This window comes from Mariniflexile gromovii, assembly GCF_017814435.1.
GTDB lineage: Bacteria > Bacteroidota > Bacteroidia > Flavobacteriales > Flavobacteriaceae > Mariniflexile > Mariniflexile gromovii.
Genome location: NZ_JAGJCB010000008.1, coordinates 57,672 through 115,342 on the forward strand (window position 1 = coordinate 57,672; position 57,671 = coordinate 115,342).

The window sequence follows — 57,671 nt, forward strand, 5'->3', positions numbered from 1 at the left end:
TCTTCTAGAGAAAAACGAAGGAGATGAGATTTATATTTCAACAGCAGCTCCTGCGGTTTTTGAGGATCTGTCCACGGCTATTACAAACTGTAGTCCTTTATTGTTGAACCACAAAATATTTTATTTGTTAGATGATGTATCTACAAGGTATTTGAATCAAGAAAATATCATTCAAATTATCTCCACATTCATTTTTCAAAGTTCAAAATGTGCTTTTAAAATCACCACAGAGGCACAGACATTAAATGCAATTCTTTTTTCTCCAGGGATACAGGAAAAAACTAGAATAGGAAGAGATTTACAGACATTCGACTTGGGGAATTTGGTTAATGAACAAATTAGAAATAGTAACAACTTTGTAGTTAATATCTTGGAGAAAAGAAATAAACTTATTTCTAAAGATTCTAATAGTTATCCTCTTCCTGGAAATCTTTTAGGAGATGTATCACTAAAAGAAATTGCACTAAATATAACTAAGACAGGTGCAAATAAGAAGAACAAAAAGCAGTTTTACCATGGCATTTCAATGTTGTCTAAAGTATGCGTAGGAGATATCGGGGATATCATACACATATATAACCTTATGCTAGAAGAATATAAAAAAAGCCCTCATACACCGTTGAAGGTTGAACTACAAAACAGAGTTTATCAAAATATTAGTGCGAATAAATTATTTGATTTAGATCGAAATAAAAATGACTTGAAAGATTTTGCTTTGACATTTGCTAGGGCTTCATATAAACTACTAATGGAATCAAAAGGTTCTGATAGGTTGAGACAATATAACTCTATATATGTAAAGATTTCTTCGGGAGATCAGGAATTTCAAATTGATAAATTGAGAAGTTTAGTGGATGCAGGTATATTTATATATGACGGTAGTCCTCAAGCTCCTAGAACGACTGGAAATGATACAAATCCGCTATTACAATTTAAATTAGCTTTTAGAAAATTATTAGGTTTAACCAATTTTATAGGTATTTCTCATTCCGATAGATTTGAGTTAAGTGGTCCTGAATTGGAAGCATGGCTAAGAAACCCTCAGGAGGGAGAGAATATATTGCTAAAAAATAAGATTATTGAAGATGGTGATTCTGATGAGGCTTCTTATGGTTTTAATGAAGTTGTGAGAAGTACAGGTTCGCAAGTTACTTTAGATTTTGTCAGTTCTAAAGTACAAAATAAAGAAATTGAAAACTTCTTTATTTCGGAGAATCAAATTATTATGAGTAAAAACCCTTTTGATGATAGTTTAATTAATGATTGCGAACAGTATGTTCTGGGCATAGGTTTCGAAGACAGGACTTATGAATCATTAAATAAGGTTATTATTAATCCTCGTATTTCTAAAATTTATGCGATAAAACATAAATTAGAAGAAGGAAGATTTAATGATATAAAGCAGACTCTAAATAAATCAAACAAAGAGATTTCTATAATTGATATAGGGGAAATAGATAAGATAGACTATTCAATAAAGACCATAATTGATGTATCTGGTTTATCAAAATCTATGATATTTCGATTACTGATTAAAGCCAAGAAAAATATAAATGAGGTTGTTGTCTTAGAAACTGAGGCAAAAAGTTTATCTCCCTCAGAAGAGGATTTAAAAGAAATTGTAAATACTCAGGAGCAAGCAACAGAAATTTTGAAAACAGTAAGTGAAAGTATTGAATTAGGTGAGCTTAAGCCTTATACGATTGAAAACATATACTCAACAGATACAGATGAATCCAATTCTCGTGTAGTACTTTGTTTTAGTTCTTCAAAATTTGAAAGAATGTTGACATTCTTGGATCAGAAGCAATATGATAAAATACTAATAATCAATCCTAATAAAGATGACTATAGAAGTCAGTTAGCAAGGTTATCATCCCAAGTAATTCAAGATAAATATTCATCTCTTGAAACAGAAGTAATTGACATAGATACAAACAACCAAAATGAGATATTGAAAGTTATTACAATGCTTTATCAAAAATATTACTTACAAGAAGGATGCAATTTTGATATTGCTCTTACTGGGTCTAAAGTTCAAACCGTTTGTGCTAGTATTTTTGCAAGTATGAATAAAATTAATAATTGTTGGTATATCAGTCCAAAAGAATGGAAATCTAAGGCATTTTCTTCAGGAATTTCTGATACCTTTATTTATTCGATTAACGCTATTGGAAAATAATTATATAAATCGGATAACTAAAGTGAAATGTCAAATTAGTATCTATGTAAAAGCATAATTTTTACATCAAATCTTTATAATGTCTGAAACAAACCGTATAGAATACAAAGAAAAATTAACCAAAGATCTTGATTTGGAAAAGGAAGTGATTGCTTTCCTTAATTATTTAGAAGGTGGGCTAATCTACATTGGCATTGATAAGAAAGGGGAAACACTTGGTGTGGCGGACATTGACGGTGACATGCTTAAAATTAAAGATCGCATCAAAAACAATATCGCTCCTTCTGCTATGGGGTTATTCGATGTTGTAGTTGAAGAACGTAGTGGTAAAAACATTATTAAAATTATCGTTGCCGGTGGTAGTGAGAAACCCTATTTCAAAAAGAAATATGGCATGACCGAAAAAGGTAGTTTCATTCGTGTTGGTACAGCATCTGAACCCATGCCCCAAGCCATTATTGATAAACTTTTTGCTACTCGTACCCGTAACTCAATAGGAAAGATAAAATCGCATCGTCAAGACTTAAATTTTGAACAGCTTCATATCTATTACCAGGAAAATGGCAAACCGCTTAACAAACAGTTTAAAAAGAACTTAGAGTTGCTTACTGAAGATGGTTTTTTAAATTATGCAGCATACCTTTTGGCCGATGTAAACAATGTATCCATTAAAGTTGCCAAATATAAAGGTCTAAATCGGGTAGAACTTATCGAAAACAATGAATATGGATATTGTTCACTCATTAAGGCCACAAAAAGTGTATTGGATAAAATTGCTGTAGAAAATACAACTTTTGCAACCATCACATCAAAGCAACGGATTGAACGGAAATTATGGAACCCTATTGCCTTACGGGAAGCCATATACAATGCGATAGTCCATAACGACTATACCCGTGAAGTACCCCCGAAATTTGAAATATTTGACGATAGAATTGAAATAACGTCAGCTGGTTCATTACCGGAAGGATTAAGTGAAATGGATTTTTTTGAAGGGGTTTCCATCCCAAGGAATAAAGAACTAATGCGTGTTTATAGAGATTTGGAATTGGTAGAGCAATTGGGTTCTGGCGTTCCAAGAATTTTGGAGAGCTATGGAAAAGATTGCTTTAGGTTTATGGATAACTTTACTAGAATGACATTTCCTGTTTCTGAAAAGGTTACCGAACAAGTTACCGAACAAGTTACCGAACAAGTTACCGAACAAGTTCTAAAATTACTCTCAAAAGTAGATCAGAATGAATATACAACGACAGAGTTAATGAATTTGTCAGATATAAAACACCGTCCGACATTTTTATATAACTATTTGCAGCCAGCACTTGATGCAGAATTAATTGAAATGACTATACCTGACAAACCTAAAAGCAGTAAACAACGGTATAGATTAACTGTAAAGGGAAAACAATTTCAAACTACAAATTAAAAAGTGTAGGAAAACAATAATTTCTCTCCCCTTTGCTCCCATATCCATTGTAAAATATAAAAAATTCCCCTGCAACAATGGGTTTAAAAAAATACTAAAAACTAAACTGAAAGTTAATTTATTTTATTAAAAACAAACCATTGAGATTGTTTTAGAGAAAAATACTTTATAATTTTTGAGATAATTTATCATGTTTTGAATACAATTAGATGAATAAATAATATGAGGTGCTTAATTCGGTGCGTATATACTTACAATGATCTCCCGTAAACCCAATAAAATAAGTAAAAATAAGATTACGGATAGTTCCTCTTTATTAAAAAATTTAATTTTAAAAATTAATCACCTTATCAAGAGCGTCATCTGTATCTCTCTTCATAAAGCTAGACTGATAATTAATAGTAGTAGTTATTGAAGAATGTCGGTATAGCTTTTGTAGCATTTGAATAGGTATTTTATCTCCAGATATGTTGCCAAAACTATGTCGAGCAATATGCATGCTTAACTTCTTATCTATTTTTAAATGTTCTGCAACTATCTCCAACCTCCTATTTAAAGTTCTTGTAGTTGTTTTTATCCTAGTTAAAACCTCTTTAGCGTCATTAAAATTAGTTCCCCTTAAATAGGGGAAGATTAGATCCTTATTACAAAGACTAGGCTCATTATAGAGTTCCAGAATGACCTTTGCCTTTTCGGGCACTTTTAACGAGACTACTTTTTGATTTTTATTCATCCTATACAATAATCTACCATCCTTAAAGTCCGACTTTCTTAATTGCAAAACATCGCTTACTCTAATTCCCGCAAAATAAAAACTAGTTAGCCACACATTAACAGCATTCTGTTGAGCAATAGTCAAATTCGTAGCATTTTCAAGCTTTTTAACTTCTTCAATTGATAAACCTACTTTATCTGATTCTGGAATTCTAATTTGAATTTTTCCTTTTCCGAATGGATAATTAACATGCTCCGCTAAACCTTCAGATATGGCTAGGTTGTAAATTTTACGAATTAAAATCATGTAATTTACAGCCGTTCTAGGCTTTCTCTTTTCTTGATTAAGAATGTACCCTTCAAAGTTTTTTAATAAAAAAATTGTTATTTCTTTAAAATGTAATACATCCTTGCCAACAAACTTTTTAAACTTAGCAACTCTCCCTTTTTGGGTTAAATGCTGGGAATACTTTTCAGCATTCTTTAAGTTATCAAGGTGCATATCTGCTAAAGCAAAAAAATCAATTTTATCCTTTCCTTTAACACTTTCAGTTACCTGAGACGCTGAAATAAAATCTTCGTTTATCTCTGCATCTAAAAGCTTATCATTGGCTTCAGCTAGTTTTCTTAATATTAAAAGGTTTATACGAGAAGCATTTGGATGTGACTTTTTAACTTTTTTATTCTGCTTATCCCAAAATTTTAGACCAATATATTGCCCTGTAGAAATGTATGAAGTTTTTCTATCCTTTGTTATCCGAATTGTAATAGGATACAAATTTTGACCATTACCCTTTTTTCTTAAAACTACCTGAACTGATGCCATACCAATTTATTTCTCTAAATATACAAAAAAGTGGGTACAACATAGGTACAACATTTATTGATTTTAAACGATATTAATTGAATTTAAACGATATTTAAAAAATCATAACTCATTTATTTTCAATGGTTTTGCACTAATTTGATATTCTATTGCACATTTTCATAACCCGGAGGTCGGGGGATCGTGCCCCCCTCTCGCTACAAGGTAAACAAAGGAAAGCCAAGAAATTTTTTTCTTGGCTTTTTTATTTTGCTAAAACATAGCTAAAACATTTGGCACTTTTCCTCCGGTAGTAGGCAACACTTCTTATAATATTCAAAATAAAACACAATGGAAATTCTTGTTTTTACTTTAAAATATCATTTTTTTTCTTGACTCATGGAATATGGTTTGGATGATTTATCAGTTCCTAAAGTTAAATTTGGACTGGAGGTCATATCTGCAGAAAAAACAGAACCACTCACAATATCATCATAAGTAATGTAGTTTTTCTGATATGGTAATTCATTTTTACGAATTGCATTGATATATATGTTTTCTTTGGAATTATTAGGTGCTTTTATTTCAAAAGTATTCCCGTTTTGAAGATGAAGTTTGATATTTTTAAACAAGGGGCTTCCCATGGCGTATTCTCCTGTTCCTGGCGTTACTGGATAGAAACCCATTGCCGAAAACACATACCAAGCCGAAGTTTGCCCATTATCTTCATCGCCACACAATCCATCTGGTGCCGATGAGTATAATTTATCCATAATCTCTCTTGCCCACATTTGAGCTTTCCAAGGTTGTTCTAACCAATTGTATAAATAAATAGCGTGCTGAATAGGCTGGTTTCCATGTGCATATTGCCCCATATCGCTTACAAGCATTTCGGTAATTTCATGAATTTGAAATCCGTAATACGAATCGTTAAAAGTAGGAGCTGCAGTAAAAACTTCATCCAATCGGTTCCGCATTTTTTCTATACCTCCAAAAGATTCTGCTAAACCAATGGGGTCATGAAACACACACCACGTCCAATGCCATGAAGAACCTTCTGTAAAAGCATCTCCCCATTTATCTGGTGTAAATGTTTTTGCCCATGTACCATTTTTATTCTTTCCACGCATAAAACCAATTTCTGGATCGAACAAATGTCTATAGTTAAAACTCCTTTCTCTAAACAAATCAATCTCCTTTTGAGGTTTGTTCAAAGCTTCACCTAGTTCAGCAATACTCCAATCGGCAAAAGCATATTCTAAAGTACGTGCAGCGTTTTCATTTACATCTACATCATAAGGAATGTATCCCAATCTATTATAATATTTTGCACCAAAACGCCCAACAGAATTAACGGGGCCTTTACCTTTTGTATTTTTCAAAATCGCTTCATATAGCGTTTCAATGTCAAATCCTCTAATTCCTCGTAGATAGGCATCGGCAATATTTATTGCAGAATTTGAACCCACCATACAATCTCTATGTCCTGGACTTGCCCATTCCGGTAACCAACCACTTTCATTATAAGTATTTACCAAACCTTGCATTACCTGACTTAAATATTCTGGGTACATGATGGTGAAAAAAGGAAAAACAGCTCTAAAGGTATCCCAAAACCCATTGTCCGTAAACATATAGCCAGGAAGCACTTTCCCATTGTACGGGCTGTAATGCACTATTTCATCTTCAGTATTAATTTCATAAAATTTTCTTGGGAACAACAACACTCTGTACAATGCTGTATAAAATGTTCTGTACTGCTCCAGAGTACCACCTTCAATTTCTATGCGTCCTAATTCATTATTCCATAATGTGGCAGATTTGTCTTTAGTTTGCTCAAACGTATCGTTACCAATCTCTCTTTTTAAATTAAGTTCCGCCTGCTCCAAACTGATGAATGATGATGCAACTTTGGCTGCTACCTTTTCGTTTTCTTCAGTTTTAAAACTTAATACCGCCCCAACATGATATCCTTCCGCACTTAAGGCTTTACTTAATTTACTGTTATTTACCTGAATTGTATCATTTGTTTTCCAAGTTTGTACAGCTTCAAAGGCTTTGTCAAAATAGATGACGAAATAATTATGAAAATTATCAGGGACACCTCCAGAATTATTTCGACAATAACCAACTACCTTTCTTTCCTTAGGAAAGACTTTCACCATAGATCCTTTAAAAAAACCATCCACTAGAATGTGGGCACTATCTGTTTTAGGAAACGTAAATTGAAATTGTGCACCTCGTTCGGTTGGTGTTATTTCCGTTGTTACATCGTAATCGGCTAAATATACTTTATAATAATGAGGCTTACTGATTTCTGTTTTATGTGAAAACCATGACCCTCGTTCGGTTTCATTAATCTTTAATGTTCCAGTTTCTGTAAATAGTGAAAATGCTGCATAATCATTAATCCAAGGACTTGGTTGATGGGTTTGTTTAAAACCTCTTATTTTATTTGCATCATAGGTATAGCCCCAACCATTTCCCATTTTACCGGTTTGAGGCGTCCAAAAATTCATACCCCAAGGTGTTGCAATTGCTGGGTAGGTATTTCCGTTTGAAAGATCAAATGATGAATCGGATCCCACTAACGGATTTACATAATCCACTAAATTGATATTACTTTGTGCATTGATTTTTATAGTTACTACCACTAAAACAAATAGTATCTGTTTTCTTAATTCCATGCGTTTTACAATAAACCTTTATTCTCTTTATCAAAAATAGGGATTACTTTAAAATTAGTGATCTGTTTTTTCAACCTCCTTTAAATTGACACCCTTAAAATATTTATCTAAAATATACTGCGGTTGATGGCTGTCTGGTTTTTGCTTCAATTTTGTATAATCGTATTCTAAAGGTAAAATGGTTGACGGATGAAGGTTTTCAGGGTCGTCTGTTGATTTATGCCATGAATCCATCAAACCCATCATTTCATTAACTTTAGATTTATAGACATCCATTTCAGCTAGATTATGTATTTCTAAAGGATCGTTTTTAAGATTGAACAATTGGGTATAATTCCTTTCTGGGTAGCGAATCAATTTCCATCCATCGGTTCTTACCGCTCTTACTGTATGTCTGTACGTGGTATAAAGTGATTCTCTTATATTGGTTGCTTTATTTTCAATAATCGGACTGAAGTTTTTCCCGTCTATTCCAGTAGGTTGTGGTAAATCGCATAAATCTGCCAAACTAGGAAAAACGTCAAATAAATACACCAAAGCATCTTTGGTTTGATTTTTTGGAACCCCAGGACCACTGATAATTAACGGTACTTTTGTGCTGTGTTCATACAAATCCTGTTTTCCCAACAACCCATGACTACCAATGGCCAAACCGTTATCGGCAGCATATACAATAATGGTATTATCAAATAGTCCTTTTTCTTTTAAGGTATTAATGACATCTCCAATACGTTGGTCCATATGACTGATTAACGCATAGTAATCGGCCAACGAAGCCTGAATCATTTCTGGAGTCCTAGGCCAAGGCCCAAGCGTTTCGTCCCTAATGTTTAGGTTATCAAACACAAAAGGATGAACTGCCTTAAAATTACCAGGTAAAGGCATGGATGCATCTGGATACATACCAATGTAATCTTCTCTTGGTGAACGCGGATCGTGCGGTGCACTAAAAGCGATATAACAGAAAAACGGATTCTCTTTTTTGCCTTTAGCATAGTTGCTTATATAATCTATGGCTGCATCGGCAAACAAATCGGTGGAGTAGCCTTTATTAACTGGCTTGGTAAGTTTACCATCTTTTCCTAAGTCGCTCATTGGGGTGTTAAAATGGTCGGCCATACCACCAATAAACACATTTTTACCCTTTTGAAAACTCGCTTCAAAACTAGGTGCTTTGTTATGCCATTTGCCTGTACCAAAGGTTTCGTAACCACTTTCGGCAAAATGCATGGGCATGGTTTTTACACCATCTAATTTATCGTACACATGAAAAAGGCTTTTACCACTCATTAACATTGCCCTACTGGGAGCACAAATAGCTCCGTGGTGACCGCCCATAACATAGGCATTTGTAAAACGTACCCCGTTTTCTGCAAGTTTATCAATATGTGGCGTTTGGATATAGGTGTTTCCTGAGCAACCTATGGCATCTGCCCGTTGGTCGTCAGCAAAAATGAATAATACATTAGGTTTGGTTTGTTGCGCTATGGATGTTAACGACACTAAAGCCATTGCGAGCAGACAAAGTTTTTGGATTTTTTTATATCTCATTGTTTATGATTTGTTCCTTCTATGAATATAGCTTTCTGTTTGTTTTCCTTCAGTCATATCGGTCTGTTTTTGTCATGCTGAACTCGTTTCAGCATCTCATGACATGTAAATCGATTTTATACTGAGACCCTGAAACAAGTTCAGCGTGACAGGTAATTTTATGTGTGATTTCGAATAAGTATTTTAGTTTTTTATAGGTGTAATTTTATAGGAATAAACCATATCTTGTGGTTTTACCCTAAACTCTTCGTGCGCCAACGCTTTGGGGCTCCAACTATTATCACCACCAATTCCTGTTTGTTTATAATCTATATTGATATTTACAAAATCGCGTTTTACAATATCAGTCGTGTGGAGTTGTTGCTTTTCTTTACCGGCATCAAAATCGTTATTGTATTGATGGTGGGCACTAAAACCTAACATCTGCAAGCCTTCAATTTTTATTCCTTTTCCATCCTCATTGGTAAAAGTTACCCAACGCACATCGGTTTTGTATCCATTTTCTTGTGGACGAATATAAGGAAAGTACAAATCTTCTACTTTGGCTTTATAATTCCCAACCAAGGCTGCAGTATTTCTATCGTTATAATTTTCGTGAGGTCCTCTTCCAAACCATTCTACATTTTGGTATTCATTTTTAATGATGAAATTATCACCAAATCTTGGTAAATGTGGTAAATCCGAGTTAAGTCCACTCAAGCTGTTTGTTACAATAATTTCTCCTGAAGGTTGTATATCATAATTGATAGTCACTTGACCTTTTACAGCAGGCAAATTGAAAACGGTTTGAACACGAACAGCACCTTTTACTTTTTTGGATTTTGAAATTTCTTTAGAACCACTAAAAATTTTTACTTCAGCTAGTGGATGATGATCGGTAGCTTCTTTCCAAACCGCTAATTTTTCAGGTGATTTTGCTCCAAAATCGTTATCGGTTACGGGTCTCCAGAAATTGGGTTCGATACTTTCGACAAATACATTGCCGTTGCCATAATCTAAAGACGTTATCTTTCCTGTTACCCCGTTTAATTCCAACGTAAAGTTATCATTTGAAATGGTTGTGATACCATTTTTGGTAGACACTTCTATTTTTTCATTTGAAGTAGAAACTTCTGTGTTAAAAATGGAAGGTGTTAACTGAAACTGCTCGAAGGCTACCACATGGTTTTTCGGCATTAAATTGGTTTCAACTTGATTCAATGCGTAGATATTTAAATGATACTCCGCATGTTGGTTTGATAATTCAGGGAAATCAATTTTAATGGTTTCCGATTGATATGGTGCCACATGTAGTTTTGGTAAATTCCCTTTTGCAATTTCATTTCCGTTTTCCAATAATGCCCAAGTAAATTGGTAAGTGTCTAAATTGATAAAATCATATTTGTTGGTGATTTCAATTTTACCTTCACTTAAATTGGATGCTTTAAACTTTATGTATTGGTACACTTTTTGAACCTCAAATAAAGATGGATGCGGTGTTCTATCGGGGTTTACTATGCCGTTTAAACAAAAGTTTTTGTCATTCTGTAAGTCATAACCTCCTAAATCGCCACCATAAGCCCAATATTTTTCACCTTTTTCATTTTTGGTTAAAACACCTTGGTCTACCCAATCCCAAATAAAGCCGCCTTGCATGATGTCGTATTTTTCAATAACATCCCAATATTTTTGCAAATTCCCAACACTGTTCCCCATGGCGTGTGCATATTCGCATTGAATGAGCGGTCTTTTTGGGTTGTTTTCAGCATACGCAATCATTTGTTCAATGGTCCAATACATGGGCGCTTGAATATCGGTATTAGCATAATTAGTAGCACCTTCATATTGTGTTGGTCTTGTGCTATCTTGCTCATTTAACCACTTGTAAGTAGCGAAGAAGTTTTCGCCGTTTCCTGCCTCATTTCCTAAAGACCAGGTAACGATACATGGGTAATTTTTATCGCGCTCAAACATTCTAACCGTTCTATCCATGTGCATCGCTTTCCATTCTGGCAAATAGGCTGGATGAATCTTTTGTTTTTCAAAATTATTATCTAAACCTTGATTGGTAGTACCCAAACCGTGGGTTTCAATATTGGCCTCATCAATCACATAAAACCCGTATGTATCGCATAATCTGTAGAAATGTGGTTTTTTGGGGTAATGACTACATCGAATGGCGTTCAAGTTATTTTGCTTCATAACCTTTAAGTCCAATAAGGTTAATTCTTCAGAAACCACATGACCTTCCGTATCACTATGATCGTGTAGGTTAGCGCCTTTTAACAACACTGGCTTCCCGTTTACCAAAAACTGGTTGTTCTCAATTTTTATATTTCTAAACCCAACTTTTATGGCTGTAGATTCGCCGTTAACGCTAATTAAAAGGGTGTATAAATTGGGTGTTTCGGCATTCCATGTTTTTACATTTGGGATATTTTTTTGAAAGTTAACCAGTGTTCTTCCTTTGGATAAATTCACCTCTTTCGTTTCGGTGTACATTTCCTTATCACCATCAAACAATTGCACTTTTATTGCTTTTTTGACTTTGGATGTTGAATTATTATCAACTTTAAGGTCTAATTTAAATATACCATCTGTATAATTATTTTCTAAATCTGATGTCACTCTAAAATCCCTTAAAGTCACTTTATTAGTCGCATACACATACACATCGCGCTCAATACCACTTAATCGCCAAAAATCTTGATCTTCCATATAACTAGCATCAGACCAACGTAATACCTGAACCGCTAAGTCATTTTTTCCTTGTTTCACAGCATTGGTGATTTTAAATTCGGCTGCGGTTTTGCTTCCTTCATTATACCCAACCAGCTGTCCGTTTAACCAAACATACATGGCGCCGCTAACACCTTCAAAATGAAGATAAATATCTTTTCCGTCCCAATCATTCGACACCTCAAAATCTCTTTTATAGCTTCCTACATTGTTGATATTATGTGGAATATACGGTGGGTTTGCCGGAAACATATACTTCATGTTCGTATAAACAGGAATCCCGAAACCTTTCATTTCCCAATTTGATGGCACTTCTATTTGGTCCCATTTTGAAACATCAAAATCTGGTTTATAAAAATCGGCAGGTCTCGCTTGCACGCTATCAGCATAATAAAATTTCCAAGTACCATTTAATGATTGATACAAGGTTGAATTTTTCCAGCCATCGTTTTTTAATGCTGATTTTTCATCTAAATACTTATAAAAAGAAGCTGTTGGTGCTTCCCTATTTATTTGAAAAATTTCAGGATTCTCCCATTCTGGGTTTTCCCATTTTTCAGCAGCATATATGGGTTTTTCTTGTGCCATTGCAGAAAATAAAACGAGCGTGGTGAGGATTAATGAAAAGCGTAATTTGTTCATTTTATGGTATTATTTAGTTTGGTATAAGAGGCCTTATTTAAACTTGAATATCTTAGACGGTGTTCGAGCTTCTTTCAAAATTTGCTCCATCTCTTTTAGAATGTCTGGATGTTGTTTGGCTACATTGTTTTCTTCGCCGATATCATTTGAAAGATTGTACAATTCAATTGGTGCATTTGGACTTTTTAATACATTGTATTTTACGGCTTTCCAGTTTCCTTTTCTAACCGCTTGTCTACCGCCTTTTTCATGAAATTCCCAATACAAATATTCATGTTGCTTTTGCTGTTCTGAATTGTTCAATAAGGTTGGTAAAAATGAAATACCATCTAATTTTTCAGGTATTGGTTCTCCTGCAATTTCAGAAAAGGTTGGAAACACATCCCAAAAAGCTGAAACCAAATCTGTTTTACTCCCTGGTTTAACTTTACCCGGCCATTTAACAATCATGGGTACGCGTATACCGCCTTCATATAAATCTCTTTTGAATCCTTTAAGGGGGCCGTTGCTATTAAAATATTCGGGGTCGGCACCACCTTCGGTATGTGGTCCATTATCTGAGGTAAACACGATTATGGTATTATCTTCAATTCCAAGTTCTTTTAATTTAGCCATAATATCTCCCACTTGGGTATCCATAACTTCTATCATAGCAGCAAAAGCGGCGCGTGGTTGTTCTTGCGATTCGTAGTTGCCTTGTCTGTAGTTGAATCCTCCATCAGTACCTTCATACTTTTTTTCAGGAAGGTATTTATTTCTGTATTTGGCCATTACAGCTTCTGGTGCTATCAATTCGGCATGTGGAATGATGGTTGGTACATACATAAAGAATGTGGTGTCTTTATTTTTTTCTAAAAACTCAATAGATTTTTCGTGGACTAATTGAGGTGCATAGACTTCTTTTTTATGTCCTGCATTGCCTGCTAAAACTATAGAATCTTGATTGGACCACAAATGATACGGATAATAATGATGCCCCATCCGCTGACAATTAAAACCATAAAAAACATCGAAACCTTGCTTTACAGGGTCGCCTTCAGACCCTGGATATCCTAATCCCCATTTACCAAATGCACCTGTAACATAACCTCCTTTTTTCAAAGCTTCGGCCAATGTGTAGGTGTCATCTGGTATAGGGAACTGACCTTCAGGTCTCACTTCCCGATTGCCACGTATAGCCGTGTGACCCGTATGCATGCCCGTTAACAAAGCCGAACGGGATGGCGCACAAACCGTACTTCCGGAATAATGTTGGGTAAAAAGCATACCTTGGGATGCCAACTTATCGATATTGGGCGTACTGAAATTTTCTTGCCCGTAACAACTTAAATCACCATAACCAAGATCGTCTGCAAGAATGTATATGATATTGGGTTTCTTATTGGTTGCAACAGCAATATCTTCTAACTTTTTTTCATTACTATTTAAATTTCTACATGAAAATATGCACATTATTAAAATAGCTGATAATAGTATTTGAATACCTTTCTTCATTTTGAATGTTTTATTTTAATATATCAAGACTGATGCTGGTGGTAACGGTACCTTGTTCTCTTTTCTCCAATGTACCAATTCCTCTAATAATTGATGAGCTATTTCTGGATTATTGTCTTTCAAGTTATAAGTTTCCTTTAAATCTTCTTTTAGATTATACAACTCTACTTTGTCATCATTTAAGAACTGAATGAGTTTCCAATCGCCCTTTCTAATAATGGAACATGGTGGGTTTTTGTAAGTACTTGCCAAATGCCAAAACAAGGCACGCTCTTTAAACAATCCGTTTTTCAATAAGGGAACAATAGAAACTCCATCCAAAACTCCTTTATAATTTTTCACTTGTGCCAAATCTAAAAAGGTTGGAAAATAATCCATGCCGCAAATAGGTGTTTCCGAAACTCCAGCAGCAATATTTCCTTTCCAATTTACAAAAGCAGGCACGCGAATACCCCCTTCGTAAATGGTTCCTTTTTCACCTCTTAATGTATTGGTATTACTTTGCAAACCATTAAATCCGTTATCCGAAGTAAAAACTACGATGGTATTTTCTCTTAAACCTTGTTCATCTAAATAATCGAAAATTCGTTTTACGTTTTCGTCAATTGAAGCAATCATAGTCGCATAACCCGCTATTTCTTCCAATCGTTTTTCGCCCTGTCCTGTAACCGCATCCGGGGTTTTATTTAAAAATTTTTGGTATTGTTCTTTGCTTCTCGGAACTGTTGGTCTGTGCGGTGCGTAATAATGCAGGTTTACAAAAAACGGTTCATTTTTATTGCGTTTTATAAAATCAATTGCATCATTGGTTAATCTATCCGTTAACCATTCGTCATCTTTTTTATCTTCAATAAACGGATTTTTAAACGGTGCTTTATAACCTCCGCTTTCAGATTGATACCCTTCAACATAACCTCTCGCAGGATCGCCCCACCATGTACCACCAACATTTTCATCAAACCCTTTTCCTGTTGGATAATACTTTTGAATTTCTGCTGTTTGATGTTCTTGCAACCAATCTAAATTTCCGTTAGCAGGTTGTTTCAATGGTTTTTCAAACGGATAATTTGCTTCTTCTTTGGGATTTGGCCCTACCACATGCCATTTCCCCAAGTGAATGGATTTGTAACCTGCTTCTTTTAAAGGTTGGGCGTACATGGTATGTTCCAAACCCACTGTCCAGCGCGAAAAAATATTGTGTTGATTATCTCCTTTTTCCAATACAGGCACATTATAAACACCGGTTCTAAACGACTGTTTTCCTGTCATTAAAGCCGTTCTTGACGGCGAACATGTTGGGTACATATAAGCATCTGTAAACACCAAACTTTCTTTGGCCAAAGCATCTAAATTGGGAGTTTCAAACCAGTTACTACCCATAAAACCCACATCTTGCCAGCCCAAATCGTCGGCCATAATAAATATGATGTTTGGTTTTGATTGGGCATTATTTTGACTTTTACATCCAAATGCAATAAAAAAGCAAATACAAAGTAAACGCGTTATTTTCAAAATTCTTGTTGTTTTAGTTGAAAGCCGTTTTAATATCATTAATCGTTACTCCAAAAAGCTCTTTCACTATTGGGTTTAAAGTAGTTTCATCACCTTCCATGTGAAAAGTGGTTTGAATATGTGTGCCACTTTCGCCCGACTTTAACGCCAAAGCAGGAGAAGATGTTTCCAACTCATAAAAAGGCCCTAATGGTTTAGCCCCTGGTTCTGGAGCACCATCATTGTAAGCATTGATAACATCACCACTAAATGGCTCTTTTTGAATTTCCCACATGGAATTCACATAATCTGTAACATTTTTAGGTTTGTTGTATTTTACGATGGTTAAAATTCCGTTTGCTGAATCGTAAGACCCAGCTATATCCTTTGCACGCATAGGTGTTAACCCAATTTTACTTCTGTATTCTCCATCGCCTTTAAAGAAAATAACGTTCTCTTTTACTACCAATCTATCCGAAGGCACTTTTCCAAAATACGTGTCGTTTACTAGGTTCCCTAATTCAGCTTCATCTCCTTGAACATAAGGAATAACAATAGTGGTATTTGGGGAGTGATTAAACATACCCAACAACCAAATAGACAACAATCCACTGTCTTTTTTCCAATTTGTTTTTCCAATATTTTTCAGTGTATTGGTAGTTTGATACGCCACTGTTTTTATATTGTCCGAAAGGTTTTGCAAGCCTAATTCTTTTTGAATGTCTTCTTTGGAAAGAATAGCTACTTCGCGTTCAATTTCCATATCAAACTGGAAACCTGAGTAGTTTTTTAAAGAAGCTTTTTTGGTAAACGTAGCCGAAGTTGCCGATACATTTTTCACATCAAAAGGTTCTAAATCTATTAATTTTGGTGTGTACCAATCCTCTAAAGTAAACTCAGCGCCTTTTTTAAAAAAGATAGAGTATTGTCCGCCTTCTGGCCCTAACCAAAAACGTTCTTCTCCTCCATATACGTTGATGTGCTCTTGAATTTCCTTAGATTCAAACAACTCTCGATTGATCCATCCATAGCTCCTGCCATTTTCGCCATTAGCACTACTTGTCATCACTCTACCTTGCAATGTAGCAGAAACGGCTACTTTAGATTGATTATTAGCATCCGTTAACTCAATAAGTTCTATATAATTTTTCATAAAACTCACATCATCACCGTAAGAGCCTTTAGTCGGTTCACTTTGATGTTGTTCGCTATCAGAAATTTTATTGTCTTTTTCAGATTTCTTTTTATGATTGCAGGACATTATTGCTCCTAATGACAGCATAAATATTACTAATTTCTGAAGTCTATTCATTTGTAACTTTTTCATAATAAATGTCATTAATTTTTATGTCTATAGGTATCTAAAACAGCCTCCATTTCCTTTACGATGTTTGGATATTTTTTGTAAACATTGGTAGTTTGATATTTATCTTCTTCCAAATTATAAAGTTGTGCTTTTGGTGCATCGGCTTTTATTTTACCATTTTCAATATCACTATTTTTACCACCTACAAAGGCAACAGCAGGCGCGCCACCCCAAGCATGATGTTCTGGTTTAGAACCACCAAACCCGCCACTTCCTTGTGCGGGAATGTACATCCACTTACCTTTTCGAAGCGATAAATGAGATGGTTTATGTGCGGCCAAAACCAATTCATCACGAACGGGTTTTTTAGGGTCACCTAACAAAGCTGGCAATACATTCACACTATCCGAATTTTCTAAACTTTTAGTATTTTGACCCGTAAGTGCCATAAAGGTAGCCAACATATCCACATTACAAATTAATTGGTCTGACACGGTTCCTGCTTCTATTTTACCCGGCCATTTGGCTATAAACGGTACACGGTGTCCGCCTTCCCAAACACCAAATTTAAAGCCTAATAAATCGCCATTGATTTTGTGTCCTGCTTTTACGGCATTACGTCCTCCCAAGTTCAACATCGCACCATTATCACTGGTAAAAATTATCAGCGTATTATCGGCAACGCCTTGTTTTTCCAGGGTTGAAGTCACTTGTCCTACCATCCAATCTAGTTCTTGGATAAAGTCGCCATAAAGTTCGGCATCACTTTTCCCTTGAAAATTAGTGCCCGGTGTAAAAGGATGGTGAATATGTGTGGTAGCTAAGTATAAAAAGAAAGGATCTTTTTTATTGTTATTTGTTTTTTCAATAATCCAATCCACAGCTTTTCCAGCCAACACTTCACCTACCGTGTAATCGTTGTATAATTTATGGGCTTCTACCGCTCCTTTAAACATATTAGGTGTTCGTTGCGATGCTTCTGGAGGAATGGGCGTGATTGGTGTCACCTCTTTATCTTTACCTCTTCCTACATACACCAAAGGGTCGTTCGGGTCGCTACCCACTACCCGATCATTTTCTACATACACATAAGGCGGTGCACTATTTACTACAGGTAATCCGTAATAATAATCAAACCCTAAATCGTTTGGTCCAGGACGCAAAGGCACTTTCCAAAGGTTTTCGCCCACACCAAAACCCAAATGCCATTTTCCTAAAGCGGCTGTAACATAACCACTGTTTTTAAATACATCGGCTATGGTTAATTGTTCTGGGTTGATTAATAATTCTGAAGTTACAGCTGCAGGACCCCAAATGCCTTCGCCATTATTACCTCTCAAGGGATATTGCCCTGTCATCAACGCATACCGAGAAGGTGTGCAAACCGCCGAAGCCGAATGCGCATCGGTAAAAATTTTTCCTTCGCTTGCCAATGTATCGATGTTTGGTGTTTTTACTTTGGTGGCGCCATAGCAACCGATATCACCGTATCCCAAATCATCTACCAAAATGTAAACGACGTTGGGTTTTTCCTGAGCTTGTAATTTTGATGTAGTGATCAAAAAAAACAAACAAATAGATAATTTGAATATTAATAATGAAGTTTGTCTTTTATTCATTTTATTTAGTTTTTAAATTTTCTCTTGAATATTTTCAAATGGAGGCACGCGTTGATCGGTTCCAATGCTATTCACATCTCCCAATTCTTTTCTGGCTTTTTCCGCTTCTTTAAGTAATTCTTTTACAACTTCTGGATGTTTCTTGGATACATCTGTTAACTCGCCCATATCTTGGTCTAAATTAAATAATAATGGGCGCCCCAACACCAATAAACCTCGGCATGCAATATTCTTCAAATTGCTTCCATTAAAAGGTTTTTCATTTTCAGCTTTAGACCAAAAAGGTTGGTCTTCTGAAGTTCTTGGTAAATGCAACTTCCACTTTCCTTTTCGAACCGCCTGAAGGTTTGTTCCGTTATAGTAATATACCACTTCATGGGGCGAAGTTCCTTTGCCTGTTTTTAAAATGGAGGTGATGTTTTTTCCATCAATCACTCTATCTTTTGGAATTTCTGCTCCAGCGAGCGAAGTTAGTGTTGGAAATAAATCCATAGAAGATAAAAACGTATCGTTCACCCCAGTTGCAAACTTACCTTTCCATTTGATGATGGCCGGAATGAGGAAACCACCTTCCATAGTAGTGTATTTCCCTCCGTTTAATGGACCCGCTGAACCACCAAAATGACAAAGGGCGGGTCCGTTATCCGATAAGAAAATGACGATGGTATTTTCATCTAAATTTTTATCAGCAAGTGCTTGGGTTAATCGACCTACATGATAATCCAACTCCTGAACATAATCACCGTATAAACTTCCTTTAGATGTCCCAATAAATTCTTTACTTGGCTGTATAGGAGAATGTACCGAATGATAGGCCAGATACAAAAAGAAAGGGTTTTCTATGTTTTCTTCCATATACTCGATGGCCTTATTAGTATAATCCCCTATTAAGGTTTCAAAAGGAACATTTTCTTTTACGGGTTTTCTATCGAAGTAAACATCGTCTAAATCTGGGTGCTTAGTATGCCAGTTGGATTGCAATCCATAAAAATGTTGAAATCCGTGGTCTATAGGTTGATGTCCTTCATTGAACCCCAAGTGCCATTTTCCAATAGCCAACGTAGCATAATCTTCTTTTAAAAGTACATCGGCAATAGTAATTTCATCGGGATGCAACCCGTAATCTTTGTGCTTCTCAATTTTCCCTTGAGCCACCGGAAAACCGTTTCGCATAGGGTAACGTCCTGTAAGGAGAGCTGCTCTCGATGGGCTACAAACGGAAGAAGCTACTTGAAAATCGGTAAATCGCAATCCTTCTTTAGCCAATTGGTCAATATTAGGTGTGTTAACATCTTGTGCTCCGTAACAACTTAAATCGCCATAGCCTAAATCATCAGCAAAAAGAATGATAATGTTGGGCTTTTCTTGGGCTTGTATTGTTGTGACGCTCCCTATATTTAACAGCAAAAAAATCATGCCTACTCTTAAAGAAAGGATTTGATGGTAATACGATTTCACAAAAGACTTCATTTTTAATTTTATTAAATTCTTACTATTCTTCCCAATCATCTGTTCGAAATGGATATGCTGGTAATTCACTATTATTTACCAAATTCACTGTTGGTTTGCCTGCAAAAGCATAGCGTATGTATTTAGGTTTTTTAACTTCTGAAGAGTTTAACACTACAGTTTCATCTTGAATTTTTGTATCTGCTTTTACCCATTTTTTTTCATCATTGGCAATCCAAAATCCTGAAGGTGCTTTTCCATTGGCGGTTTTTAACCCCTTGGCATGATTGAAATGCACTACCAATTTACCATCTTCTTCTACCACATTTTTCAAAGTTGGTCTAATAACATTTACAATTTAATGTTTAGTGTTTCAGATGCATTTATCGTTTTAGTTTTCAACTTTTTAGTGCCCACGCCTTCTAATGTAAAACGACTCAATTCCAACTTTCCGTAAAGCACCGCAATTTCTGCTTCATTTTGTTTCACATCAACTGTACCGTAACTATACCCATTACTCCAAAAATAAGTTCCAGGTTTTGAGGTGAAGGTCATCGACTTATCTACTGCCGAATATTGAAACTTCGTGGTTGCCAAAATACCAGCCCAAGCCATCATACTTCTGGCATAGTGGTGTCCTGCTTCGGCTTCGTTAAACGGACTTCTTTTTTTGCCATCGTAACGGTCTCTAATATTTCGGATACACAATAAACCGTCTTCCGTCAAGCCTTCCTGTAACATACCTACTGCAGCGGTGTACTCAAAGCCCGTCATGACTTCGGTATAATACGGAAATGGTTTTTCAGGACGTTCATTAGGGTAAGCCGCCATCAATAAAGCAGACTCGTCACCTAAAGCATAGGAACGATGAAAATTGGCATGAGACGCCATGTTTTCAACATAATTGTATTTCATGATGGACTCAAGCGTTTTCTTGATGTTTTCCTCTTTGGCCAAATAACCCAAACCTACAATATGTGAAAACACCTGCCCTACCAACTGATCGACCAAAACCCCTTTTCCTAACTGAAAATCTGGAGAAGTAAGGTCGACACCTTTATCGCCACCAGTGGCGCCAATTAAGGAAGGTGCTACATTATCGGCAGACATGGGCGGTTGAATGTGCTGTTCGTAATATTCGCCGTTGAATAGATTTTCGTCCATCCATTTCGACCCTTTTTCGTATAAATCATGACAGGTTTTCGCAAACGTCTTTTCACCTAAATAAGTAGCCATTGCTTCAGAAGCTTTTAAAGCCCCCAAATACCAAAAGCCCATTTGTGGATTGGGACCAAAATACTCCACATCCATGGTGTTGTGTTGAGAACCTTCCATGACACCATTTTTATCGGCATCCCAACCTCCGGGAATCCAACAAAATTCTAACGACTTTTTCACCTTTGGCCAATGTTTTTTCAAGAATTCATCATCGCCAGATAATTGCCAATCGCGGTAAAATTTCATGATGCTTCCCATTTGTCCATCGGCAGCCGCCTTGCCCCAAAGCTGACCTTCTTCAAGGGGAAGATAAACCCTAAAGCTCATCAATCCAGTATCATCGGTGGCATACTTATACTCCACTTCACGCATGGTTTTAGCCAACTCTCCGAATAAAAAGGCGGTGGTTTGTTCGTAATTCCAAACGTGTGTACACGAACCAAAACAGGACCCGTAGGTATCAAAAAGTCCTTCCCATCCCAATAATTGTCCGCTTTTAATGCGGAAAGCCAATTGGGTTCGAAGATGTGCTAAATTGAAAAGCGCCGATTCTTTAATTTCTTCAGGTATATCACTTTTAATAAGTGCATTAACGAAGGTTTTGGTACTGTTTTCCAAGGCATCTAAACGTGGTAGTGTTTTAGAAATCACATCCCAAGAATCGCTATACTTTGTGGTGTAATAATTTCCAACCGTAGCTTTAATTTCCTTTTGAAACCCTGATTTATCCCAAGTTTGTCTGTTTGGGAAATGCCAGCTAATCAAAAAACGAAAATTCCTTTCTTCACCAGCTCTTAAAGTCGTTTTAACTGCCAACGACCCCATAGGAGCATCGGCTTCCTCATTGACTCTTTTTTCCAATAGTCCATCAGCACTAAAATCGTCCCAAAAATCAAGGCGTTTTTTATCCCATCGGCTGGTTTTGGGTTGCCATGCAGTTCGGTACGTGGTGGTGCCTTCATTTAAGGATACAAAACTCATGGTGCCCCATTGTTCACTTTCAGGGTCTACGCCATTACTGGTATAGTGAATGCCTTGAACACCGTTCTCTTCGCGGATGGTATTTACATTTTTAAAAGCTTTCCCTCGGGTACCATCAAAACCAATAAAGTTTTGAATGGTTCCCGATAATGAAATGGTTATATATTTATCACTGGTATTCTTTACTGTATAATTTAAGATTGAAATAGGAATACTACTATCGTCTATATTACCCGGAATAAGCGGATTATAGGCACCAACAACCACCTCAACTGGAAGATCGTCATCACTTAAAAATACTTGCCCAAACGGATAAGCGGTTTTAAAAGAAGCATCGCTAAAACGCGGCAACCCGTGGTGGTTTGATGTTGCTCCCCATGCGCCTTCGTAATAGGATTCATCGGGTGGTCCTTCCAACAAACGGGTTTGTTTTTTACCTTCACCATCTTCAACAAAAATGGCGAAAAACGGCCCTTTTTGTTTGGCAGATCCCCAATTTTCTAAAGTAGGATTGAAGCCTTTTGCTGGACGGTTCATGATTTCCCAATCTTCCAAAGAACCACGCCCTGTAAAAGATATCGTTCCCGTACCAATACCTCCAACAGGCATTTTTATTTTTTGAATGCGGTCTTGATTGTAGGTTTTTAATACCGGCCAATCATTGCTTTTGGTTTGAGCAACAACCATAACACATACAAACTGAAAGATTACGGTTAACTTTAGATGCTTCATCCTAATCATTTATTTTATTGTTTCGTTTTTAAAAACCTTGATTTCTCCTGCTTTCAAGGTGATGACTTTACTTAATTTACCTTCTGAAAAAATTCTGAAACTACCATTGTTGGCGGCTTGAATTCTTGCTTCAACCAACTGCCCGTTTTCCCAAACAATATCCACCTCAAAACCACCACGGGCTCTTAAACCTCTAACATTTCCATTTGGCCATGCGGAAGGTAACGCTGGTAATAGATGTAAAATATAGGGCGCTTCAGCTAAGTTTTCATCGGGAACAACTGGTACAAAATGATTAGTCTGTTTTTTATCTTTTTTATAAGCTACAAAAGCGGCTTTTTCAATATTTTCTGCTGAATTGTCAATGCTTCTCAAATGACTTTGCAGTAACATTTCACAAACTCCTGAAACGCAACCAAAATTTCCATCAATTTGGAATGGCGGATGAAAATCGAACAAATTTGGATAGGTGCGTTCTGATGTTAAAAACTTATAGAATTGATGTGCCTTGTCGCCATTATGCAACCTTGCCCAAAAATTGGTTTTCCATGCCGTACTCCAACCTGTTGACACATCGCCACGGTGTTTCATGGTTACTAAAGCGGCATCGGTTAATTCGGGTGTGGTTAATGGTGAAAAATCACGACCCGGATGTAAAGCTATTAAGTGTGAAATATGCCGATGTTGGTCTGTTGGATTGTCCCAATCTTCTGGCCATTCCTGTACTTGACCGTATTGACCGATTTTTTGGGGAGTTAATTTCGGAATGATATTTTGTAGTGTTTCCCTAAAGGTTTTATCTCGATTTAAAACGGTTGATGCTTCAATGCAATCAGTAAATAAATTTAAGGCCAATTGCTGTTCAAATGAAGCACCATAAGCCTGCTTATTCAATTTTCCAAACTGCTCCACCAGATATGCGTTCTCTGGCGACCAAGTAGGATACACCACCAAGGAACCATCTTTCCAAGGGGCTAAAAATTCAACGTAAAACTCCGCTGCTCCTTTTAGGATGGGGTAAATTTCTTTTAGGTACTCTTTGTCTTTACTAAAAGCATAATGCTCAAATAGATTTTGACATAACCACGCACCCGATTGTTGCATGCGGCGACCATGTTCGTTGGGAGCTGTGAATCCGAATACGTTTCCATTAAGCCCCGTACTCCAACCTTTATCAATGCCGTAAGTTTCCTTAGCCACGTGTTTTCCTGATTCTGCTAATATTTTTAGCCATTCTTTGTATGGTGTAAACGACTCGGGTAAATTTGCCGTTTCAACCATCCAGTAATTCATGGCCACATTAATATCGGTGTGGTAATCGGCATTCCATGCGGGTTTTAAATGGCCATTCCAAAGCCCCTGTAAATTGGAAGGCACGGGAGCAGAACGCGAACAACTTAACTGTAAATAGCGTGCATAGTTAAAATACAGATTTTCCAATTCTAAACTTGGACCATTTTTAATCAACGCATCCGTGGCGACATTGGAAGGTTCATATTCCAAATGTAACTGGCAATTATCCATCAAGTCTGAAACATCTTTTTGATGGCTGCTTTTGAGTGTTTCGTAGCCTAGTTTTACGGCATTTCCTAGGATTGTTTTTGTATCAGTTTCAAAATCACGACCTTTAAACGATGGATAAACAGGCAAATAATCGGTGTATGCCGACACATAAATTTTAACATCTTTAGCGTTTTCAACTTTTAAGGTTCCATCATCTTGGGCAGTTATCTTCGCATTACCCGCATCAACGAATACCCTTTTTTGAAATTGAACGGGGTCATTTTCCATGGCCGCTTCACCAGTTAAAATGAGCACGTTTCCTTCGGTATTTAGATTGGTAATTTTATGTAAAGAACTCGCCTTAACAGTAAGGTTCATTTCAGCATTTTCAGCGGTATAGCGCATAGCGACCACATCGTTGGGGTAACTACAAAAATATTCTCTAGTGAAATTTGCTTTACCGATACTATAATTCACATACCCAACACCCGAAAAAGCGTCTAAAGAACGGGTGTAATTTGAAACCGTTTCACTTTGATGTTCTGTTGAAATAAATATATCGGTAAAAGGTGCATAGTTCCCTAAAGGCTGCTGGCTGCTCAGGTATTTGGTTGCCATGGCTTCCATACTTCCTTCGGAAGTGCCATACTTTTCATTTCGATAAGCATCACGAACTTTTTCGAAGTTTTTATAAGCCCCAATTCGTGTTCCAGATTGTTCCACCTCGCTTAAACCTCTTTTGCTATTCATCCACAAGGTAATGTCGTTTAGCATGATATGCTCTTCTTCAATGCCCCCAGAAAACATAGCGCCCAATCGGCCGTTGCCCAAAGGCAAAGCTTCTTGCATGTAACCCGGCTTATTGTAATCTTGCCTTTGCTCAGTGGTAAATTTGCTCGCAGGTTTATCATACCTCAGCAAAAACTGTGCATGCACTTTTGCGGAGGTTATAATAATTAATAATAGGGTTGCAATCTGTTTTATCATGTCTTTTTAGCTATTGAACTTTTTCAATAATTGTGTAGCTTCTATCACTATTTGGTTTCATTAATTCGCCTTTCCATAAACCATTTTCTAATTTTGTGAATTCAAAGTTTTCTGAATGTGGTATTTTGTTATCTGTCCAAATTAATATGGGACCATCTTCAACCATTTGAATTTTAACTGACTTATTATCCATTTTCAATAATTCAAAAGTAGAAGCAGAAAGGTATTTATCGGGTCTTCCTATGATAGACCAACCATGCTGTATGGGGCTTAACAACAACAAACGTTCCCTTCTGGAACCCATTGTAAACTGATAAGCGTCTTTAAGAATTTGAGCTGAACCTTTATAATAATCGTAAAGTAAAATACCTCCTTTTGGTACTTCCCAAAGGCCTTGATACGGTTGCATCATGCCTCCGGCAAATGGATAATCTTTTATTGAAACTTGCGTTGTTAACTCTTTATCATCTTGATTCATATTCACAGCCATAATAGCAGCAGTTTTGTTTTTTAATGGTGCTATGACTCTAAATGCTTTTCCATCAAAATAAGGATCTTGCATTAAACTTTCGGGTAATGGAACAGCTGGTGCTAGCGTACCTACAATGAGACCGTCGGTATAAGTTAAGGGTTTTAAAACGGTGTCGTCGATATGCTCTGGCACATCCGATAAGTAGATCGGGCCACCAGACATGGCTCTGGCTACTGCCATTAACTGTGCGGTTTCTTCAAAATTAGCAAAAAACATATCTTGATCTAGCCAATAGTTGTGACCCAACCAAAAGGCATTGGCGAAATTTTGCACCAATGTCACATCCAAACGGTCTTGGGTAGTTTTATAATCTACGCTTCCGCGGATAATGGCGCTATGCCTGTGATTGAACACATTGAAATTTTGTTGGGCAATACAGTTAAGGAGCATCAAATCTTTGTCTTTGCAATTTTCTTCTAAAGCGATATTGTTGTAATGCACACCCAAAATGGCGTTACTTGCTCCTGTATTATTTCGGAAATTATCCGATTGAAAATCGACTTTAATAATATCAAAACCATTGTCTTTGGTGGTTTTTGTCATTTCATTGTAAAACGCGTTGGCTGCTTCCTCTGAAATTTTTGGCATTAAAATCGGTTTTTTACCACTCGGGTTACGTGCTGCCAAATGCTCTTGTAAATTCGTCATGTTGTGTTCGGGTGAAACCCCTCCAAAATAACCATTGAAATTGCACCAAATGCCCATCCATTTTATTTTATCATCTTTCTGACTTATAATAGGCTCCCAACCGTTTGGAAACTTCTTTTTATCTACACCAAAAGATAATAGTTGTCCGCTTTTATGGTCTAAATACCCATCATCAACCAACATCCATCTAAAAGGAATTTTGCTTTCTTTCATGCCTTTTAATGCATCCAAAATAACTTCCTCGTTGATGGTATGTTTGTAATGTTCCCATGAACACCAGCCTAAATATTTGTAAGCTTCGGGGTATTCTTTTTCAGATCGCCACTTGATGTTTTCTTTTACTTTATCGGTTTTCATAGCCTGTTCCCAAGCCAATCTAGCGGCTTCATATGGACTCGCAGATTGCCCGTAACTCATTAATGGTACCGCTACATTTTCGGTATCTGTACCATATGTGGCAACCGTTAAGTACGCATTTTTATCACGGATGGAAAAGGTGTTTCCTATACGATTTGAAACCAAAGGTAAAAGGGCTAAATAATCGCCATTTTCTTTTTGAAGCATCATAAAAGCACCAAGATTGATATGGCTGTCCATTCGTGGTTGTTGGTGCTTGTAATTATCCAACTCAGAAATATCATGAAACCAAAGCGGTTCTACCCTATTGCCTGCCGCCAGTTTTTCTGAAAAAGGACGGAAATAGATGCCTTTTTTAAACTCAGGCAACTCTAATTTTATATCCGCTATAATACCGTTGTTTGGTGTGAACGCTTGCTGTTTTATCTTAAAAACCCCGCTAGTTTCGGTGTTCTTAAAATGAATGGACTCGGGTATACTTTCAAACTCATTAAAATTTACATTGGAACGCTTGCTTCCACAAGCAAAACATAACAGTAACAAGGTAATAATGGATATTTTAATTTTTAAGCTCATCGGATGCTTTCTTATGATTTCTTTAGATTGCTTTAAGTTTCTTTTATTTTATGATGGCTTGTATCTGTTTCCAACCTTCCATACCTTCATTTTCTTGAACCTTCCCGGGTGTGCTTCTTCCTTCTAAAATTATTTTTTTAAGAGCCGCTTTCAATTCCGCAACTTTCTCTGGAAAAACATATACCAAATTGTTGGTCTCACCAATATCTGCTTTCAAATTATACAGTTGCATGCTAGGTAATTTTAGATTTTCCTTTTTTATATCATCTAATTTTGGGTAGCTCCATCCTCCAGAACCTGGACAAACATTAAGTTTCCAGTGGCCTTTTCTAATAGCAAAAGAACCATCAATAGAATGGTGGATGGTGTATTCACGGATTTCGGTATCAGAGGCTCCTGTAATTAATGGCAGCATGCTGAAACTATCTTCTGCTTCGGCATCCTGTATTTTATAACCTGATAATTCTGCACATGTTGCAAAAAAATCGGTAGTGCAGATTATTTTGTCTGAACTAACGTTTTTTAATCCCATTTTCGGATATTCTACAATAAAAGGGACGCGGTGTCCGCCTTCAAAAATATCGGCTTTTGTTCCCCTAAAGGTATAACTTGGGTTGTGTTTTACTTTGGCTAGCTCTTCAAAATCGGCTTTGGGTGAACAACCATTATCACTTGTAAAAACCAACAACGTATTCTCTGAAATACCTTGCTTTTTTAGGGCTTCCCTAATTTGACGTACTACATCATCCACTTGCATCACAAAATCGCCATACATATTGGTGTTGCTTTTTCCTAAAAACTCTGTGGTTGGTAAAATAGGTGTATGTGGTGCTGGCAAAGGAAAATACAAAAAGAAAGGTTTTTTGCTTCTTGCTTCCTTACTTATATAATTTACAGCTTTATCGGTTAAATCTTGAAGCACGTTGGCATGGTTAAAATCATCGGAAGTAGGTCCCTTTCTCCAGAAACCTTTCTCATCTACACACACCGTTGTTTTATTTGGTACCATGGTAGGCATGTCATTTTCAACATACACATACGGTGCCATATCCAGCGAACCACAAAAACCAAAGGAATAATCGAAACCATGAGTTGAAGGTCCATTTTTAATTGGGACACTAAAATCTACTTCTGGGCTTGCACTCAGGTTATCGCGATTTAGTTTGGCATCTTCTTTTATAATTTCCCAATCCCAGCCTAAATGCCATTTTCCAACAAAGGCTGTCGTATATCCTTGTTGTTTTAAAATATCAGCAACCGTAATACGATCTGGTTGTATTAGTGATTTTGAAAAACCGCTGACTACGCCACTTTTTAAAGATGTTCTCCAGTTGTAACGACCCGTTAAAATACCATAACGTGTTGGTGTGCATACGGCCGACGAGGTATGTGCATCGTTAAATTTGATGCCATTGGTAGCCATTTCGTCTAAATGCGGTGTTGGTATTTTTCCTTCTGGATTAAAGCATTTTACGTCGCCATAACCTAAATCGTCTGCCAAAATATAGATGATATTTGGACTTTGATTCGCTTTTTGGGATTGCACTGTCATTACCGAAAATGACAAAAGGATTAATAATACATGTTTCATGCGGACTCTATTTAATTTTTGTTTTTAAGCTATTTTAATGTTTCCCGTTTCGGGGGAATAATTTTGTTTTTTAAATATATCTCTCACCTCTACTAATTATTGTAATTCTTGTTTTAGAAAACCAGCAATGTGTTCTCCTAAAGCTTCATACCCCTTTGGCGTGTAATGCACATCATCATTTCCTTTTCCGTACTTCGAATGGATTTCTTTGGATGCATCATAAATATCATTTATTATTACACTATGGGCTTCCATAACGCGTCGGGAAATTTTATTGTAAATTATAGCATCCTTTGAAAATCGACCTGCCTCCTGTTCCGGCACATAGGTTGTTGACACAAAAATTATTTTTGCATTTGATTTTTTTCGAATTAGCTTTACAATAGCATCCAGATTTTTTTCATAGGCTTCTGGGTTGAATGTGATGGTTCCATGAACCTTATCTCGCTGGCCTTGTACTTTTGAATCGGGATGGCGGTAACATAAATCCCATAAGCCCCAATTAATTTGAATGATGTCCCATTTTTCATCGCCTATCCACTTTTCAATATTTTGCAACCCAGTTCCAGTATGTTGTGCATTTCCGGGATTATGGAAAACCTCAGCAACTTCCGATAAACTTTCTTTAACAAAAGAGGTATAACCTATAGAAATAGAATCCCCTACGATTAAAATTTTAGCTTTTTCTTTTTTAAAACCTGAAAAGGCACATACAACAATTATAAGTATGACTATTATTTTCAAATGTTTCATCTGTTATAATTTAATGGTCAATTCTTTTCCTTCTACAATATTTTTGCCATTCAGTTTCTTTTTACCCACACCTTCCAATGAAAAACTATTCAATTCTAATTTACCAAAAAGTACTTTTAAGATGGCCTCTTTATTTTTTACTTCACAAGTACCCCAACTGAAACCATTGCTCCAGAAATACGTCCCGGGTTTTGAAGTAAAACGCATGGATTTTTCAACCCCCGAATAATGGAAACCTGAACTTGCTAAAACCCCGCCCCATGCCATCATACTACGTGCATAATGATGACCGAACTCTGCTTCGTTATATGGATTTCTTTTTTTACCATCGTAACGATTGCGAACATCTTGAATCGTCCTCAAGCCTTCAGCAACTTGTCCTTCATATAGCATTGAAACAGCCGCGGTATGCTCGAAACCTGTCATTACCTCCGTATAATATGGGAATGGTTGTTTGGGTCTTTCCTTGGGATAATCGGCCATTAACAAAGCTGATTCGTCGCCATAAGCATACGAACGCATAAAGTTTGGGTGCTTCATTAAATTATCGCGGTAATTGTACTTTAAAATAGACTCGTTTGTTTTTTTGATGTTTTCTTTTTTGGCAAGATAACCCAAATCTAGAATATGAGCCATCACTTGACCAACCAACTGATCGACAAGCACACCTTCACCCAATTGGTATTGTGGGTCGTCTGCCACCAAACGTCTTTTTACGCGAATAAGACCATTTGCAATATTATCGATGGACATGGGCGGTACTATTTTTTGTATGTAATATTCGCCATTAAAAAGGTTTTCATCTATCCATTTAGAACCGTTTTCATATAAGCCACGACAGGTTTTAGCAAAGGTTTTATCGCCTAAGTAGTTTGCCATTTCTTCTGAAGCACGTAAGGCACCAAGATACCAAAAGCCCATTTGCGGATTGGGTCCAAAATACTCAACATCCATGGTGTTGTGTTGGCTACCTTCCATCACGCCATCTTTATTGGCATCCCATCCTTTTGGAATCCAGCAGAATTCCAATGCTTTTTTTACGTGTTGCCAATTTTTCTTTAGAAAGGTATCATCACCAGAAAGTTGCCATTCGCGGTAATATTTCATAATAGCACCCATTTGCCCATCGGCCGCAGCCAATCCAAATTCCTGAGCTTTAGATTCAATAGGTACATGTATTCGGTAAGCCATCATACCGTTGGCATCGGTGGCATACCCAAACTCCGTGTCCCGCATATTTTGAGCAACATCTCCAAAAAGAAAAGGAATGGTTTGTTCGTAGTTCCAAACATGGGTACAGGTACCTGCACCACTTCCGTCATTATCTTTAATACCTTCCCAACCCGAGTAAAATCCAGACTTCGATTTGAAAAGCAGTTGTGTTCTAAAATGTGCCAAATTGAACAAAGCTGCTTCCTTTACAACTTCTGGAAAATCGCTTTTGATGAAGGCATCTACAAAGGTTTTTGTCTGTTTTTCCAACTCTGGAATTCGACTAATATTTTTCTGTGCTACGTCCCATGAATCTTTAAACTGAGCTGCATAGTAGTTTCCTATATTGATTTTATTTTGAAAATCGAGACGGTTAGGAAAATGCCAAGTAATAAAAAATCGTAAGTCCTTTTCTTCGTTAGGAGCCAACGTGGTTTTAATCGCTAAAGAACCCATGTTGTTTTTTTGTTCGGAAATACGTTCTTCCAATAAACCATCATCGGTATAATCATCCCAAAACTCTAAGGTACTGTTTCCCCATTCTCCAGGTTCCCAAGCGGTACGATACGATGTTTCACCTTGACTATTCGTAGCTAAACTGAAACTTCCCCATTGGGCACTTTCTTTATCAATTTCTTCACTAGCTGTGTAATGAACACCTTTTAATCCGTTTTCTTCTTTATAGGTGGTTTTGTTTACATATGGTTTTCCTTCTTTACCATCGAAACCAATAAAGTTTGGAATATTTCCTGCCAAAGAAATGGTAATGGGTTTGCTACTCGTGTTTTTTACCTTATAACTTAAAACTGCTATGGGCAGACTACTGTCTTCTGTATTTCCAGGGATTAAAGGGTTAAAAGCACCAACGGTAACTTCCACAGGTAAATCTTTATCGCGCAACAACACCTGCCCAAAAGGGTATGCCGTTTGAAACATTGCTTCGGCAAAACGAGGTAAGCCGTGGTTGGGAGCTTTTGATCCGTAGTAACCTTCATCATATTTTATTGGCACCGGACCTTCTAAAATTAAAGCCTGAGCTTTTTTATCTTCTTCTTTTATATAGATTGAAAAAAAAGGTGCACGGTTTATAACTTCCACGCCAGCGTATTTGGGGTTATAGCCTTTTGCTGGTCTGCTCATAATTTCCCAATCTTCCAAAGCCCCTCTTCCTGTTAAGGAAATCGTACCCGTACCAATACCACCAATGGGCATCGCAATCCTATCGGTATGATTTTGGTCGTAGGTTTTTAGTATAGGCCATGTGTTTTGTTGAGCCTTTATCTGAACAAAAACAAATAATAAGATTATTAATGGATAAGATGATTTTAAATTTTTCATTTATCAATAATTATAGCATTCATTATATACCCCACTAACACGTATAATTTAATCATATTTCTATTTTTTAAAACTGCATATTATTTATTTCATATCTAAACAAATGCGCTTCGCCATCACTTTGTCTCATACAAATGCCCCAACCAGGAATTTTGCTTGTTTTATTGCCATTTTCTAAATGGGGTCTGTATAAACCAGGTGCCATTGGAATGGTTGTTAGATTTTCTTCAATAGGATTGAAATTCAAACCATCTTTTGCCCAATGAATGGATTTACTTAAAGACGCCAACGATGCAACACCGCCGTTTTGATTCCAAATCAACACTTCATGCCCTTTTTCTATCAAAGGTTTTGAATATTTTTGAAAAGGACCTTCGGGTTTACTTGCCATAGCCACACCCATTTGTGTGTGTTTTGCGCCTTCTTTTCCGTGTTCAATACATCTTCCCTTGTAATACAACCATATTTTCCCATCGCGCACCAATAAACTGGCATCGTCTACGCGGTAGCTATCGAAATCTGAAGCAACTTCACTATGTGCAATGACTATATTGTTTTCAGTTCTTTTAAATGGACCATCAGGACTATCGGCTACCGCAACACCGATACCTGTAAAATCGGTAGTACTGTTACCTTCAAACTTCTTTTCAGGATTGCCGGGTGTCGGCTGCACCCCTGTATAATACAGATAATATTTCCCCTTATACGCTAGGATATTTGGCGTAAAAACAGAACGGCTATCAAAAGCACCTTCTTCACCTAAACCAAGTGCCATCCCTTGCTCTTTCCATGTGTGTCCTTCATCTTCCGAAGTGGCATACCAAATAGTACCCCAATAACCCGATCTAACAGGTTTATCCATACGCGTATACCAGATATAGTATTTGTTTCCAACCTTAATTATATCACTTGGGTCTCTTCTGTTATAAACCGGATCTTTACCAATGCCTTCAATCTCTGAATAAGAAAAACTTACTTTTTTAGTAGGAGCTACAAGTTGAGCGCTTTCGTTGTTGGTTTCTATTTTTTTTGTTGGTTTATTGCCGCATGCGGACACAAATACCATTGAAATTACTACTATACTTAAAAAAATGTATGTTCTTTTAAAATTGACTTTCATTTGATTTTTTTTTTATTTATTCACATCACTTCCCCACCAATCGTCGTTAGGTTTCCAATCTGGACTCAACATTTTTTTTCTTTGGGCTTCTAACCTGGGCATGAGTTTACTTTTATTGTTTTCCAAACGTTGGTTCCAAGCATCTTCATCCCATTCAGGGTCTTCTTTTGCATATTGGGTATTCATAGATTCTAACCAATCCATCAGTTGCTTTTTCATGTCTGATGCTTTTTCCTTATGCGTTGCAGACACATCATTTGTTTCTCCTAAATCGGTATTTAGGTCATATAACTCCACACGATTATCTTCCCAATAATGTATCAGTTTCCAATGATCTTTTCTCATGATAGAAACGGGTTCGCCACCTTGATTTCCATAATGTGGATAATGCCAATAAAGGGGTCGATCTGGAATTTTTCCGCCATTTAAAAGTGGTTTTAAGCTCAAACCATCAGCGTGATTTTGTGGTCTTAAAGGGATATTAGCCAAATCTAACAGTGTAGGAAACAAATCGGCTCCAGAAACAGGCTCATCAATTTTAGAGCCATTTTGCTGCATCCACGGCACATAAATGAAATAAGGAACTCGCAAGCCACCTTCAAATTGGTAGCCTTTTCCACCTTTTAGTGTAAGTTGATTGGTAGAGAAATCATCACCTGAAGTTACCCCGCCATTATCAGAAGTAAAAACGATGATGGTGTTCTTATCCAACCCGTTTATTTTTAGTGTTTGGATAACGCTTCCTATGGCTTCGTCTACTTGTTCAATCAAGCCAGCGTACACTGGGTTGTCTTGATATTTTCTAACAGGCAATTCACGAGCCATTTCAAAACCATTTTCAGCAATGCCCATTTTTTCGGCTTTATCTCTATATTTTTTCCATTTTTCTTTTGTAGTTTGAATAGGTGCATGCACCGTGTAAAAAGACAAATAGGCTAAAAAGGTTGTGTCTTTATTCTTTTCAATGAATTTTGAAGTTTCTTTGGCTAATTTCATAGAAAAGGACATGCCTTTTTCCTCTGGATAATCCGTTAGATAGGGATTATTGAACGGTGAAAAATAGCCCCCACTATAAGGTCCGCCTCGTTCATAACCTCCTTGATTGATATCAAAACCATGATCTGTTGGCAACGAGTTTTCTGCTGCACTTCCTAAATGCCATTTTCCGGCAAAAAAAGTGGCGTATCCATTCTCTTTTAATACTTCTGGCAAGGTCACATCGTTTTGGTCCAAATGATGTTTATATTCTGGCGGTAATAATTTGGTGTGCCGATTCTTATTTCTCCACTCCAGACCTGATGGAGCGCCATCGAACTGCGTAATACCGTGTCTAGCCGTAAATTGACCGTTTAACAAACTCGCTCGCGAAGGACTGCAAACCGCACAGGTAGCATAACCATTTGTAAAAATAGTTCCTGAGTTTGCCAAGGCATCAATGTTTGGCGTTTCGTAATATTCGCTTCCCATCACACTTAAATCGGCATAACCCAAATCATCCACCACAATAAAAAGTATATTGGGCTTGGTTGGTTTAGCAGGTTGATCTTTGGTTTTGCACGCTGCCAACAAAAACGCGATCGCGGAAAATATATATACTGTTCTTCTTCTCATTAAATTTTAAATTTTTTCAGGTCTAATCCACATACAATGTCCGCCACCAGCTACCATTTTCGCTTTTACTACATCGCCTTTTTTTACGGTGGCTATTCGTACTTGGTACGCTTCGGGGTTTGTTTTGCTATTGGTATCTTCGGCATCTTCATAATAGGTAATGATGTAATTTTGGTTTTCTTTTAGGAAATCCAAAACAATATCTAAAGTGCCACCTTCTGCGTGAACGGATCCAATAAACCAATCATCACCATGTCTTCTTGCCGTAGAAATAAAGGCATCCATTTTGGCATGCAACACCTTGCTTTCATCCCATTTACCAACGGGCATTTCTTGAATGAATTCAAATAAATCTGATTTTTCAGCATAAGCTTCAGGCGCATCGGGGATGCACACCAAACCACTAAAAACAATTAAGGTTCTTGCAGCTTCAGCAGTCACCGTAGTTTCTAAAGAATTTAACTTTTTTGGACCCTTTTCTCTTTCACCTGCATTTACGCTTGTGATATCAAAAATACCGTTATTCATATCCAAAGGCCCTTGAATGGCATTAATAAGCGCCATTCTAATGAATGTTTTTGGTGTAAAAGCGCGTCTGGAATCTTGTTGTGCATGACAATATTCCCTAGTGATGGCATTCGGATAAGTTCTGCTAACCCCGGTAAAAGGTACCGGACCATCATGAAAATCTATCAACAAATTACTTTCGGCACTCATGCGTATGGCATCTCTTGTAAATGGTACGTTTGAACTCATAAAACCATATTTGATGCCTTTCATATTTAAGGATTTGTAATACGGAAACAAGGCTTCATCACCAAAATCACCTTGTCTTCTATCATAATACAAAAGCAATGAAACGCCTTTGTCTTCGGCGTATTTGATTACCTTATCTAAGTCTAATTTGTCAGACAAGGTCATTTTTCCTGGTTCCACATGGGTGTACCACGCATCGTCAATCAAGAAATATTCAATATCATTTTCAGCAGCAAAATCTATAAAACGGTAATAACTTTCGTTATCAATGCCATAGGTAAATCCGTCTTCCGTTGTAAAACCATGTACGCGCCAATCCCAAAGGGTTTTTCCGGGTTTTATCCATGAGGTGTTTTCAAGTTTATTTGGGGCAGCCACATTTAAAGGCACTGTGTTTGTTAACAAACCACCGATTTCATCCTCAAAAAGTATGATGCGCCACGGGGTTATTAATCCCTTATCCTCTGAAGCGAAATCATTTTTAGAAACCAATTTATTGTTATCCTTATCAAATTTAAAATCGATGACATTGAAACCTGGAGCACTTACCAAATCGGATTCCAAAAGCGATAAAAAATTATTTTGACCATTTTCAACCACTAATGGCATTTTCAATTTTAGTTTTTTTGTATCTATACTGCCAAAATCCCCTATAGATACAGGGCCAAAAGGCTCACCTTCACCCGCTGGTGAATATAAGTTGCTTGTATCAGGCAATCCGTATTCTATAATATATGAAGGGTTTATATCTTGTGGCGTTTCATCAACTTTAAAGCGAAAAGCGACTCCGTCATTATAAGTTCTTACATAAAGTTTTGCCGGTATACCTTCATAATCCAAGAAAACTTCCAACTCGTTATAATGATCTTTTATTTCACTGAACTGACCCCAAACAGGCTTCCAGTTTTCGTTAACCTCTTTTGCTTTGGTATCTAAAACTTTTACTTCCAAATTTTGTAAAATGGAGATTTCAGAATTTAAAATAATACCGGTATTGTTTCCAAAAAGATTGTATTTCAAGTTCTTTTCAGAATTATCCAACGTTACTTTAAGGTTTCCGTTAGGAGATTCCAATTCAAGCTGTTTTTGGTTAGCACAATTACTTAAGGTTAGGATTAAACTGATACCTAATAGTATTTTCTTCATTTTGATAATGGTTTTGGGTTTTTAACAAATGCCGCTGGTCGCGTGTTTTTATCGAGTTCTTTTTCAAATTCTAAAGCATATGTTCTTAGTTTAGAAGCAATATCTGGATGTTGCTCTAAAACATTGGCACTTTCACTTATATCATTTTCCAGATTATAGAGTTCTGGTGAAGGTTTGCCTGCTATTCGCATTTTCCAATTACCAGACCTTATCGCTTCTAAAACATCTTTACTGTAAAAAAAAACACTTTATGCGGCGTTTTGCTTTTGCCTTGCAATACGGAAAAAATATCTTTTCCGTCTATATATAATCGTCAAAATAAAGCAATCCCATCGTTAAAATGAAATAATACTTTTAAAAAGGGCTTTTTTAGCTTATATTTGCCTCGTGACGAAGTTCGCGAGTAAATTCAAGAATGTGCATCACATTAAGACTCTATAAACAGATTTAAGTAAGTTCGCGAGTAAATTCAAGAACATCTATTAAATCATCAATAGGGTCTTTTTTATGCCTTTTAAACACGATAATAAATAACGTCGCTTATTGTCTTTACAGATAAATAGAATTGTTCAGATAGCTTTTTTAATATGTATTCTTGTGAATACATCGGCACATCTTTATAAGTCTTTTTAGATAGTTTTTCGTACTCTAAACGTATGTCATCATACTTTTTTTGGGTAAGTTCATTCATTGCCATAAAGCAAATATAAAGTCTATTTGTAATATAGCAAAAAGCAGTTTTTAACATAAAAAAAGGCTCTAAAAATAGAGCCTTTTAAACGTGGTAAGAGATTATTTATCTAGCCAATTCTATTGGTTCATCACTACATGCAGTTATTTCAAATGGAAAAACATTTTGCTTCCCTTGTGGTAGTTTAAAATCAAATTCTTCAATAGATATTCTATAAATGCTCTTATCTATAAAAAGTGAGCCAATTACCTCAATACTGTCAGCAATCTCCTCCCATTTAAGCAATTCTCTGTATTGGTCATAAGCCGAAATTTTTGGTGTGTCTAAGCATAACCCACGGATACGTATTTGCCAATCATCAAAACCGTATATTTCTTTTACCGTGCCACTTTTGCCTAATACACTGGTTTTTGTTATGTTTTTGGCTCTACGAAAATCTACAACCGTTGCGGGCGGTATTTCAAAATCATTAAATTGCTTTTGTTCCAAATCTCCTAAAGGAGTGTAGCATTGATAAGAACCACCTTTAAACTTCATAGGAAACATTATAGGTGTACCCATCCAACTCATTTTTTTAACTTCCTCAATTGGTTTCGTAGGTATCGAACGATAAACAGCTTCATTGCTTATTGGCTCTAAATTGTTAACGGCATAGCTAACTGGAACAAAGCCAAAAGCAATATTAAAAAGCTGTGATAAATCAGGTTTAAAACTCATGAGCCTGAAACTATTGCGCCAATACCTTTATTTCTAATAGGCAAAGCAATAAAACGTTTATCAAAACCAACTATTGTCGCCCTTTCTTTTGGGTCATCCTTTGTTTCGTACATGTGTACTGTTCCATCAGCTCTCATTACTTCTTCTTTTTGGAATGCAAAACTAGAATGTGCAGTTCCTGGCGTTACACTATCAAAAGCCGATTTAACAAGTGTTGCAGCATCATACTTTGGGTTTTTGCTAAACTCCAACATATTGAACCCAGCAAACCTTTGAGGCACTCCATTTTTGAAGTCGGTAATATCTTTAAAGGACTTTAAATCAATTAACATAAGGTCTTCGGTATGTTTTGGGTCTAATACTAAATAACGGTCTTCTTTTGGTATGTCTAAATCATCATAACGGCGTTTTAAAGCCAATATGTCGTTAACCGTTAACCTTTTTAACCCATTGGCATCTACTTCACCAGTACAGGCAATAACTGGCGTGTAAGTGTCATCATTTGCAGGAGCAAAAGCATGTGCAGCTTTTCTAGCGGTGCTAGTTCTTAAACTTTGTTTATGTCCATACAATACGCTTTCTAATTTATCATAAGCCAACTCAATAGCTTCGGGTCTTCTAACCAAAGTATTTTCAGTTTCAAATAAATCCAAAGTAATTTCTAAAGGAGTATCCACACGAGGTAAAACATCAATGGGGTATGTGGTATTATTAATTAATACATTTGGATCTACTCCCACTTCAGCCATGGTCAGTTTATCATATTCGACCAATGCACTAAAGTTCTTTACGAAGTTTAGAAATGAGGGGTCTGGATAAAAGTTTTTCATTAACTGTTTAATCCAAATTTGTTTGTTCAATGTTGCCATAAAATTCTAATTTTTAATTGTTTTTTAATTGTTAATCTTGATTGTTAAATTCAGCATCTACAAGCTTTTTGTATAGCTTCGGGTCTCTTTTTAATTCGTTTGGTGCATACATACGGTATTCATCTAAGCCCCATTTGCTTCGGTCTTTTGACGTATCATTATTATCTTGATGGTTTAGCATATCGGATAATTTAGCTCTACCGTGCATTTTGTTAAGTAGCTCTTTAGTGCCTTGAAAATCAACTTGAAGCATCTTTGTAAAATGTGGGGTCATATCGGTTGTAATCTTTTTAGAAAGCAAAGCTTCATCAATAACCGCCTTAACTTCTTTACCAGCTTCTTCATTCTTTTTAGGCAGTATTTTTTTTACAGCTGCAAGAACGTCATCGTCCGAAGCTCCATCAGAAAGCTCCAGTAGTTTTAATAGTTTTTTGTTCATATTTAAAGGTTTATTTATTACATAACATGCAAAGATTTCGTTAGGTTCTAAGGCGTGTATATTCGTTACTTTTGTTAATGTGTCGTTTTTTATTTCATCAACAAAACCAAGCTTTAAAGCTTCATCGGATGTTAACCAAGTTTCATCATCTAACATGCCCGCCAATTCATTGTTTTTAATACCTGTTTTATTGGAATAAGTTTCCATTAAAACAGACTTAATTTTATCTAATAAATCGGCTTGTTTTCTTAAATCTTTACTCTCTCCAAAACCGCCCGATTGGGGGTTATGAATCATATACATGGCATTTTTAGCCATGATTATTTTATGTCCTGCCAAACATATAACCGATGCCATTGAGGCTGCAACGCCATCAATATGCACCGTAATTTTGCCTTTGTCATATTCTTTGAGGGCGTTGTATATGGCATAGCCATGAAACACACTTCCTCCAGGAGAATTTATTTTAACGGTAATATCTCCTGTCTTTTTTTGCAGGGATGCAATAAACTTAGTATCTATTACATCTTTTCCTATCTCTCCATAAATGGTTAATTTGCTCATAATTGTTTAAATCGTTTTATAATCTCTTCTTGTACTTTTTCATCCCAATTTCTCCTAAAGGTTTCGGAATCTCCCATGAATTGTCTTTTAGGTATTCTTACCGTTAATCGTTCCTTTTTGGTAAGTGCCATAGCTTTCCATTTCTGGTCTCCAGTTACGCTAAACATTTTCCAAAAGTATTTTCGTGAACGTTGTGTAATGGGAATATTTAAAACACCTCCCTCATTATGTATTTGGGAATAAGGCGCACTGGCTTCAAACACAATTTTATCTTTTGTTGAGGAAATAACATCAATGCTATTGAATAGATGGTTGCTTTTTATAAGTAACTGAAATGTATCGTCTGTTTTTTTTGGTAGCCAAGCTTCAAATGAAGCATCTGTAAAGCCTTTATTATGGAAGTTATTATGTATAAATTCCATACCTTCTTTTTCGGCATCACTTTGCAAATCCCGCAATAGCTGTTCACTCATTGCAAGAAAATTGGGTGTTTTATTTATTTTTCCCATTCTTTCAATTCGTTTTTTTAAAGTTTGCAGGTAATGGCTCTACACTTACCCATTCTTTTTTGTTTGAGTTTTTTTTGTTGCCTGTACTGAACATGCTTTCATATTGTTCCTCTGTCGGCTCAAAGTCTTCTATCATTTGCATAGCCCAAAATCTTGTATTAATATCTAATCTTTCTTCATCTGCTATTCTAAGCAACTCCAAAAGGGCTGCTTTTCTTAATCGAAATTCATCAACAGCCCCATATGCTTCACAAGCGATTTCTATTACTATTTTGTTTTCTGATTTATTAAAATATACTGCCATGACTATAAGTTTTAATGTTGTTTAAATCGTTTTTAAAGAGTGTTTAAATTATTGATAGCGTTTCGTACCAATCTGTAATTTCCTAGCCTGTAAAGAGCCTTGATTACTTTTTGGTCTGTAACGTTGTTATGTTCGCAAAGGGTGTTTATTTCGCCTCGTGTGGGTTCTGTAAGTTCCTGCCATTGGTTGACACGTCCGTAAAATTCAGGCATGCCTATTTTGTTCTTGTCGGCTGCCTTTTTTATGTTGCTTAATAGGTACTCAACACCTGCCAAAACTATCCCTCCATTATCCTCTATACCATCCCAAATATCCTGTATGTACATAAGGCTGTTTGCCGATAGTTTTGAAGCTTCATCAATGATTAAAAGCGGATTGCTCTTTTTGTTAAGTTCATCAATAATGCGTTTGGTCATTTCGTGATCACTAGCCAACCACGATACGCCCAAAGCCCTCAGTATTTCAGATAAAAACTGTTTGGTTCGCATGGAGCGTGAACATGTTACTAAGTAAGTGTTTGCATTGGTTTCAAAGTACTGGCGCAATGCAAAGGTTTTTCCACTTCCCGAAAAACCAACGATACCAATCATTTTGTTTTGCTCCCTAGCTTCAAGGCATCGGTCTTGAATGGCTGTATAGTTTGCCGTTTCAATGGCAACCCATTTTTTAACACTAAAAAAGCTTCTAATTTTCATTAGCATACTTTCGTTTAGTTTTTCCCAATTCTCTTTTAATAAATTGGTTACGGTTGCAGGGCTTACTTCCAGTAATTCTGCCATTTGGTTTTGGCTTATGTCCTTTTTCTTTAAAAAGTCCTCAACCAATGTTTTTGTTTCTTGCTGTAATGCTTCTTTTTTCATACATTTGTGTTTCTATAATATTCTAAGCCGATATGCTTTATATCGGCTTTAAAGAGCCTTTTCCGAGGCTCTTTTTTACTAATAGGAAGTCATGAGCGTCCTCAATGTTTGAACGCTCAATTTTCCCTATCGGTTTTATTGTTTTTAGTTTTTCTTGGTCTTTCGTAATATGGTTTTCGTTGTAGAAAATCTCTAAAAGTTCTTTGCTTTCTTTAGAGTTTACTTGGTTTTTTTCCAACGATAGCGGATGCGTTAATTCTAGTTCGTCTAAATTGGCTTCGTTTAAACCTTTGTCAAACACCTTTTTAACTTCATTTTCAATATGGGTCTTGTAGCTTTTCTTTTTGGCTTCGCTCTTAATGATTTTAAGGGTTTCGGCTTCATCTAAATCTACATGCCCCATTTGTGTTTTTATAGACTTTTTGCATTCGCAAATTGGGAGGTCTGTTTTGTAATCGAACAACATAATCCAATCTAAATCCTTTTCATTATAGCGTACTGCAACCTTTTTATTTTGTAACTTTAGTTTGGTGTCGTTACACGCTATTTCGTAGGTGTGCTGTATTTTGTTTACCTTAATCTTAACCATACCACGTTTAACGGTATGGCTTGTTTTACTCCAAAACATCAATGCTGTTTTAACGCTATCCATAGGAATGGCATTAGGTTTTGGCATGTCGTTGCTTATTTGGTTTGGAGATTTACGACCGCTTATATTGCGCTCGTTATATTTGGCAATCATGGTAGCTATACGGCTTTTCATTTCGTTTGGCATCAACAAACCGTTTTTCTTAGCCATTTTTTGTATAAAATCGGGATTTGGGCGATTGTTTCGCTTACTGGTTACGCCCTCTCCTATATACCCCTCGTATAAAGCACATTCAACAGACTGGAATACCCCGAAAAAGCGTTCTATATAACTTTTATCTTGTGCATTGCCAACTTTAGAATTACGCCATTTTATACCCATTCGGGTCATTTGTTCTTTTAAGTCTAAAATTTCTTCGGTCTTTCCTGCACTAAAATTGTCCGATACTATTTCAGAGGGTAAATACCCCTCATTCATTACGGCAATTTTAAGGGCATTTAGTATGTTAAAACGTGTTTCGCTGTAACTCACATCAAACCCAACTATTTTACGGCTGCAAACGTCTTTAATAGCAAATAAATAAAGCCTTATCATCTTGGTTCTGCTATTGTCCCAACAATAAAACTGCATGGGGGTTCCGTCTATCATCCAAACATTTGCAGGGAATTTTGGAAGTTCCCTAACAGCATGTGGCAATACTTCGTCATTAAAGTGTTTTTTCCGTATCTGTAAGCATCAACAAGGGTTCTAAACTTGTTATCACTGCTCATAAGTTGTTTTATAGAACTTTCCGATATGGTTTTATAGCCCTTTAGTTCACAATGGTGGTTTACTAAATCGGCTACAACCCTATAAGGGTAAATTTGCTCATATTGTAGGTATGCCATAATTAAAGCTCTGTGAAAATCTTTAACTTTAGTACCCTCTTTATTGTCCTTTAAACCATTGTGTATTATCTGTTCTACGGCATCTTCACCCATGTATAGGGCTTGTCTTATGGTTTTTAGCTTTACTTTAAAACGTACCAAACTGGTAATGTTTGATTGTAAAACAACCTCATTTTTAATGAGTTCTTTGTGTATTTTAAAACATTCGGACACTTTGCCGTATGTGGTTTTTTCCAGCGTTCCTGTTAAGTGAACCATTTGCACCCAGTACGCATGCTCTTTGGCGTATTGGGTAGATAGTTTTATTTGGTTTTCTTGTGAATAGGCTAACCTATCCCAGTATAATTGAAGATAACCCCCATATGCCTCGCTAAATGCGTGTTGTAATTTAGCAGCAACGGGATTGCTCAATAGGTTAGCCCTTGAAGATTGTTCTTTTTCTTGTATTGCTTGTAATTGTTCAGCTGTTGGGATGTTGTATTTTTCCTTAGTGCCTTTGGGTATGGTTTCAAGTTTTATCCAAACTTTGCGCTTGTCATTAAAATCCTTGATGTTTTCCCATGATTGGGATTTTTTTTGTCTATAATAACAAAGTGCCTTTTTTAGATAGCTTTCGCTTATCCCAAAAGAAAGAAGTTCAGTATATGTAACATATCCAATCATTAATCAGTGAAGCATTTATTTATCATTAATTAAATCCAATATGTCTTTTTCTAACTGTTTGGTTTCAATGCTTATTTTTTTTTCTTTAACATTTTTAGGCTTTAGCTTTTCGTCCTTAATTATCTTTACAGCTTCTTTCATAATACTTATATAAGTATGATGATGATACTTTGTTTTTAATCTAAAAAAGTGACTAATCGTTTTTTCGGTTATTCCTGTTCGTCTATAAATTTCTTTTTTAGAACCAAAAGGCAAAAGATTTCCTATTTCTACTATTTTTTGATTATTTTGCATACTAATTACTTTTAAAGTACATGCAACAATATGATATTTTCATATTTTAAACAAATTATTATTATTATTTCTTATTATGAAAATTATTAAAGTAGATTACATCGATATTTTTGACCATGGTTACAGTTGGGATTTTTCGATTTCAAACAATGAAAATGAAAGACTTTCAAATGTACTTGACTACTTGAAAAAATGGGGATTAATCAATTCTTTAAAGGAATTTGCCAAAGATATTGGAGAAAATTCCGTCGGCATGAATGACTTAAAGAAGGGTAGAAAGAAAATTTCTATTAAGCATGTTATAAATATGAATAATTCATATTCTTACATTAATACAGATTATATTTTATTAGGAGAGGGGTTGCCTTTTAATGATGAATGGTTAGTTAAAAAAGTTGATGAAACTAATAATAGGACTAGAATAGAACTTGATATTGAAAAAGCAAAAGACAAAGAGGCTTGGAAAAAAATATTAGAAGAAAATCCAGATTACATTAATACAACAAAAAAACTGCCTACCTCAAAAAAAGAAACATCACTTTATGATAAGTTAATAGTTGTTCAAAATGAACTTTTAGAGGCTAAGAATGAAATAATAAAACTGAAAGATGAGATTCATAAATTAGTATTAAACCAAAAATAGAAAAGGTAACCTAAAACGTAACCTAAATAAATATAAACGGTAACCTAAATAAATATAACTTTTAACCAAGTCAAAATAAAAGCAAACAATTTTTATTTAAGTATCTGTAAAACAATAAAATAAGGTTGCAACTATTTTAAAAAGCAGTTAGTTAAAATGAAATAATACTTTTTAGGTATGAAAAAATATTGTAAGTTATTGTAAAACAGCCTTTAAACATAATTTAAACGCTGTTTTTTCATTTCTATTAAAACTAACAGGCAAATTGCAAAACAAGCTAAAGCATAAAATAAAATAGTAGTAAAACCAAGTGCAACCGCATCAATATACCAGTAATTAAGCACAAATGCACCTTTTTAAAGTTCTAAATGGTACATGAGTTAACAAAAAATAGTAGTGAATGATAGTTTTTTAAAAAGTATTATTTCATGTAAAAGTACCTAAACCGCCCAAAACCCTAACAAAATCAACCTTTTTCGAACCTTTTTATATTTATGTAATAGTATTGTTTTTAATTAACCCCCATAAAAGCATTTCGAAGTTTAATCAATTTTCAATTTAAATGGAATGCAGCTCAACAAGATTATGAGACACTTTTTAGCACGTATTCAGATTATTTAAATACAGATTTAGAAGGCTTTGGAACATTAAATTATGTATCATCGCATGATGATGGTGACCCATTTGATAAAAACAGAAGTAAACCATTTGAAGCAGGTACTAAATTATTGCTCGCACCAGGAACTTCGCAAGTGTATTATGGAGATGAATCGGCACGGTCTTTAATTATTGAAGGGACTCAAGGCGATGCCACTTTACGGTCATTTATGAATTGGAAAGACATTAACGAAAACCCAGAAACAAAAGCCATTTTAACCCACTACCAGAAGCTAGGACAGTTTAGAGCAAAACATCCAGCTGTTGGTGCGGGAACGCATCAAATGATTTCAAAAAGTCCTTATGTTTTCAGTAGGAGTTTTTCAAAAGGAGACTTCCTCGATTTAGTTGTGATTGGATTGGATTTATCTGAAGGCGAAAAAATCATGGATGCTTCATCAGTATTTAATAACGGGAATAGACTGCATGATGCCTATTCAAATCAAGATGTAATAGTTGAAAACGGAACTGTTAAAATCAACTCTAATTTCACTATTGTTCTATTAGAAAATGGCGCTGAATAATCACTGACATAATGTTGATTATCAATTAATTTTGTCAAATTGAGCGCAGTCGAAACCTAATTAAAAATCGAACTTTTTAAGACCTTTCGAGTGCGCTTAAGGTGATATAGTTTGACATTATTGACTAAAGAACTTTAAAATTGAATTTCTCACATTGAACTCACAATGAATAATTTCTTTTTTTTCATTGGATTATCGCATAATTCTTCCACCTTTTTGATATTCTCTTTGAATTCCATTAACAATGTATGATTGATATACAGTTTTTTTATTATCAGCCAAGGCACACAAACAAGAATATTGAACAATATTCATTATTTCTGCACCAGATAACTCGTATTTTTGGACAAGTTGAACAAGGTCAATATCTGAATGAAGTTTAACTTTAGATGGAAATGCATTTTTCCAAAGCAATAATCTTTCTGAAAACTTGGGCAACGGAAAATGAATGATAGCCTGAAAGCGTCTTACAAATGCTTCATCAATATTGCTTTTAAGGTTAGATGCCAAAATAACCAGCCCATTATAATTTTCTATTCTTTGTAATAAATAGGAAACTTCTTGATTTGCATATTTATCATGTGCATCCCTTACGTTGGTGCGTTTACCAAAAAGGGCATCAGCTTCATCAAAAAAAAGTATGTTCTCGGTTTTTTCTGCTTTAGCTAGTAAATTAGATAGATTTTTTTCAGTTTCACCTATAAATTTAGACACAACCATCGAAAGATCTATTTTATAAACATCTTTACCCGTCTGCTTACCCAATAGGCTTGCCGTTAACGTTTTGCCCGTTCCTGGTGGCCCATGAAACAGCACTCTGTAACCGGGTTTCAGTTTTTTGTGCATCCCCCAGTCATTCATCAAGGTATTACCATGTGTTATCCAAGCGTGTAATTCCTGAATTTGTTTAGAGGTTTCATCACTTAAAATGAGGTCATCCCAATCCATTTTTGTTTCAATAACTTGGGCTGGAAATTTCATACTAAAGCTTGGTTTATTGGTTTTTCCTTGGGTTAAAAGTTCTACATATTCTTGCGACATTATAATTTTTCCGCTCAACTTGGGTTCTCCTTCAAGAGGTTTTTCTAACCATAAAATTTGATGTTTTGCAAAAAAATGATTGGAATGAAAAATATCATATGTCTTTTTGTTTTCCTGAAAATTTATTCCAGAAAGCAAAAACATAGTCGTTTCGCCAGTTGGAAGAAAACCTCTAAAGTTTTTCCCTCGAACACCTCCAAGCTGAGGAAAATCTCCCGTAGTTGCTAATTTATTTTGAATGATACTATCCAGAAAGTTGCTTTGCACATGAGGTGAAAGGCAAAGTAACAATACTAATTTTTCTTCTTTATCCAATCCAGCTTCCTTAATAAAATCTGGGATATACAATGTCCATTCACTCATTTCTGGTATCGTGGGCTCTTGGTTATCCTTATCGGGTTGAAAATATTGGTCCAATCGGTACTGAATAAATTCTTTTAGATATTTGAATTCTGGATTAGTGTTCATAATTAAGCTTATTGATAAAGTTCTTCTGCATTTTATATTTAATGTTGATTAAGGCACAGATTCAGTAGCAGTAGTTGGGCAGGTAAAAGTTGCACCATGGAATGGATCTATAGCATCCTGATCAGCTTGTGCTTCCGCTTTCCAAGATTCCTGCATGCTACGTAATTGCTCTCTAATTTGTGATATGCCTGCATCTCGATTTTCAGCTTCTACGCTAAAATTAATTGCTCGAAATCGTTCCTGCATAACTGTTCTCCATCGTTCTCCAATAACTCGATGCTCTTGTTCATGAGCATTCAACACTGTCATCATAGCATTCCAAGCAGCTCTATCTGCTTCTCGGTTAGGACGTTTAGAAGGTGACCATGAGGGTTTATCTATGGTTGTGTTTACAGTTACCGTAAGTCCACTATGTCCAGTTACTGTTAAACGAATGCGACCATCATCCATTGATTCAGGTGGACTAATATTTAAATTGCCATTAAAACTATAATCTGAATTAGTTTGTGCCCACCCGGGTAAATAGGGCGAATTATTATCTAACCACTCTACCACATCATCACATTCCAATTCTGATGGTACTCTATAGGCTTGAATTTTTGGTTGAATATTTTTTGATTGCTGCACCACATGTGTCAATTCATGTGCTAGTAAACGCTTTCCATTGGCAGAATCTGGATTGTACTTTCCTGAATTAAAATACACATCTTTTCCATGAGTGAAAGCTTGAGCCCCTAATTGTTTATTCATTTTTACAGCATCTGTATCCGTATGAATATTTACATCACTAAAATCGACCCCAAAAGACGACTCCATTTCTGATTTTATGTTTCTTGACAAACTTTTACCCTTTCCTGATTTGTTTTTTATTTGTTGTGAAAGTGTATTGCTTACGGTTTGATTTGTGGAATTACTCTTTGATTGTATCATTTCTTCCTCTTCCTCCCCATCCTTTTTACTCACCATTTCTTCCTCTTCCTCTTCTGCTTCTTTCATACTAACCGCTTCTTCCTCTTCTTCACCTTCTTTCTTGCTGATTTCTCGCTTTTCCTGAACTAATTTACCCTCTTCTACACGTTGTTCAGCAGTTCCTAATTTCTCATCTTCTTGTGGGGTCGCTAAAGATTCACGTTGGATATTACTTATTTCTTTATTTTGAATATTTGGTTTTGCAGCATTATTAACTACCGCATCCGCCATACTATCTGCTTCTTTTTCATATTTATCGCCAGGTTTACCAACCGTAAGTTTTGTTTGTACACCTAATGCGTTTGAACCATTAAAGAATGGCGTTCTGTTTTCCTTCGAAAAAAATGGGGCTTCCGTTTTTTCAGTTTCTTCGTTATTGTGAGGACTTTTATTCCGACGGCTAGAAAATATGCTTTTCATGATTCATTATTTTTAATTAGTTTTTAACAAAAACTCTTTTGCAAGTTCTGTATAATCTTCTGCGCCATTCGAACTTTTATCGAATGTAAAAATATCCAACCCGTTTTCCTGTGCATTAGCAAGCGTGATATTTGATCTGACACGGCTTTCAAACACTTTTCCTTTTGAAAATTCTTTTTCAAGTTGTGTTTTAACTTTACGGTTCATTGTTTTTCTTTGGTCATATCTGGTAAGCACAAATCCTAAAAGTTTAAGATTTTTATTCATTTTTTTCACAAGATCTAAATGTTTTAAAAAACTCTTAGCTCCTTTTAAGGGTAAAAATTCTGCCTGTAATGGTATCAAAACCATATCGCTTGCTACCAAGGCGTTTATAGTTAGCATTCCCATGGAGGGCGGACAATCAATAAAAACAAAATCATAGCCTTTAAGTGAACTAAGAAGTTGTGCCAAAATTTGTTCCCTGCCGTAAACACTGGCTAGTTCCAATTCAGCATTTGCCAAATCTAATGATGATGGTATTAAATCCAATCCTGAAGCACTTATTAAAGCATCTGTTATTTTTGTCCGTTCACCAAATGCTTCTTTATGCAATACTGTGTAAACAGATTTTTTAACTTCATCTTTTATTACTAAAGATTGTGTGAGGTTCGCTTGCGGATCCACATCAATAAGCAATACCTTTTTGCCCAGATTCTTTAAACCGGCGGCAAGGTTTATTGCCGTTGTTGTTTTTCCTACCCCACCTTTAAAATTTGCTACAGAAATTATTTTCATACCTATTATTATTTTAACCTAATTTACCATTAAAATACTGCATGGCCTTATCCCAAACAGCGCAACCTACTTTATTACCTAGTTTTCGCGCTTCTAAATCGCCAGACACAAAATGAATGCCTCCATAAAGTCTGGATATACCTGCCTCATCTGCTGCTGCTTTTAAGGTGTCCCAACACAATGTAATATCTTCTGAAGGTGTACAACCAGGCTCAACTTTAGAGCCTCCTTTTGGTATGGTAACTGAATCTCCATATTTTCCGCTTTCGCAAAAATTTGAAAGCACTTCAGCAGTTGCTGCACTGAATGTACTATGACCTGAAACATACTCACCAAAAGGCGGTGTTGGAATATATGGCAACCAGTTATCTCCTTCAATTTCCTTGGTGCCTTCACAAGGACCTCCCCAAGCCTTAACCGTTTTACCTCTATATACATAATGAATTGCCGAAATGGGCCTTACATAATCATAATATAATTTGCAGTCCCAGGCTGCTATGGCTGCATCCATTAATGCATTGGATACTGCAAAAAACATCTTAATATCAAAAGCATTCTTGTAACCATATTTTTTTGAAAGGTACCTTGCTATTCTACAACATTGTTCAGGAGGTGCTGCCCAAGGTCCATTTTTATTATTAATAGCATCGGCAAACTTGTCTTCATGCATCCCGCCCCAGAATTCGGCTATCATTTTTTGCTCATCGGTTAATCCTTCACTATATTTTAAAAGAACCTCAGCTTGTTTTTCATAGGCGCGAGTACCACATTTGATAGGAGCAGGTGGTCTAAACTCGCCACCCCACTTTAATGCAAAAGGTTTTACCAACCCCCAATGTGCGGTAAGGCATTGTTGTGGCTTATTATCTTTTAATTGAGGTTGCCAGCGATCAGGATATTTTATGGATTGTGGTAATGGTGGGTTAGCAGGATGATAGCCACTGAAATCGGAAAAATGGCCTGCATATAAAGTTGAATATGCGTTAGATAAGTCGCCTGAACGACATTCAATAATCAATCTACCCGACAAATTGCCTATACCAGCAGGATTGTTAGGTTTTAAGTTTTTATCATCGGGGTCAAAACCACAATCGCACATAAAATCCCGGAACATGTTTTTATGTTCTGGTGGTAATGATAGCCAGAACAATTCCTGCAATACGGTATATGCGGCATGACTGTATGCACGCTCCCTATTACCTGAAATGCACTCGCTATCGGGCTGTTTTAAACGGCTACCAGTAGTGGTACTTACTTCACAACCGCCATCATTGTAATTGGTCCATGCATCATACATAGCTGTGTGAACCATTGCCAATGCTCTAGAAGCTATGGTTGGTGGTAAACCCACATAATGTATGGCATCGCAGGTTAACCGATTCCATTTGTGGGCTTTACTGGGTTTGTAATTTTCGTTTGTTGCCATGTCTATATAGTATTAAATATTTTGATTATATAATTTCATTGACAATTCAGAATCTTGCGGTGAAATTAACCTCTTCGTTTTAACAAACTCTCCTAAATTCCATAAGTCGACTCCTTTAGCACCTTCATTTTCATGCCAACTTGTTCCATGCCAATCATTGTTAGCTTCTTCATCATATATATAATTTCTAGCTATTTTAAACTCTTGCCCTATTTTAGTCACCAAAAAAAGAATATCTATACTTAAATAACCATCTTGTTCCTGATTCATAACAGAACAAAATGCTATATATATATTGTCAAACCTTTTAGATTTAGATTTATATTCACTCAATTTAAATAAAATCCTCTTTTTAAATGGCTCAGTTGGTGCAGGTGGAACTGGTATAAAAGATGGCATTTTAGGTTTGGGATATTCTCTAATAATAACTCCTAAATTATTCTTCAGAGCTTCAACGCAAAATGAGTATAGTAAGATAGCTTTTTCATTTGCATCCTTAAAATTATTATCTTGTTGAGCCGTAAAACTAGCATCTGCTTCAACCTGAAAAAAATTTTCTAAAAATTCTATTACATTATCCATACATTTATTTTTTCTTATTTATTAGTATTTTGCTCAAAGTAGTATCTGGCCCTATTTCTGTAAATATTCCATTTGCACCTATACTTTTTGTTCCATTTTTCTTAATATCATTTACCATATAAGTAACACCTTGACAAAGCTTTGGATCTTTATCACTTGCAATCATCTCTCTCAATTTTGTAATTTGTTCACTTGTCATTTTTGCATTGGCTGATTTTAATCCCTTAACAATTTCACTGTCCGTAACTGGATTCCATCTTGCTAAAACAGTTAAATCGAAAGTAACAAAATCTTCAGGGTTTTTCTTTTTAAGATTATTTTCTACTTTTTTAATCTGCTTTTTGACATACTCTTCGGCAGTTTTCATTGTTTTTCGATTATAATCTGCTGATGTAGTGACTAAATTTAATGCATTTTTATAGCCTGATCCCAGAAATGTATCTGCTAACACATGCGACGCATCAAAACCTATTTCTTTATTCGCAACATGCGAATCTGAGTCTTTTAAAGCTCTATTTGCTTCTTCTTGATTAACTGATTCTGTTCTACCTCGTGTTTTTGGTATTTTTAAGACCAAATCTCTACCATAAGTTATTTGATCTACTCCTTCTGTACCATTAACTTGAGCTATCTGTAAATGGCTGAAAAATTTTCGTATTTCATTTCTACCATTAATTTCTACCTCATAAGTATATTCAATGGTTATAGAACCTTTGTCTACTCTTACACTTATTACTTTAGGGGTAAACTTATCATGTTCTTCAGTTATATTGCCTTGTAATGATTCTTTGTAATAAGTTGTTAAAGAATTTGTTGCTGTTTTCTGTTTGTTTTTATCGGTAATCTGGTCTACAATGGCAGTTCTAGCTTCCATTGCTCTAGCTGTTTGTCCTCCATGAATTATAGGAACTCTATTATTTATAAATTCTTTCTTTTTACTTGTTACTTCTTGTTTCTTTTTCTCTTTTTGGTCACTTAAAGCTGTAGTTAGAGCATTACTAGCTTGATTGTTTACCAATTTTTTACCAAAACTGTGCGAATTAGCATCCATAGGAGATGAAAACAAACTTTTTGTTGAAGGAGTCAAACCTTTTAATTTTTCAACTAAAACAGGCCATTCCTTTACATCTTTTAAGTTTTTGCTGTTTTTTTCAATGGCATCATAGATTGCTAACTTAACATTTGGATCTATTTTTTTCAAATAAGCATCAAACCTAGCCATCACTCCATTTTCATCACCAAAAATTTCAAACAATTGAGTCATTTCATGCATTAATCTTTTTTCTTCTTTCTCTGTTACGTTATATGCTTTAGTAGCTTCACTAATTTCTTTTGGACTTGGGTTTTTTGTTGCCTGATCAATTTCTTTTTTTGCAGTTGTTGCTTTTACTTTTGTAGATTCATATAATTTACCGGCTGACTGGAGCATTTTTTTTGCTTTTTCTTTTTTCTCTTCAGGAAGATCACTTACTTTTTTATCCCATTTAGTTATCCTACCCTTAATAGTCATACGAGTACTAGCTACCATAATTTCAACCCCATTTTTCGTATCTATCCATATTTTATGTGATTCACCGCCTACGTTAAAACTTATTTTTTCACCTACTTCTTTATCTTTTAAAATATTTTTATCATCTTTTTTATCTTTACCGTCTTTTCCTTTACCCTTACCTTTACCAAACAATTTACTCACCTGTTTCACAAGGAATTTAACCATCTTATCAAGAATGGCCTTAAATGGTTTTTGTATGGTTTCAATGACCTTACGAATTGCTTTACCAATACCAGAAAGACCTACAAAACGGGCAGCAAATGAAAGAATCATGGGTATGGTTTTACCCAATGTTTTTTCAACAAACCCTGCTGCTTGACCAATGGCGCCGCTTGCAATGGCTCCTATGGAATCGAAAACTGATTTTACAAAATCTATAATACGATCCCAATTCTCTACAAAAAACATGACTACATCATATAGTAACATAATGGCTTGCACAATGGCTCCTGCAGGGTTGAGCATTGAAAGCAATTTGACTGACATTTTCTTAATAATTTGGGTAACCGCCCAATTACGAATGCCTTCCATTACTTTTGTTTTGATCTCTCCCGCTTTTTCCATTATTATATCCCACAAAGCAATAGGACCTTCTTTAACTACGCGTTTGATGATATCTACCCCTTTTTCAGCAGCAGCCATAATAGTCTCGCCCTTAGCTCCTAAACCTTTTACGATTTTAGGGCGAATGACATTCCATGTAAGTCCAGCTACCTGAAGACCAAGAAATAAAATGCCTTTCATATCAAACTTTTGGGGTAATTCTAATCCGCTATCGCCCATTTGCCCCATGAGCCATCCCACAAGTCCTTTTTTAAGCCAAGAAACAATGTTGGTTACAAAACCTTTAATTCCGCCACCAACTGCTTTTACTAAATTTTTGAAAAAACCTATAGGGTCTGTAAACAGTTTTTTCAGTACCGTTGCTCCCTTATCTAATAAGCTTATAATTTTATCTGGGCTACCTCCAAGTTTTTCAATGGCCCATTTAAAGAATTTCTTAGCGGCATAAAGCAATAAAGCACCTAGTTTGCCAACCAATCCACTCATTTCAGATTTCATTTCTTCAATCTTCTTATCAATGGCTTTCATGGCTTCATCCTTTTTATCGCATAATTTTTGCTGAAGTTTTTTCTTCTCGTCTTCTACATGCTTATCGAGTGCTTCAAGTTTTTTTGTTGTTTCTTCCTGCCCTCGTTTACCAGCTTCTTTTAATTCTGGCCCAAGTTCATCTATGTACTTTTGAATCTCTTTTTTTGCAGTAACAATTTCCTCTTTACAGGATTTTATTGTTTTTTCGTTTTCAGCATTAATATCAATAATTAAGAGGTCTATGGCTTTTACAAACGTTTCACGCTCGCTAGTGAATATTTCTTTAATTGCTGGAAAATGATCTATGCCAACAAATTTGTCTTTTAACCATTTGGCGCCGCCCCAGAATCCGGAATATCTATCAGATTTCCATGCATTCACTCTACGTTTTACATTATTTTCAAATGCTATAGAGTGTGTTTTTTGTCCATTGTCGAACGTATTTAAAGCCTGAGTTTCTAAATTACTTAGTTTTTCTTTTACAACATCTTCCGCTAGCTTGTACCTATCATTAATCCATTTTGTAACATTTTCTCTCTTTAGCTCTAATTCAGATTTTGTTTTTTCTTGCTCAATTTTTGCTCCATTAAGTTCATTGTTTCTTTGTTCCTCCATTGAACCTCTTGCCTTCTCTTCTTCTTTTTGAAGGTCGGTTTCAACTTTACTTTGTTGCTCTGCTGCAAAATTTTGCAAATTGGCAGGTTCGGTTGCAACTTTTTCTTTTAAAGTGGTTTTTTCTTTATTTGCTTCAGCTATATCGCCACTATCAACATTTTCAAACTCCGCTTGCATGTCTTTAGACACACCTTCTTTTTCATAAATTCCATCTGCTTCCTCTTCAAAATTAGAAAGATCTGTTTGTTCAATAGGTACTGCTGGTACTGCGCCTTTACCAAGGTTAAGGTTTGAGGTATCTGGAGCGCTCTCTATTTCTGGCAAGGCTTCTGGTATTTCACTTTCAGCTGGTGCTGGCGGCGTTTCTATTTCATTATATGTACCTTGTATTTCACCAACTTGCTTGGTGGTTCCTGCCAACACTTTGTTTCCAATTACTTGTGCTTTTTTTTCTGACTCAAACTCATTGAGCTCTTTTACTTTTGATGGAACGGCATCAGAAATTGCCTTGTCCATTTCACTTTTAATCTCAGCATCGTTAGCCTTTGGCTCTTCGGCTTCTTCTAGAGTATTTATTTGTTCGGCATTGCTGAGAGATTGCCCTTCTTCTAAAGGAGGTTCTACCGCTACATCTGTTTGCGTAGTTTTTTCTTCAGCAGTATCGTGAGCCGATTCATTATCTGCCAATTCTTGTGATTTTTTTGCTCCTTCATTACATACACCTGCACTTTGGGTTTCAAGATATTCAAGGGTTTCACCTCCTTTTTCCATTAGTGGTGCTTCAGTTGTTTCTGTACCGGTTGCATTTGCCTCTTCATTAACGTTTGGTTCAGCAACTGCACTATCTTGTTCAGGTTTAGGTTCTTTTTTCTTTTGTGAAGCTGGCACAACAACATCTGGTTTCTTGGGCACGGGTATAGCTACTCTAGATCCATTAGATCCTGACGCTTCAGGTAAAGGTTCCGGTTTGGGCGGCTCTACTACTGGTATCCCTTCATTTGCCATTAGCTCTGCTTGTTCACCTTCTTTAACGGCTTCATTTTGCGTTTTTATAGCTTCAGATGGATCAAAAGCATCTTTTTGTTCTTTATTGCTCTCTTTTATTTGTCTTTCTAGCTCCTCTTTATCTACTTCTTCTTCAAGCTGAACATCTGGTTTTTTCATTACACTGGCGCCCTGCTGTACCGTATGCGTCAACTCATGCGCCAATAAATGTTTCCCTGAATTTGAATTGGTATCATATTTCCCTTGGTTAAAATAAATATCATTGCCATGGGTAAAGGCTTGTGCCCCCAATTCTTTATTCATTTGAACGGATTCACTGCATGTATGTACTTTTACATTACTAAAATCGGCTCCAAATTCTGAGCCCATAGAATTTTGTAAATCAGATGGTAATGAACTCCCTTTTCCTTTACTTGAATTTAAACGTTCTTCTAAATTAGGTGCTTCATTTGTATCTGCGCTTGCTTCTTTTTTTTGTAGTTCTGTATCGCTTTCTAACAGTTCTTCATGTTCCTTCTTTTGTAATTTTTCGTCCTCTTCACAATGGGCACATTTTGGTTGAATTACTGGTGATGAAATTAATTTTGTTTGTATTTCAGATTCGGGTTGCTCTGCATTACTTTCGAAAATAGGTTTAAGTTGAATAGGATTATTTTCATTTACTGAAACCTCTTCTTTTTTTTGAAGTTTTTCTTCTTCTTCACATTCTGAACATTTGGCTTGTATTGCAGTATTTCCATTATAACCTATGGTGTTTGCTGACTCGTTACTTGATGATAAGCGTTGAACCACCTTATCTGCCATAGTATCGGCTTCTACTTCATACTTATCATTAGGTTGACCAATAGTTAACTTAGGCTGAACAGTTGTTGGACTAAAAAAGGCTTCGGGAGTCTGATTTTCATTAGATTTTGAAAAAAAGCCGTCTTTCCCATCTTTATTAAAGAAGGGTTGCCGCTTCAGTTGTATTTGGTTTTGAGCGGTTGAACTTTTTTTTTGTACTTCTGCTACTTCCAATATTCAATTAATTTATTCTATCTCCATTCTACTTTCAGCATGTCATTCATCCAAGGTAATTTGATGATGCTTAAATTCCATGGCAACTTATCGAGTAAAACATCCAGGGTTTTATGTTCTACATATAGTTTCCATCCGGATGCTTCCTTTTCTAGTTTTCCTTCACGTATTAAAAACCCTTCCCGTAAACTATCAGGACTCACATTTCCTAAAGCGCCCCAATGCTCAATAGCTGCCCCTAATACATTGTTGACCTCTATTTTTTCATCTTTTGTTATGATAAGTGTATGATCTACAGGCATGTTTACCGGCATGTTGCACAAGAATTTTGGCAATACCATTTCATATTCAT

The 57,671-nt window shown here is 36.0% G+C and carries 41 protein-coding genes (2 of these 41 cut by a window edge); 4 read left to right on the forward strand and 37 right to left on the reverse strand.

Going from position 1 to position 57,671, the window contains the following annotated elements; all coding sequences use genetic code 11:
- Both J8H85_RS09915 and J8H85_RS09920 read left to right on the forward strand, forming a co-directional pair.
- Nucleotides 1-2,182: the 3' portion of a protein kinase family protein gene (locus J8H85_RS09915; protein ID WP_209655040.1), read on the forward strand. Its footprint begins 1,427 nt before the window's first position; the window shows 2,182 of its 3,609 coding nt (coding positions 1,428-3,609); its start codon lies off the left edge, out of view; its stop codon occupies nucleotides 2,180-2,182.
- 79 nt (nucleotides 2,183-2,261) lie between these two features.
- A complete protein-coding gene (locus J8H85_RS09920) occupies nucleotides 2,262-3,608 on the forward strand; it encodes a Fic family protein (protein WP_209655041.1) in 1,347 nt (448 codons plus the stop codon).
- A 331-nt stretch (nucleotides 3,609-3,939) separates the two neighbouring features.
- On the opposite strand, the gene J8H85_RS09925 is transcribed toward J8H85_RS09920, so the two are convergent.
- From J8H85_RS09925 to J8H85_RS10070, 30 genes are all read right to left on the reverse strand, one after another.
- Nucleotides 3,940-5,148, reverse strand: coding sequence for a site-specific integrase (locus tag J8H85_RS09925; RefSeq protein WP_209655042.1), 1,209 nt, complete (start codon nucleotides 5,146-5,148; stop codon nucleotides 3,940-3,942).
- A 359-nt stretch (nucleotides 5,149-5,507) separates the two neighbouring features.
- Nucleotides 5,508-7,814 (reverse strand): GH92 family glycosyl hydrolase, encoded by a 2,307-nt coding sequence (locus J8H85_RS09930; RefSeq protein ID WP_209655043.1) that lies wholly within the window; start codon nucleotides 7,812-7,814, stop codon nucleotides 5,508-5,510.
- Between the two features lie 54 nt (nucleotides 7,815-7,868).
- Nucleotides 7,869-9,365, reverse strand: a complete 1,497-nt coding sequence (locus tag J8H85_RS09935) for a sulfatase-like hydrolase/transferase (protein ID WP_209655044.1) — start codon at nucleotides 9,363-9,365, stop codon at nucleotides 7,869-7,871.
- A 183-nt stretch (nucleotides 9,366-9,548) separates the two neighbouring features.
- Nucleotides 9,549-12,725 carry a glycoside hydrolase family 2 TIM barrel-domain containing protein gene (locus J8H85_RS09940; RefSeq protein WP_209655045.1) on the reverse strand — a complete coding sequence of 1,059 codons (3,177 nt, stop codon included), beginning with the start codon at nucleotides 12,723-12,725 and terminating at the stop codon, nucleotides 9,549-9,551.
- Between the two features lie 33 nt (nucleotides 12,726-12,758).
- A complete protein-coding gene (locus J8H85_RS09945) occupies nucleotides 12,759-14,219 on the reverse strand; it encodes an arylsulfatase (protein WP_209655046.1) in 1,461 nt (486 codons plus the stop codon).
- Between the two features lie 15 nt (nucleotides 14,220-14,234).
- Nucleotides 14,235-15,731, reverse strand: coding sequence for a sulfatase (locus J8H85_RS09950; RefSeq protein WP_245243779.1), 1,497 nt, complete (start codon nucleotides 15,729-15,731; stop codon nucleotides 14,235-14,237).
- Nucleotides 15,732-15,744: 13 nt separating this feature from the next.
- The gene (locus J8H85_RS09955; protein WP_209655048.1) at nucleotides 15,745-17,037 is read right to left on the reverse strand and encodes a DUF6786 family protein; all 1,293 of its coding nucleotides are present in this window, start codon (nucleotides 17,035-17,037) and stop codon (nucleotides 15,745-15,747) included.
- A gap of 11 nt (nucleotides 17,038-17,048) precedes the next feature.
- Nucleotides 17,049-18,635 carry a sulfatase family protein gene (locus J8H85_RS09960; protein ID WP_209655049.1) on the reverse strand — a complete coding sequence of 529 codons (1,587 nt, stop codon included), beginning with the start codon at nucleotides 18,633-18,635 and terminating at the stop codon, nucleotides 17,049-17,051.
- Between the two features lie 12 nt (nucleotides 18,636-18,647).
- A complete protein-coding gene (locus J8H85_RS09965; RefSeq protein ID WP_209655050.1) occupies nucleotides 18,648-20,105 on the reverse strand; it encodes a sulfatase family protein in 1,458 nt (485 codons plus the stop codon).
- Nucleotides 20,106-20,127: 22 nt separating this feature from the next.
- The gene (locus tag J8H85_RS09970) at nucleotides 20,128-20,418 is read right to left on the reverse strand and encodes a hypothetical protein (RefSeq protein WP_209655051.1); all 291 of its coding nucleotides are present in this window, start codon (nucleotides 20,416-20,418) and stop codon (nucleotides 20,128-20,130) included.
- Nucleotides 20,419-20,435: 17 nt separating this feature from the next.
- Nucleotides 20,436-23,015, reverse strand: a complete 2,580-nt coding sequence (locus J8H85_RS09975) for a GH116 family glycosyl-hydrolase (protein WP_209655052.1) — start codon at nucleotides 23,013-23,015, stop codon at nucleotides 20,436-20,438.
- A gap of 9 nt (nucleotides 23,016-23,024) precedes the next feature.
- Nucleotides 23,025-25,505 (reverse strand): glycoside hydrolase family 95 protein, encoded by a 2,481-nt coding sequence (locus J8H85_RS09980; protein WP_209655053.1) that lies wholly within the window; start codon nucleotides 25,503-25,505, stop codon nucleotides 23,025-23,027.
- 10 nt (nucleotides 25,506-25,515) lie between these two features.
- Nucleotides 25,516-27,618, reverse strand: a complete 2,103-nt coding sequence (locus J8H85_RS09985) for a Sip1-related alpha-galactosidase (protein WP_209655054.1) — start codon at nucleotides 27,616-27,618, stop codon at nucleotides 25,516-25,518.
- Nucleotides 27,619-27,661: 43 nt separating this feature from the next.
- Nucleotides 27,662-29,209: a sulfatase family protein gene (locus J8H85_RS09990; RefSeq protein WP_209655055.1), complete on the reverse strand. Its 1,548-nt coding sequence runs from the start codon at nucleotides 29,207-29,209 to the stop codon at nucleotides 27,662-27,664.
- 96 nt (nucleotides 29,210-29,305) lie between these two features.
- Entirely contained in the window at nucleotides 29,306-29,962 is a 657-nt protein-coding gene (locus J8H85_RS09995) for an SGNH/GDSL hydrolase family protein (protein WP_209655056.1), read from the reverse strand.
- 3 nt (nucleotides 29,963-29,965) lie between these two features.
- Nucleotides 29,966-32,512 (reverse strand): GH116 family glycosyl-hydrolase, encoded by a 2,547-nt coding sequence (locus tag J8H85_RS10000; protein ID WP_209655057.1) that lies wholly within the window; start codon nucleotides 32,510-32,512, stop codon nucleotides 29,966-29,968.
- 67 nt (nucleotides 32,513-32,579) lie between these two features.
- Nucleotides 32,580-33,632, reverse strand: a complete 1,053-nt coding sequence (locus J8H85_RS10005; RefSeq protein ID WP_209655058.1) for a family 43 glycosylhydrolase — start codon at nucleotides 33,630-33,632, stop codon at nucleotides 32,580-32,582.
- A gap of 12 nt (nucleotides 33,633-33,644) precedes the next feature.
- Nucleotides 33,645-35,243, reverse strand: a complete 1,599-nt coding sequence (locus J8H85_RS10010) for a sulfatase (protein ID WP_209655059.1) — start codon at nucleotides 35,241-35,243, stop codon at nucleotides 33,645-33,647.
- A gap of 6 nt (nucleotides 35,244-35,249) precedes the next feature.
- Nucleotides 35,250-37,145 (reverse strand): glycoside hydrolase family 97 protein, encoded by a 1,896-nt coding sequence (locus J8H85_RS10015; RefSeq protein ID WP_209655060.1) that lies wholly within the window; start codon nucleotides 37,143-37,145, stop codon nucleotides 35,250-35,252.
- Nucleotides 37,142-37,336 (reverse strand): hypothetical protein, encoded by a 195-nt coding sequence (locus tag J8H85_RS10020; RefSeq protein WP_209655061.1) that lies wholly within the window; start codon nucleotides 37,334-37,336, stop codon nucleotides 37,142-37,144. Before J8H85_RS10020 ends, J8H85_RS10015 begins: the two co-directional genes overlap by 4 nt.
- A gap of 323 nt (nucleotides 37,337-37,659) precedes the next feature.
- Nucleotides 37,660-37,842 (reverse strand): hypothetical protein, encoded by a 183-nt coding sequence (locus J8H85_RS10025; protein WP_209655062.1) that lies wholly within the window; start codon nucleotides 37,840-37,842, stop codon nucleotides 37,660-37,662.
- Nucleotides 37,843-37,941: 99 nt separating this feature from the next.
- Nucleotides 37,942-38,553 (reverse strand): DUF6046 domain-containing protein, encoded by a 612-nt coding sequence (locus J8H85_RS10030; protein ID WP_209655063.1) that lies wholly within the window; start codon nucleotides 38,551-38,553, stop codon nucleotides 37,942-37,944.
- The gene (locus J8H85_RS10035) at nucleotides 38,550-39,422 is read right to left on the reverse strand and encodes a phage capsid protein (protein ID WP_209655064.1); all 873 of its coding nucleotides are present in this window, start codon (nucleotides 39,420-39,422) and stop codon (nucleotides 38,550-38,552) included. Before J8H85_RS10035 ends, J8H85_RS10030 begins: the two co-directional genes overlap by 4 nt.
- Nucleotides 39,423-39,453: 31 nt before the next feature.
- Nucleotides 39,454-40,425, reverse strand: a complete 972-nt coding sequence (locus tag J8H85_RS10040; RefSeq protein WP_209655065.1) for a head maturation protease, ClpP-related — start codon at nucleotides 40,423-40,425, stop codon at nucleotides 39,454-39,456.
- Nucleotides 40,422-40,934 (reverse strand): hypothetical protein, encoded by a 513-nt coding sequence (locus tag J8H85_RS10045; protein WP_209655066.1) that lies wholly within the window; start codon nucleotides 40,932-40,934, stop codon nucleotides 40,422-40,424. The genes J8H85_RS10040 and J8H85_RS10045 overlap by 4 nt, the downstream gene beginning before the upstream one ends.
- 4 nt (nucleotides 40,935-40,938) lie before the next feature.
- Nucleotides 40,939-41,238 (reverse strand): hypothetical protein, encoded by a 300-nt coding sequence (locus tag J8H85_RS10050; RefSeq protein ID WP_209655067.1) that lies wholly within the window; start codon nucleotides 41,236-41,238, stop codon nucleotides 40,939-40,941.
- Nucleotides 41,239-41,270: 32 nt separating this feature from the next.
- A complete protein-coding gene (locus J8H85_RS10055; protein ID WP_209655068.1) occupies nucleotides 41,271-42,098 on the reverse strand; it encodes an AAA family ATPase in 828 nt (275 codons plus the stop codon).
- Between the two features lie 37 nt (nucleotides 42,099-42,135).
- Nucleotides 42,136-43,335: a DDE-type integrase/transposase/recombinase gene (locus J8H85_RS10060; RefSeq protein ID WP_209655069.1), complete on the reverse strand. Its 1,200-nt coding sequence runs from the start codon at nucleotides 43,333-43,335 to the stop codon at nucleotides 42,136-42,138.
- Nucleotides 43,332-44,237: a hypothetical protein gene (locus tag J8H85_RS10065; RefSeq protein ID WP_209655070.1), complete on the reverse strand. Its 906-nt coding sequence runs from the start codon at nucleotides 44,235-44,237 to the stop codon at nucleotides 43,332-43,334. The genes J8H85_RS10060 and J8H85_RS10065 overlap by 4 nt, the downstream gene beginning before the upstream one ends.
- A 15-nt stretch (nucleotides 44,238-44,252) precedes the next feature.
- The gene (locus J8H85_RS10070; protein ID WP_209655071.1) at nucleotides 44,253-44,531 is read right to left on the reverse strand and encodes a hypothetical protein; all 279 of its coding nucleotides are present in this window, start codon (nucleotides 44,529-44,531) and stop codon (nucleotides 44,253-44,255) included.
- A gap of 76 nt (nucleotides 44,532-44,607) precedes the next feature.
- Here J8H85_RS10070 and J8H85_RS10075 point away from each other — a divergent pair, with 76 nt between their 5' ends.
- Together J8H85_RS10075 and J8H85_RS10080 are read left to right on the forward strand one after the other, a co-directional pair.
- Nucleotides 44,608-45,174: a hypothetical protein gene (locus J8H85_RS10075; protein WP_209655072.1), complete on the forward strand. Its 567-nt coding sequence runs from the start codon at nucleotides 44,608-44,610 to the stop codon at nucleotides 45,172-45,174.
- 728 nt (nucleotides 45,175-45,902) lie between these two features.
- Entirely contained in the window at nucleotides 45,903-46,355 is a 453-nt protein-coding gene (locus tag J8H85_RS10080) for a hypothetical protein (RefSeq protein ID WP_209655073.1), read from the forward strand.
- A gap of 192 nt (nucleotides 46,356-46,547) precedes the next feature.
- Here the strand turns inward: J8H85_RS10080 and J8H85_RS10085 are convergent, their stop codons facing one another.
- The 7 genes in view from J8H85_RS10085 to J8H85_RS10115 are tightly spaced (at most 48 nt apart) and all read right to left on the reverse strand, a layout consistent with a single transcriptional unit that may run on beyond the window.
- Entirely contained in the window at nucleotides 46,548-47,864 is a 1,317-nt protein-coding gene (locus J8H85_RS10085) for an ATP-binding protein (RefSeq protein ID WP_209655074.1), read from the reverse strand.
- Nucleotides 47,865-47,912: 48 nt separating this feature from the next.
- Nucleotides 47,913-49,253, reverse strand: coding sequence for an eCIS core domain-containing protein (locus J8H85_RS10090; RefSeq protein ID WP_209655075.1), 1,341 nt, complete (start codon nucleotides 49,251-49,253; stop codon nucleotides 47,913-47,915).
- A 12-nt stretch (nucleotides 49,254-49,265) separates the two neighbouring features.
- Nucleotides 49,266-50,030 carry a ParA family protein gene (locus tag J8H85_RS10095; RefSeq protein ID WP_209655076.1) on the reverse strand — a complete coding sequence of 255 codons (765 nt, stop codon included), beginning with the start codon at nucleotides 50,028-50,030 and terminating at the stop codon, nucleotides 49,266-49,268.
- Between the two features lie 13 nt (nucleotides 50,031-50,043).
- A complete protein-coding gene (locus J8H85_RS10100) occupies nucleotides 50,044-51,456 on the reverse strand; it encodes a vanadium-dependent haloperoxidase (RefSeq protein WP_209655077.1) in 1,413 nt (470 codons plus the stop codon).
- 12 nt (nucleotides 51,457-51,468) lie between these two features.
- Nucleotides 51,469-52,038, reverse strand: coding sequence for a hypothetical protein (locus J8H85_RS10105; protein ID WP_209655078.1), 570 nt, complete (start codon nucleotides 52,036-52,038; stop codon nucleotides 51,469-51,471).
- A gap of 4 nt (nucleotides 52,039-52,042) precedes the next feature.
- Nucleotides 52,043-57,319, reverse strand: coding sequence for an eCIS core domain-containing protein (locus J8H85_RS10110; RefSeq protein WP_209655079.1), 5,277 nt, complete (start codon nucleotides 57,317-57,319; stop codon nucleotides 52,043-52,045).
- A gap of 17 nt (nucleotides 57,320-57,336) precedes the next feature.
- A protein-coding gene (locus tag J8H85_RS10115; protein ID WP_317194995.1) for a contractile injection system tape measure protein crosses the window boundary here: on the reverse strand, nucleotides 57,337-57,671 show its 3' end. 1,048 nt of this gene lie beyond the right edge of the window; 335 of the gene's 1,383 nt are visible here — the last part of the coding sequence; the start codon falls outside the window, past its right edge — the gene reads right to left on this strand; its stop codon occupies nucleotides 57,337-57,339.

Bases quoted from the DNA above. Each gene is read 5' to 3' on its own strand.
- J8H85_RS09920 (WP_209655041.1), top strand. From the start codon at position 2,262: ATGTCTGAAACAAACCGTATAGAATACAAAGAAAAATTAACCAAAGAT.
- J8H85_RS09925 (WP_209655042.1), bottom strand. From the start codon at position 5,148: ATGGCATCAGTTCAGGTAGTTTTAAGAAAAAAGGGTAATGGTCAAAAT.
- J8H85_RS09930 (WP_209655043.1), bottom strand. From the start codon at position 7,814: ATGGAATTAAGAAAACAGATACTATTTGTTTTAGTGGTAGTAACTATA.
- J8H85_RS09935 (WP_209655044.1), bottom strand. From the start codon at position 9,365: ATGAGATATAAAAAAATCCAAAAACTTTGTCTGCTCGCAATGGCTTTA.
- J8H85_RS09940 (WP_209655045.1), bottom strand. From the start codon at position 12,725: ATGAACAAATTACGCTTTTCATTAATCCTCACCACGCTCGTTTTATTT.
- J8H85_RS09945 (WP_209655046.1), bottom strand. From the start codon at position 14,219: ATGAAGAAAGGTATTCAAATACTATTATCAGCTATTTTAATAATGTGC.
- J8H85_RS09955 (WP_209655048.1), bottom strand. From the start codon at position 17,037: ATGAAAAAGTTACAAATGAATAGACTTCAGAAATTAGTAATATTTATG.
- J8H85_RS09960 (WP_209655049.1), bottom strand. From the start codon at position 18,635: ATGAATAAAAGACAAACTTCATTATTAATATTCAAATTATCTATTTGT.
- J8H85_RS09965 (WP_209655050.1), bottom strand. From the start codon at position 20,105: ATGAAGTCTTTTGTGAAATCGTATTACCATCAAATCCTTTCTTTAAGA.
- J8H85_RS09975 (WP_209655052.1), bottom strand. From the start codon at position 23,015: ATGAAGCATCTAAAGTTAACCGTAATCTTTCAGTTTGTATGTGTTATG.
- J8H85_RS09980 (WP_209655053.1), bottom strand. From the start codon at position 25,505: ATGATAAAACAGATTGCAACCCTATTATTAATTATTATAACCTCCGCA.
- J8H85_RS09985 (WP_209655054.1), bottom strand. From the start codon at position 27,618: ATGAGCTTAAAAATTAAAATATCCATTATTACCTTGTTACTGTTATGT.
- J8H85_RS09990 (WP_209655055.1), bottom strand. From the start codon at position 29,209: ATGAAACATGTATTATTAATCCTTTTGTCATTTTCGGTAATGACAGTG.
- J8H85_RS09995 (WP_209655056.1), bottom strand. From the start codon at position 29,962: ATGAAACATTTGAAAATAATAGTCATACTTATAATTGTTGTATGTGCC.
- J8H85_RS10000 (WP_209655057.1), bottom strand. From the start codon at position 32,512: ATGAAAAATTTAAAATCATCTTATCCATTAATAATCTTATTATTTGTT.
- J8H85_RS10005 (WP_209655058.1), bottom strand. From the start codon at position 33,632: ATGAAAGTCAATTTTAAAAGAACATACATTTTTTTAAGTATAGTAGTA.
- J8H85_RS10010 (WP_209655059.1), bottom strand. From the start codon at position 35,243: ATGAGAAGAAGAACAGTATATATATTTTCCGCGATCGCGTTTTTGTTG.
- J8H85_RS10015 (WP_209655060.1), bottom strand. From the start codon at position 37,145: ATGAAGAAAATACTATTAGGTATCAGTTTAATCCTAACCTTAAGTAAT.
- J8H85_RS10020 (WP_209655061.1), bottom strand. From the start codon at position 37,336: ATGCGAATAGCAGGCAAACCTTCACCAGAACTCTATAATCTGGAAAAT.
- J8H85_RS10025 (WP_209655062.1), bottom strand. From the start codon at position 37,842: ATGGCAATGAATGAACTTACCCAAAAAAAGTATGATGACATACGTTTA.
- J8H85_RS10030 (WP_209655063.1), bottom strand. From the start codon at position 38,553: ATGAGTTTTAAACCTGATTTATCACAGCTTTTTAATATTGCTTTTGGC.
- J8H85_RS10035 (WP_209655064.1), bottom strand. From the start codon at position 39,422: ATGGCAACATTGAACAAACAAATTTGGATTAAACAGTTAATGAAAAAC.
- J8H85_RS10040 (WP_209655065.1), bottom strand. From the start codon at position 40,425: ATGAGCAAATTAACCATTTATGGAGAGATAGGAAAAGATGTAATAGAT.
- J8H85_RS10045 (WP_209655066.1), bottom strand. From the start codon at position 40,934: ATGGGAAAAATAAATAAAACACCCAATTTTCTTGCAATGAGTGAACAG.
- J8H85_RS10050 (WP_209655067.1), bottom strand. From the start codon at position 41,238: ATGGCAGTATATTTTAATAAATCAGAAAACAAAATAGTAATAGAAATC.
- J8H85_RS10055 (WP_209655068.1), bottom strand. From the start codon at position 42,098: ATGAAAAAAGAAGCATTACAGCAAGAAACAAAAACATTGGTTGAGGAC.
- J8H85_RS10060 (WP_209655069.1), bottom strand. From the start codon at position 43,335: ATGATAGACGGAACCCCCATGCAGTTTTATTGTTGGGACAATAGCAGA.
- J8H85_RS10065 (WP_209655070.1), bottom strand. From the start codon at position 44,237: ATGATTGGATATGTTACATATACTGAACTTCTTTCTTTTGGGATAAGC.
- J8H85_RS10070 (WP_209655071.1), bottom strand. From the start codon at position 44,531: ATGCAAAATAATCAAAAAATAGTAGAAATAGGAAATCTTTTGCCTTTT.
- J8H85_RS10075 (WP_209655072.1), top strand. From the start codon at position 44,608: ATGAAAATTATTAAAGTAGATTACATCGATATTTTTGACCATGGTTAC.
- J8H85_RS10085 (WP_209655074.1), bottom strand. From the start codon at position 47,864: ATGAACACTAATCCAGAATTCAAATATCTAAAAGAATTTATTCAGTAC.
- J8H85_RS10090 (WP_209655075.1), bottom strand. From the start codon at position 49,253: ATGAAAAGCATATTTTCTAGCCGTCGGAATAAAAGTCCTCACAATAAC.
- J8H85_RS10095 (WP_209655076.1), bottom strand. From the start codon at position 50,030: ATGAAAATAATTTCTGTAGCAAATTTTAAAGGTGGGGTAGGAAAAACA.
- J8H85_RS10100 (WP_209655077.1), bottom strand. From the start codon at position 51,456: ATGGCAACAAACGAAAATTACAAACCCAGTAAAGCCCACAAATGGAAT.
- J8H85_RS10105 (WP_209655078.1), bottom strand. From the start codon at position 52,038: ATGGATAATGTAATAGAATTTTTAGAAAATTTTTTTCAGGTTGAAGCA.